The following is a 55,090-nucleotide window of genomic DNA, read 5'->3' as shown; positions in this document are numbered from 1 at the left end:
CATTCTTCGTTGGGTTCAGTCGATTTCCGAAAATTCCGATAATCGGAATCGGAACCGAAATCGGAAATCGGGCGCACCCTCGAATAGTCGTTCTTCGCTGCGAGCGAACGGGGGCTTTATTCCCCCGCGGATTGCGTGTTTGCATGCTTCCGTACCGGAGATACGGAAGCCAGGCGGGCCGGTGCCCCAAACACCGGGTCCGCGTTCTCGCATGGACCCGACCGGGACAGCGGCGGGTCCGTCTGGCTTCCGTTGATGCCATCCAAGAACGGACCGTACTTAATTCTAACCCACTAATCCGTGTTCTTTCAAACACCAATCGTTATTTTACTGAGCAGGTTTCGGCATCTGTTAAATGACTCAATTCGATGTGCGGGTATGCGCCCGCGGGTTGACTGGATGAATCAAACCGACGATCGGATTCTCGAACTGCTTGAAGAGTCTGATTTGATTCTCTCGCCCGCGGTAGCAGCGATCAATCTAGACTACTCCCGGAACTGGGTTTCTCGGCGAATGAGCAAACTCGAGGATGCAGATTTCATCGAAAAAGTCGACGGGAGTTACTACCAGATCACTGATCGCGGCCGTGCGTATCTCCACGGTGAACTCTCTGCCGAAGACTTAGAAGACGACGACTAACATCGCTTACCGTACCGTTCCGAGGTTTCGCGACGCCTCGGCAGAAATCACGATGTCCCGATCGCCGAGCCGAACGGGCGCGTCCGCAACCGATTCGATCAGGTCCGTCAACTCCTCGAGGTAGCTACGGTTTCGGTCCTCGCGGATCGTCAATGTCGCTTTGCCGTCCCGCTCGACCGCACGATTTTCCAGATACGAGTAGACGAACGTCTCTCGAGTGTCAGCCGGCGCGTTCTCGAGGTACGTCGGTAACTCGAGACGTTGATCGACTTTCGGACCGACCGGCGCGCCGAGAACGGCCAACACCCGGCCCAACACCGAGCCGTCCGTGGTTGGCCGTACCTCGTCGCCCCGGCCGTCACGCTCGTCGACGATCTCGTAGTCGACTCCGGCCACCTCGAGCGCGTCGATCACGTGGGACTCCTCCCCCAGATGGTTCAGCGCGAACGCTGGCTGGTAGTGTTGATCGGCGATCGAGCCACCGGAAAAGACGTTCGCGACGAGCGTGTTCAGTCCAGTGAATTCCGACTCGTCGTAGGTGACCTCGAGCCAGCCGTACTCGCGAGCGGTCTCGAGGCCACGGACGACGTCCGGCGAACCACCGTCGTCGATCCAGGTTCGGAGCCGACCACGCGGGAGGTCCAGCGCCGATGCGGTCGCGCCTGATTTCACGTCGTTACGGAAGGCGTAGGAGGTCGCGCGACGGTACTGTTTGACCGCTTCGTAGGCGTCGGAATAGGCCCCGCCGTCGTAGGTCGCTGCGAAGTCCTGTTCGGTGACGAGCGGTTCGCCGTCGGTCATTGGGGTGGTTTCAGAACGCGAGGATCATGTAGGTGCCGGAGTAGTTACCACGCGCAAAAATCGACAGACAGCGTGGCTTCAAGCCGGTGCTGTAACGGTTCTATCCTTGTCTAATTCTCAGATATGAAACCGTTGGAGAGGGTCGTTTTCATCGATGAGATATACTATGGGGCAAATATATGTACCCGTAGTCAACTGGTTGTTACCAGCACCAAATCGCACGGCAGGAAGGGTATGGCGGGGCGGTCGTGCCTGGACCCCCAATCCCCGCGCAGGTCCGTGATACCATACGCGGGGGCATAGACCTTCCGGCCCGGCTGAAAGTGGTGCTGTGAGAAACAATGTTCGACGGAAAGAAAATTAGAGATAAATTAGTTGGATCGGAGGAAGAACGTGCGGTATCTCCCGTTATCGGGGTTATCCTGATGGTGGCCATAACTGTGATTCTGGCTGCCGTGATCGCTGCATTCGTGCTCGACCTGGGAGATAGCGTCGGGGACACCGCACCACAGGCGAATATTGAGTTTGATCAAGAAGGTGATGGGTCCTCTGCTACTGTGACGATCGAGCATACTGGTGGGGAGGAACTAGAGCAAGACGAGATTCTCGTTGACAATGGAGACGACGATGCCACGGCTTCAAGCCTAGGATGGGGATCCAGCGATGGTATCTCTGCTAGTGATTCCGTTGAGGTTGGAGACGGTAGTGGGAACAGTCTCTCCGGCGACATCAGCGGGAACACGGTTCGAGTAATCTGGGAAGCTGACAGTGGCGACTCACAGATCCTGGCTGAATACGAGGTTAACTAATAATGGATCTTAAAAAAGTACGTTCAAAGTTAGTCGGAGATGAGGATGAGCGGGCTGTAAGCCCGGTTATCGGGGTTATACTCATGGTAGCCATAACTGTAATTTTGGCTGCCGTAATTGCTGCGTTCGTGCTTGACCTAGGCGATAGTGTCGGTAATACAGCTCCGACAGCGAACTTCGAATGGGATCAAGATAATACACAGACTGACTCCGACCTCAACGTCACTGCAACCATTACAGGCGGTGAATCTCTCGACGGCGGTGATCTAGTCATTAAGACTGACAGCGGTGTGTCGGCAACAGAATGGGATCTTGAGTCGAGTGACTGGGGTGATGATCTCTCAGCCGGAGACTCATTCAAAATCGGCGTTGTAGACGACCATGGCAGTACCAGTAGTAGTGCCGGTGACGACTACGATACATCGGGCGGCGACACTGAAGCCATGGTGATCGCATTCAACGGCGACGAAATTGACGAAAGTGACGATGCATACATCGTTGGTGTGATCGACGATAGTGCCGCATACGACGAGTTCGACAAGGTCCAGATTGTCTGGGAAGCAGACAATGGCGATTCCCAGATTTTAGACGAGTACGAAGTCAACTAACTTTCCCTCTTCTGATTTATTTTAGCAATAATCCTTAGAAGTTCCAACTACATTCAATAATTCGCATTTTCGAGGATTTCAGAATAGTATTTGGTATTATTGGAGACAGGATTACCGGATTTCCTGAGCTCCTGGTGATATCTATTCAGTTTGGGGAGTCGAATCAGCGTTACCATCGATATCGAGGAGTTTCAACCGCCACTCACCTCCTCCTTCATATTTGATATGAGCATGATACTCGCCATTCAGTTCTCCCGAAGCGTTAAGAAGATCTTCGAGAATGAGATCGTCCTTTGGAATTGTCACGCCAGTTGACCCGCCGACTTCCTGCAGTTTTCGAATCGCCATATGCCGGGCGGCAACCCGTTACCTATTATAGCTAATGACTACCCAAATAGCTGAGATATTAGGCGGATCGGGTTCGACCGCTCGGCGTTGCATATGGCAACTGCAAACCCGTTCAGCGGTATGAAAAATCACGAGGGCGTCGACCTGATCGACGCCGTGCTCGCGCCCCTGTTCGTCGCGGCGACGCTGTCGATGTCGGGGCTGGGCACGATCGGTATCGACAACCCGATTTCGTTCTACCTGTCGGACGTCCTGTACGCGGCCGCAGGCACCGAAATCACGTGGGGATTCATCTTCACGATCATCATCGTCGGGATCGCCTGGTTCTCTAACGAGAGCCGCGATTTCAACGACTTCTCCCAGGAACAAGCGGCCGTCGTCGGCGGGATGGTCCTAATGAACCTCGCGGTGGCGCTCGTCCCGGCCGTCGCAGCTGCGATGGCCGCGTACTGGTACGCCGGCGTCCTGCTGATCACGATCAACGGCGCGGGCTACTACCTGATCGCGTACTACTGAGGTGGTCACAATGAGGAATTCTTTCACGACGCTACTCCGGCCAGAGACGGCCTACACGGTCCTAATCGCATGGGTTACGATCACCCTCTGTCTTGGCTTCGGGATCGCCGGGATCGCGAGCGCCCAGGACAGCGGCCTCGAGGAGATCGAGAACACAACGATCGAGACGACGTCGAACACGTCCTACGTCGAGTTGGACATCGAGTTCGCCGAAACGATGGAGAACACCTCGGAGGAGACCGTCGAGTTCACGACGTACACCGAGGCGGCCTACCAGGACGACGGCACGGAGCTATCCGACTACGACGAGACCCTGAGCGGGACGACCCTCACCGTCAACGAGGACGTCCACGATCACGCGACCTACGACGTCGAACTGGACCAAAGCGCGACGACCGTCACCGTCGACGGGACCGCGTTCGCCGACGACGGGACGGTTGACCTGTCGGGGGAAACCAGCGACTCGCTCACCTCCGACGACACCGTGCTCTCGATCTCGGTCACCGCGGACACGATCGTCACCGACACCGTGACCGGGACGCCGAACGACACGGTGACGAACGAGTACCAACTGAGCGACACCGGGTTTGAATCCGGTGTCGAGTACCGCGCGCTCGTCGAGGTCGGGAACGCGAACAACATCGCGAGCGGGTACGTCGCGCCCGACGACGCCACGATCGGCGGTGGCTTCTTCGACGGCGCGGACGGCTCGCCTGGCTTCGGCGTCGGCGTGGCGATCGCGGCGCTGGCAACCGCCGGGGTGCTCGCACGGAGGCGATCGTAATGTCGGCCGGATCGGACGGCTCCAGCCCACAGCCCACGCTCGAGGGGGGTAACTTAGATTTCTCGAGGCGTGAGGCGCTGCGGCTAGCTCTGCTGACCGGCGCGGCGGCGATCGGCGGCACGGTCTCCTCGAGCGGCACCGTCGCGGCAGTGCCTACCTGTACGTCGAACGTCGGCGTCTGCGGCGAAGCCTACGACGGCACGAACCCCGACACGACGTCGTCGACGTTCTTCGGTGGTGACGTCCTGTTCAGTGACGTCAACAACGATCCGTCTGCCGACGAGGTTGCCCTGCACGGGCAGGCGACGACGGCAATGGCGTGGTGGGACGACGTCGCGAGTATCCTGCTCGACAACCGGCTCGAGGACATGAGCATGGTCGCCAATATCGCGGGTCGTGCTGCGATTGCCGATTCGTATGAGGACGGCGACGGCTCGAACGCGGCCTATGATGCTGTCCTTGCGGCGATCGACGACCAGCATTCGATCCTCTACCGGAACGCGGCCGCGACCAAGATCGCTAACCTCTCGCAACTCTCGGCGATCTCGGACGTCTGCCGATCGACCGACGGCCTGAACGATCGGTTCGTTTCCTGGGCACCGTCGAACGACAATTACAGCGGCTCCGGCTCGATCGTCGCGAGCGGCACGTACATCGCACCGGACCTCACGGCTTCGACCATCACGCTGCCGAACGGCGACTCCTACGACGTTGACGTGCCTGAGTTCCATGCTGAATGGGATAACGGCGACTCCCTGACGGTCAAGCTGGACGACGACCTGCTCGGTCACTACGATGCCGATGCCGAGGAATTCGTTGACGTCCCGACTGACAACGGCGAGACGGTCACGTTCCGCGCTGCGTGTGTCGTCAACAGCGTTTCCGATGCCGACCTCGAGAGCAAAACAGTCGGCGTGCTCGCGGACGCTGCTGGCGTTCTCAACGATATTGAGACCAATGCGGCCGCCGTGAAAGGGAACTACGATCAACAACTGGTAGACGACCTCTACCAGGCGATGGACGACGGTACTATCTCGCCATCGGATATTCGCGGTGTTGAGGGCATGGCTGCCCACCTGAGCGGGTCGACCGACGCGACGGACAGCCGGTTTCAAATGGCCTTGCTCTCGCAACTCGGCCTCGATCGCTCCGACCTCTCGAGCGTTGCGTCGATGACGCTTGAGTACACGGGCGTCACCGACCGCACGCTCGAACGCGATTCGGCTGGTAGGGTTTCGAATCTCGACTACGCGACTCTCCACGAGGCCGAGCCGATCGAGGGCCAGTTGTTCGCTGATCTCCGAGAAAACACTACGCTATCCGCCGGAGAGACGTACCAGTCTGGTACGAACGTGTACCTCAACGGATCCGCCTACGACCCGGTCGGCGGCGAACGCTTGACGAACTCTGACGGCGGGACTGGATATGCGCTTCACCGGCCGTCGAATACTGCGTGGACCTGTAGCGGCACTTCGCTCTACAAGTTCGACGTCATTGATGGCACCAGTGAACACCTGTGGGAGGAAAGCAGCGACACTGGCGATATGAGCCATGCTGCCATCGGCTCTGCTCGGGACGTACTCGTTGCTGCGTCCGGCTACGACAGTGTTGGTGTGTTCGGTATCGACCCGGAAACTGGCGATGAGCTTTGGAACTTCAACCCGGAGAGCAACACCAAAACCCTCGCTTTGGACGCTGAGGGTACAGTCTTGGCGCATGGAGACTCCCTCGGCAATGTCGCGTGTTATGACGTCGACTCTGAGGACTACTCAAAACGCTGGAGTAATGGCCCGTTCGACGTGACTAACGGCGTCGACGTCGTTGACGGTGTCGTCTACGCCGTCGGTAAGAACGGTGACGTCAAAGCCTACGACCTTGCGGACGGCACCGAACTCTGGAGCAGCAGCTACTCCAGCGACGGCTATTCGGCTCTTGCTGCCGACTACGCCGGTAATGAGGTTTACGCTGGCTATTCTTCCGGTGACGTGGTCGCGCTCGAGGCCGGGTCCGGTAGTGAGAACTGGAGTGTGTCGACGAACGCCAGTGATGCCGGGTCGATGATCCTCGATGCCCGAGGGCATCTGTGGTTCAACGACCGGAATGGTCTCCTCGTGCAGATCGACACTGCTGATGGGACTATCGTCCGCGAGCACGACGTCGGTGATTGGGCGAAGGACATGGCAACGACCGACCCGCGTGCTGTCAATGGCATGGTCTTCAACGCGATCGCCTACGACGGTCCCTCCGGCGAGTCGATCTCGCTCAACTACGGCTCTGTCACGGTTCAGTCGTTGACCGATCAGGACGGCAACGAACTCGAGGACGACTACGAGGCTGACTGGGACCGTCCCGAGCACGACACGGTCGAGATCGAGGAATATCAGCAGGAACTCGAGAAGTGGTCCACCGAGTACGAACAGGCGCTCGAGGACGAGGACGACGACAGTACCGACGACGGCGACGACGACTGGCTGGGACTCCCGTCGTTCGGATCGTTCGAGTCGGGCGACCTCGCGGGCCTCGCAATTATCGGCGGGATATTGATGGTCATTATCGGCATTGCGACGGACTACATCCCGTTCGTCGGAGGTAGACGATGAGCCGGAAAGTCGTCCTCCTGGCGGTCGTCGCGGCTGTTCTCGCGATGGGCATGGGCGCGGCGGCGGGCCCGGTCGCGGCGCAGGAGAACGCGACCGACCAGGAGGCCAGCGACGAGCTCAACGAAACGGTCGCCGAGACCCAGGGCGACTACTTGCAGGAGATCGATTCGGAGACCCGGATCACCAACTGGGAGTACCGGCCAGGGATGTTCACGATCACGCTCGAGGCCGACGCCGAGACGAAAGTCAGCATGACCGAGGCGGGCGACTTCGAGCAGGGCACGGGGTCGTTCAACTACGACGAGGTAGAGTTAGACGAGGGCACCAACACGATCACGTTCGCGGTCACCGATCGGGAAGGCGCGGGCGTCGCGATCGCGACGCGGCGGTCACTTCAGCAAGGGACTGGCGCGTTCGTCTCGGTCGGGCAGGTCGAACGGAACCCGTTCCGTCACTTCGGCGGTGAGTCGGGGCTGTTCTCCGGCGTGCTCCTGACGACGGCGCTGGCGGGGCTCTCGGCCGCCTACGTCGTTCGCAGCGAAGACAGCGGGGTGATCGAAGCATGAGCGAGACGAGCGGCACGTTCGGCGGCTGGAGCGACCGGCTCACCTACGTCGTCGCCGAAGCCCAGCTACTCGTCGCGGGCGTGCTCATGTCGATCGCCGTCGCGTTGATCTGGTTCCGCCCGGAACTGCCGGGCATCCCGCCTATCGTACACGGGTGGATCGCGGCGATCTTCCTGCTCGGCCCACCGTTGACGGGACTGTTCATTACCGGCGCGCGGAAGCTCCGCAACCGGAACATGGTGACCGTTCATCACATCAACGGCGTCGAAGACGTCCGCGAGAAATACTACGTCGAGCCCGGCGTCTGGGACAACAAGGAGATCGTCGGCCCGTCGCCGTACACGGTCAACGACGGCGACGCCTTCGAGGTTCGAGAGTTCGACTGGCACCCCGATCAGGGCGAGGAGGGCACCCTGATCGTCACCGGCTGCTACATGAGCGAGATGGCCGACTCGAAACTCGTCACCACCAAGGCCATGCTCGAGGACGTCCACGGCGACCTGATCGACGTCTATCTCGCGTACAACCGCTTGCGCGGGCGGATCTCCAAGATGGGGCTCGAGATACAGCGCGACGTCGTCAATCAGGAGGCCGAGGCCGACGAGCGCGGGCTGATGAACCCGAAGACGACCGTCAAGGATCGGTTCGAAAGTGCCGAGAAGGACGCCGAGGAGAAGGCGACGGAGGACATTCAGGACGTCGACGGCTACGAGGGCGAGTACATCGGCGAACACGGCGAGCACGCGCCTCGAGCGCGACCGCGCCCGGACCGGCTATACGACACCGTCGACGGCGTCGATCCGAAAGAGATGGCGAAGACCGACGGGGGGCAGAACGATGGATAGGCGGACCGAGTACCGGAAGAACGGCAAACGGTTGATGACCGACGGCGGCCGCGAGCAGGACAACTACACCGTCGGCGGCTTTCGCGAGTGGCAGGACGGCAACCTCGAGCGGGACCCAGACGAGGCACTCCGGCACACGGGGTTCGTCCGCGACGAGCAGGTCGATCGCCAGCTTGCGATGCGTGCGGTCCACCACGATCCCGACCGCTGGCAGGGCAAGGCGGCGAAGGACTACATGGCCGTCGGGAAGAACCGGGACATCCTCCAAGTTGAGGGCGGCGAAACCGCCCGCAACGCCCTCGAGAACGGGGACACGGTCACGCTGAAACACTACATCGGCGACCCGTCCCAGGAGGCCGACCTCGCGGGGATCAAGGCGGTCACCCGCTTGCAGGAGATCGTCGCCGGGCCCGCGCCGGTGATCGTCGTCTTGGGCGAGATGGGCGCGGGGAAGACCGATTTCGCTGGGCTGTGTGGGCAACTCCGCGAGCGGTGGGTCGACGGCGATCTCCTCGTCGGCAGTAACATCCGTACGCTGGAGCGGATCGATCGCTGGGTTCGCGACGATGGCAGTGTCGAGGACGGCTGGATTCCCCACTACCCGCTCCTCGAGGAGTGGGTCCAGCAAGACGGAGATCCCGTCGACAACCCCCAGCAGCCGAAACTGTTCATCGGCGACGAGTTCTCGAGTAACGCCAGCGGGACGGGAGCGGACGGCCACAAGGTCCGCCAGAAGATGGGGCCGCTCGTCTACAAGATCCGCAAGTACGGCGGTGCACTCATCTACATCGCACACGGTGAATCGTCGATCCACCCGATGCTCTGGCGCGTCGGCACGATCATCAAGAAGAAGTCCAAGAAACGTGCGATCGTTGCAGACCGCGTTTCCGGTGGGAAACTCCAGGACGTTGACCCCCGACCGCTCGAGGGGATTCCGCCGACGGACTGGAACTTCAATACGAAAGACGAGGCCGACTGGAGCTGGGAAGCCCCGAGCAGCGACGACAAGAACGACGATCCGATCGCCGAGGAGGACGTCAAACGGGTGGCCGCCTGGACGATGGAGGAGTGTCGACGCCAGGGCATGTCGGCCCGCGAAACCGCCGAGTTCGTTCCCTACAGCCACGCTACCGTCTCGAACTGGTGGAAAGAGATCGACGAGGGCGGCGAAAAGGCAGACTGGGTTAACACGGTCGAGCAGGTGATTGCATGACGGCGTCGGGGTGTCAACCTGTAAAGCGGAAGCGACCCCCGTTTACGTATGGGCGGCGCGGCCCGCCAGGGCCGCGACGCCTCGGCCCACCGCCACGCTCGAGCGAAGGTCGGCGGAGGAGTATATATAGCGGCGCGCGACGCGCGTGGCATGTCGATCTCCCGCCAGCCGTTCGCTGGTTGACTCGTCCTCGCGAGCGGCGATTCGTGTGGTGGGAAGAAATGTCGTTTCTAACAGCACAGAATTAGAGATGAATCGATCAAAACGCGCGAACCACTTCGGGACGATCTGCGAAAAGCGGATGGCCCGGAAGCGTCGGTTCGACCTCGAGCGAGCCAGCTGGCACGACGCCCGATTCGGGAACGGAACTCCCGTCGAAATCAAGAGCACCATGCTCGAGCACGCGGACGGCCAGCCGGGGAATTTCAAGGTCTACCGGGAGTATCACGAGAAACTCCGGCGGCACGACGGTTGGTATTGTTTCGTCGTCTACCGACCGCACGGCCGATCGGGACTGACGGTCGTTCAGGACAAGATGGTTCGGGCGTGCGATCTTCCCCTACTCCGGTGGCATGGGGGCGGCGATCACCGCGGAACCCAGCAGGCGAAGATCTCGATCGAGGACGTGTTCTGAGGTCCCTACCCATTAGTCGCTGACTTCTGCGCCGGTTCGGAAACTCGTGAGGTCGTCGATACGCGCTTCCAGGTCTTCGATCTCTTCACGTAGCTCTTCAGCTCCTTCCTCTTCTGACGCTGCAAGTTGATCTTTGAGTCCCTGGAGCCGCGTCTCCTTGCGTTCTTCATCCACCTCGGCTTTCCGGACGTATTCGGAGGTCTCGATTTCGTACACATCGCTTTCGGCAACTTCCGTGACCTCGAGTGCCTCATCGACCTTAGACCGGTCTACGCCCAGTATCCGCTCACGATCGATTCCGGCGTCCTCGAGCGTTTCCACAACTACCTCTTCGTCTTTGAGGGTGCGGTTCTGACGGCTCGTCCGCTGGACCGACCCGAACGGACCGCTTACAGGTCGATCGTGATGAAGTCGGTTGAGGAGAACGTCGGCGACATCCTGTCGGAGATCGTTCGCGTTACGCTGAACGTCCGAAAGGAGGGTATAGATGTTCACCAGCGCGTCGGTGTCCACCTCCTCGAGGGTGGTCACATCGTGTCGCTCGAGGGCGTCAACGAGAAGAAGTGCATCCGCATATACGTCTAAGTCCGGCTCGGTTCGTTCTTGATCGTCGCTCTCGGGTTCGGTTTCTGCATCGAGTAGCTGGCTGGTGGTCGGCCCCTCTTTCTCGACGATTACGCCTCGGTCCGCGTCGATCTCGAATCGCGGGTGAAGACTGAGGACGGCAGGATACGGGTCGGCGTCGGCCGGGAGTCTGTCGAGTTCGAATCCGCCCGGCTCCTCAGTGATCCGTCGGAACAGGGTTTCGAACTGCTCGCGCTGGAGCGGCTGCGTTTCATCGATGTCGCGGTCGAGAAATTCGATGACGACTCGTTGCTCCTGAACGTCAGTCACCTGAAAGCGGTTGTGCGACAGCGGCGTGATCAGGGTGGCCCCTCCTGGTAGGTCGTCGAGTTCGTCGAGAAGCGTATGCCAGGAGACACTGAATGGCATGTCAGAGGTATAGTCAGCATCCGTCAAAGACCTGCGGGTCACGCTTCGATCTACTGGCCCATCCATCCGGGAGGCGTACTACGAACTCGAGCGTCCAGGACGGGAGCGCGATCGTCCCGGTGACGGAACGATTCTGGCGGACATCGTTTCTGGGATTCCGGTGACTACTCCCGCTCGACGGTTACGTTCTTCTCCACTTCGAAGCTTGTCACTCTCGTCGAGAGCGTCTCGGCGATCTCCTGGCGCTGTTCGTGCGTGAGGTCGTCGCGCTCGAGGACCTGGCGGGCAGCTGCAACCAGGCGGGGCACATCCTCGCAGGCACTCACCACGGCTTTCGTCTTGTTGCAGTCGTAGAAGTCCGCTGCTCGCTCGATCGCGTCCTCCCGGTAAGCATAGTCGCCGTCGGTTCGGATTCGCATACTCGTACACACGACCCCCGAAATCCTAGTTTTTTCGACTCACTGGACCGGCCCATTCAGCCCGAAACGGGGGTGATTCTATCACTCTGTCAGAGAAGTCGGTGGGTTCGTCGCGCCGATCGGCGAGCAATATGCACACGGCGTTGCTCGACTCGTGTGCATATTCGGGAAACGGATTTCGTCGACGTGCAACCCCAGGCGGTGGCGGAGAATAGAGGCTACGCGCTCCGTCGAGCCGACTCCCACATGAAATAGAGAATAACCATACCAATGAGAACAACAATCGCACCCAGAATACTCAGGAACTGTCCAAGGGTGATAGCTACAATCATGTTCATAATGTCATGAACGAATCAATCCGATAAAAAATGCACCGCTAACTCCGAGATTGTCTAACCCCCGTTTCGTGTGCTTCGACTGGAGATTTGCGAAGGCGGGGGTGGGGCACTGTAATTTTTTGGCGCTGTCGCCTTGGCGACACCCGGCAAGGGGTGTTTCGCGCGAAGCGCGAAACCGACCCGCAGCCGTCGCGGCGCGATCGCGCCGCCGACCCCGCCCTCGAGGGCGCGACTATAACCAGAGTTGGACAATCACCGCTCTATTACAATCTGAATTGTCGAAAAGAAGTCAGCGAAGAGTGTTGCCACTACCGAGATCGGTTCAGCGGTCGGCGACCGCGCCGACGAACCCGACCTCGGTACCGCCTTCTGGCGTCTTCCAGGACATCTCGGTGCGCCGAAGGATCGCCGGATCATTGCCGGACTTCCGCCACTTGTCGATCGCCTCGGCGGCGATCGCCTGGACGTTCTCGAAACTGGTCGACTTCAGTTCGGAGAGGATCGCGTCGATTCGCATTCGCCGGGGCTCGCCCTCCTGGTCGTATTCGATCTCAGCGCCGTTCTCGGCGAGCCACTGCTGGAACGGTGACGACTCGGCGATGTGGTCCGCTAACCCCATCACGTGCTGGATGCGATCGGCAAAACTCTCGATCGCGTACTCCGCCGACTCGACGAGCGCGCGCAGTTCCTCCTGGTACTTTCGGGCGCGGAACGAGATCTCGCCCTGGTCCAGCTCGAGAATCTCGCCGAGGTCCTCGATCGCGCGGTAGATCGTCGTGGGGTGCTTCCCCAGCTGGTCGGCGAGATCGTCGACCTCGCCTCTCCCGTCAGTCGCGACCGTCTCCGTCACTTCCCGCGCGGTCTCGCCCATGTCCCGCAGCGTCGTCATCAACAGGTGATCCGTCTTCGCCTCGAGGCGGGGCGTCGGATCGTCGTAGAGTTCGACTGGCTCATCGCGAGCGGCCGCATCGAAGTGATCGTCCGGAACGTAGACGTTGTTTCCGTCCGGACCGAGCGGAATGTCTTCCCAGTGGAGCGCGTTCAGTAGCGTCTCTTCGATCTGCTCAGTCACTTCGTGACGGTCGGCCCACGCCCATGCCTCGCCGTCGTTCATCTTCTTGTTCACCAAGACTTCGACCTTCGGATGGTACGACGGGTGGTCCTTCGAGACCGCATCCGGATCGGCCAGCTGGTAGATCTCGAGCTTCCGTCCGTAGGTGTGTCCAGGAAGAAGTTCCTCCGCTGACTGCGGATTGAGAAACAGCCGGTTCTGGTGGTTCACGACCTCCCGATTATCGAGGTGAAGTTCCGCCTTCACTCCCTCGAGGTCGGAGAGATAGTGAACGACTTTCTGCAGAACCCCCGCGGACGCGAGCTTCTCTGCCCATTCTCGGCGAATGCGGACGTACCGCTCGTACGCCCACATTCGACTCGCCGAGTGCGGTTCCGTCCGGAAGTACTCCGAATGGATTCGCTCGCCTGCGTGCTCGAAGATCGCCGCGAAAAACTCCGGCAGCAACTCGAGGCCACGGTCGGCTTCGATGTTACTGGTGTGGAATTCGACGTCCACTCCGTCGACCTCACCGACCTGATTCTCCCAGGGGAGATCCAGGGGCTCGCCGGTCTCCCAGTGGCGCATATTCGGAAACCGTGGGGAGATGTTGTAGGACGCCTTCCGCTCACCGCGCCCACGGCCGCGAATGTCCCACTCGTAGAGCCGTTCGGCGTTGATTCCATCCGAGAGCCGCGGTGCGAACCCGGATTTGCTGTAGCTCACCTCGAGGTGCCAGGGCTCGCCGTCGACGTCGACGTCCAACTCCAGGTAGCCCTCGAACGGTGGACCGAGCATCACCGACGAAAGCGCATCGTACGGGCCGCGTCCCCAGTCGGGCCACTTCCAGCGGCCCTCAATCTCGTGGGGCGTCGTCTCGACCTGGGGCACCGCTACTCACCTCCCTCCTGCTCGCGCTCGAGGAGGCCGGTGAGGATCGCGACCGGATTCCACCACGTCGCGGACCCGCAGCGGTGGCAAACGTGCTTGAACGACGTACAGTCGGCCGCCTCGAGGTCGGTGGGATCGACGTCACTCGCCTGCCCGATCTCGTTCGGATCGGCACGCTTGACGCGAATCCGCCCACAGCCCACGCAAATCGCGTCGACCGGCACCCCGAACTGACCCGCTTCCGCGCTCTCGAGTTCAGCTGCGCGATCGCGACCATCGTCGACGTCGGTACTCATCGCGCATCACCGACTCGCGTCGCTGGATCGACACCCTCGGGCTCGATCACGTTCGACCACGACAGCTTCGCGACCTCGTTTTCCGACCGCGACCCGCCGACGTTGTACCATCGACCTGCGAGCAGTTCGTCGACGATCGTCGCCGGAACGACCGCGCGGGCCAGCTGGGGCAACTCCGGCCGCGGGACGTACACCACGAACAGGTACATCCCGCCCGCCTCGAGGAGTCGGTCGTGCGCCCGGCGTTTGACGTAATACCGGCCGTGCGTGGGATACTCGCCGTTGCTCGTCTGGTACTGACAGCCCTTGATCTCGACCGGAATCTCTGGCTCCAGGAGGACGACGCCGTAGAACGGCAGCGTCCGATCCGGCTCGAGGACGGCCGTCGTTTTCGCGTCGTGCCAGTCGGCGGTCCGATCGTCGACGTACTCCAGGGCGTCGATCCGCTGGACGATCTCGCCCTCGAGGAAGTCCCCACTCGCCTTCGGACTCTCGAGTTCCGACGTCCGGCTCACAGCGGACCACCTCGCGCTTTCCGCACCTCTCGAGCGCAGTCGGGACAGAGTCGCCGTGTCGCTGGAATCGACTCTTCACACCGCTCGCACTCGTCGGAGTCGACGACCCGGCTCATCGGTCGATCCCTCCGTTGATCCGATCACGAAGCGACCGGAGCTTTCCACGAAGTCGATGGCGGCGCGTTACCCGCCAGGAGTGATCGAACTCGACGTCGTCGTAGCGCAACGGAAGCCGCGGGCGACGGTGCCCCTCAGAACACACGTCGTGCTTCCAGCCGACCCAGATCTCGCACTCCGGACAGTACCACGGCGATTCCGTCCGGGGCCGCTCGTCACGGCTCATCGCGAATCACCGGCAGTGCCGAACGGTTCGCAATCGGTCAGCCCGATCGCCGCGATACCGTGTTCGATGTTACAACCGGTGATCGTCGCAGCGAACTCCCGCCCGGAGATCGACACCGTCACTCGTTTGCACTGCCAGATATCGGTGAATTCGAACCCTTCATCGACCGCGGTCGCTACGTCGACGGAGACGACCACGTCCCCGTCGATGCGGTCGATCTGGACAACCGGGACTAGCGTTCCTTCAATCGTAGCTGAACTAACCTCCTCGCTCCAGGACAGACCGCCGTCGGCCCGAACCTCGCTGCCCTCGAGCGCTTCCCGAACGTCCTCGTCGCTCGCCTGATGGGCCGGATGGGCTATGGGCGTCCGGCTTTCGACGTGATAGAGCCGACTCGCGGGGACGAACTCCTCACACATCGGCCTCACCTCCGTGACGGCCAGGCGAGCACTCCGGATCGGGAACGGCGACGTCTTTCCCAGCTGCGGACCCGCGAGTCAACCGTCGGTAGCTATCGCACTCGGGACAGCGGTGGGCGCGGTCGTGATCGTCGCCGAAGACACGTCCGAACCGATCGGTGACGTAAGCACCACAGTGAAGACAGGTCGAATCGGAGACCTGTCCTCGAAGCGAGGAACTCACGCCGACCACCCCCGATTTCCTTCGCTAAAATCGCCAGCAAGCGGACACCCTGATTCGGATGTCTTCGTCCTTCGATCTCTCGAGAGGGTTCCTACGGCACGGGATCGACTGAATAATTCCGAGCCAGTCGCTACAGCGGCGACTAACCGGATACTTCGCGACGAATCAACAGAGAAGTGGACTCGCCGGGATTTGAACCCGGGGCCTCTTCCTTGCGAAGGAAGCGATCTGCCACTGATCTACGAGCCCGCACCCGTTTCTAACCCGGGTTTCTATTTGTACCTTGTGTTTCGTCGGAAGATCGTGATTCGTACGCACGCACTGGCATGGGCGCCGCCGTCGTGTCCCTCGGGACCACACTCGAGGTTACGACCGTTCGTCCTCGTCCTCGTCCTCCAGGCCTCGCAAGCGCCGAATCCGAGCCTCAGTCGGAGGATGGGTCTGGAACGGTCCCGACGTCCGGTCCTCGAGCGCGGGTGGCAACACGTCCAGGGCGACGATCGATCGTTCCCACTCCCGGAGATCCGTCTCCGGCTTGTATCTGGCGTCGGCAAGCGTCTCGAGGGCGCCCGCCAGCGGAGCCGGTGAGCCGACCAGCGCGGCCGCACCGGCGTCGGCGTGCCACTCCCGGCCGCGGGAGAGGACGGCGACGCCGAACTGGCCGTACAGCCGTAACGCGCCGAAGACGGCGTTCCACAGTAGATCCCTGATGTCCGGCGATTCGCGCTCGATCCAGTCGTCGGCGATCACCACCGGGACGATGGCGGCGGCCATGAGCCGACTGTCCCAGTTCGCCAAGTGACTGACCTCGTGGGCCAGCACGGCCTCGAGTTCCGCGTCGGAGAGCCGTTCGCATAGCCCCGTCGACACCACGATCACGGCCGAGTCGCCGCTTCCGACCGTGAACGACTCGGGTCGATCGGTCTCGGTGACGTACACGTCGGGCACGGGGACGCTCGCGAGCGTGGCGAGTCGTCGGACGGTTGCTTCGAGCACCGGATCGATCGCCGTAACGGGCTCGCTGTCGGCGATCAGTCGATCCTGGAGCCGGCGGATCTCACGGCGGGATTCTGCAACCAGCAGGACCACGACGAGGAAACCGCTCAGCCCGAACCCAACCAGCAGGCCCTCGGTCGTCGACCGCACCGCCTCGAGCGCCCCTGCGAGGGCGGCGCTCCCGTCGACGATCGCGAGGTACAGACAGCCGAGCAGGCCGCCCGTGACGAACAGCGAAGACGGGGTCGGCCGGAACAGGTACTCGACGGGCGTGTAGTCGGTTATCGGCTGCCACCAGTTAATGACGACCAGCGGCCCGAGGGCGGCGAGAATCGCGGCGGCCGCGGGCGAAAGAGCCGTCAGGTCGCTGAGTCCGGGAAACGAGCCAACGAGTTCGAACCCGGATTCGATCCACTCCCAGGCGACGAGTCCCAGCACCCCTCCAATCAGGCCGACGACGACCGCGACTGCGATCGACAGCGTCACGAGGACGCCGACGGCGACGGCCATGCGAACCAGCAGTGACAGCCGAAGTCGGTACTCGTTCATCGCGTATGACCTGTTGGCTACGAATCAGAACAGCTGCACAAAAACGTTCCGGACACGTCGATAGCACGGTGGATACTCCGGAAACCGCCGGGAACCACTATCCCCGGCACCTCACGACGCTTCTCGTCGACTCGAGGTGCGTCCGATCCGTCTTCGTCGCTCGAGGGCTGGCGTCAGTATCTGGGTTGTCGGCCGACGTGTAACACCCGTGCTCGGCCGGCGAACAGCCCCAGCAGGAACCCAGCGAAGTGTGCGACCAGCGCGACTCCCGGCGACGCCGTCGCCAGGGTCACGGCCGCCGCCAGGACGACGAACACCGTGATCGCCACCCACCGTGGAACGTCGACGAACGACGCCAGGCCCGCCGACAGTCGGTTCGAAGCGATCAGATAGCCCATCAGCGCGAAGACGGCCCCGCTCGCGCCGAGTACGCCGGGTCGGCCCGTCGCGGCGACGAGCGGACTGGCCAGGACCGCGTCCGTCAGGAGAATCTGCGAGATACCGGCCAGCGCACCCGTGATCGCGAAAAACAGGTGAAACCGGAGCCGACTCGTCGCGCGGGCGATCGGCCAGCCGAACAGGAGCAACGCGACGCTGTTCGAGAGGAGATGGCCCATTCCGCCGTGAGCGTAGACACTGGTCACGATCGTCCAGGGGTTGTCCGTCAGCGGCGGCGCGAGCACGAACAGGCCGCCCATCGCCCCCGCGAACGCCGCCACCCCCTGCAGGAGGTAGACGGCCAGGAAGACGACGAGAATCTCGAGCACGGGACTGCCCGAGCCCCCGTTCGGGTTCGGATCCCGACCCCGGCCGTCCTCCGGGCTCGAGTTGGGGGTCGCGTCGGAGGGCGACCGTGCCGGCCGTCGGTTTCGCGTTCCCTTCCTGTTCCCGCTTGGCATAGGTTCATTCGGGGATCGAGACCCAAAAGTCTGCACGCCTTACGCGGGTCGACGACGGCGAATGTGTGCGTTTCTTCCGTAGGCTCGAGTTACGCCTCGGACGAAACGGCATCAGTGGGGCTGTAGCGGCGTTCATCGGCGATTACGGAGGGTTCGAGAGCGGTCGAACGGATCATCGGTGCCATCGGTGTCCTTGGAGCCATCGGTGTTCGCGTACCGGGATCGTGGACTGCGCCAGTAATCGCTCGGTACACCGAGTGACCGTCGTCCAACGCCTAACCGTCGCGTCGCTGGCTACGGGCACGAATACACCGGCGGCTCCTGTCGCAGTAAAAACGGAAAATCGGAACGGTTGCGTCCGGGATCCGTCACCCGGCGCCGATCGGATCAGTCCTCGAGGACGATCTCGATCGAGACGTCGTTTGGCACCTGGATGCGCATGAGCTGTCGGAGTGCGCGTTCGTCGGCGTCCAGGTCGATGAGGCGCTTGTGGACGCGCATCTCCCAGTGCTCCCACGTCGCGGTGCCCTCGCCGTCAGGCGATTTCCGGGTCGGCACCTCGAGGGTCTTGGTCGGCAGCGGGATCGGACCGCTGAGGTTGACGCCGGTGTTGTTCGCGATCTCGCGGACGTCGTCACAGATGTCGTCCAGGTCGTCGGGACTCGTGCCCGCGAGTCGAACGCGTGCCTGCTGCATTTATTTCTCGTTGACCTCGAGGACCTTGCCGGCCGCGATGGTCTGACCCATGTCGCGGATGGCGAAGGAACCGAGTTCGGGGATCTCGCTGGACGGCTCGATGCTGAGGGGCTTCTGCGGTCGGATGGTGACCACAGCAGCGTCGCCCGACTGGATGAAGTCGGGGTTTTCCTCGGCGACCTCGCCGCTCGAGGGGTCCATCTTCTTGTCGATGGATTCGATGGTACAGGCGACCTGTGCCGTGTGGGCGTGGAAGACCGGCGTGTACCCGGCCGTGATGACCGAGGGGTGCTGCATGACGACGATCTGGGCCTGGAAGGTCTCGGCGACCTTCGGCGGGTCGTCGGCGGGGCCACAGACGTCACCGCGGCGGATGTCGTCCTTGCCGATGCCACGGACGTTGAACCCGACGTTGTCACCGGGCTCGGCCTTGGGCACCTCTTCGTGGTGCATCTCGATGGTCTTGACCTCGCCACCGACGTCCGAGGGCTGGAAGACGACGTCGTCGCCCGTGTTCATGACACCGGTCTCGATACGTCCGACGGGAACGGTACCGATACCGGAGATCGTGTAGACGTCCTGGATCGGAAGTCGGAGCGACGCGTCCGTCGGCGGCTCCGGCTCCGGCAGGTCGTTCAGGGCCTCGAGCAGGGTTTCGCCGTCGTACCAGTCCGTGTTGTCGGAGGGTTCGGCGATGTTGTCGCCTTCGAACGCCGAGATCGGGATGAAGGAGGCGTCGTCCGTGTTGAACTGGACCTGCTGGAGCAACTGGTTGACTTCGTCGACGACTTCGTCGAAGGTGGACTCCTTGTAGTCGACGATGTCCATCTTGTTGACGCCGATGATGAGTTCGTCGATACCCAGGGTACGGGCCAGGAAGACGTGCTCCTGGGTCTGGGGTGCGACGCCGTCGTCAGCGGCGACGACGAGGACGGCGTTGTCGGCCTGGCTCGCGCCAGTGATCATGTTCTTGACGAAGTCGCGGTGGCCAGGACAGTCGACGATGGTGAAGTCGTACTCGTCGGTGGAGAACTCCTGGTGGGCGATGTCGATGGTGACACCACGCTCTCGCTCCTCGGCGAGGTTGTCCATCACGTAGGCGAATTCGAAGCCGCCCTTACCCTTCTCTTCGGCTTCTTCGCGGTGCTGTTCGATGACGTGCTCGGGTACGCTCCCCGTCTCGTAGAGGAGTCGTCCCACGAGCGTACTTTTCCCGTGGTCAACGTGACCGATAATGGCCAGGTTCTGGTGTTGTTCGCTCATTGTTGTAGCTCACGCGCAGAGGCGCTTATATCGGTCTCTTTCGCTCGTTGCGGTTAAAACCATTTCGAAAGCGTATTCAGGTGATCCCGACGCCCTCCGGCGGTTTGTGTACTGTCCACACGGTTTCGAGACTTCGAGTCCCGAGGGATCGACCGTCGGATATGCTCGCGAGCCGACGATCCGGTCAGTCGTCGCGTTCGATATCGGGAAGCCGCCCGACGTCCGACAGCACCGCCGTCGCCGTCTCGGGACCGCCGGCGCCGCGCCCGCTCGAGTGTAGCGAGCCCGCGTGGCGGGTCTCGATCTGGACGATGTTTCGGGTGCCCGTGACCGCGAGCGCACCGTTTTCGGGCACCAGTCGCGGGCCAACGCGGACGCCGTCGCGGGTCGCCTCGCCGATCAGGCGGATCGTCCGGCCGTCCTCGGCCGCCAACTCGAGCGCGCTGCCGGGAACGTCCTCGATCCCTTCGACGGTCGCGTCCTCGAGGGAGAACCCGCCGTCGGCGAGCACGTTCGCGAGGATGACGAACTTCAGTGCGGCGTCGGTACCGTCGACGTCGAAGGTCGGATCGGCCTCCGCAACGCCCAGGTCCTGGGCCTCGGCGAGGACGTGCTCGTAGTCGAGTCCCTCGGCGGCCATCCGCGTCAGAATGAAGTTCGCAGTGCCGTTGAGGACGCCACGGACGGCGGTGACGGCCTGTGGGGTGCAGTCCTCGATCGTCGACAGCACCGGGATGGCTCCGCCGACCGTCGCCTCGAAGCGCACCGAGCCCGCGCTCTCGGCCTCGAGCGCGCGCAACTCGTCGTAGCGTTCGGCGACCGGCCCCTTGTTCGCCAGCACGACGTGGCGGTCGGCCTCGAGCGCGCGCGTAACGTGACTGAATCCGGGTTCGGCGTCGCCGAGGGTCGTCGGCGTCGCCTCGACGAGGACGTCGTACTCGGTCTCGAAGACGTCCTCTGGGTCCGCGGTTCCGACACCGTTGCCCCCTTCCTTGCGAGACACGGCGTCGTCGACGGCGATCCCGTCGGGGTCGATGTCCGCGCTCGAGGAGTCGGCCAGCGCGACGACCTCGTGGCCGTAGTCGCCTGCGAGCGTCGCGACGGAGCGGCCGACGTCGCCGGCACCCAGGACGGCGAGTCTCATGCGCTCTCACCTCCAAGCAGCGGTTCGACGACGGTGAGGTCTTTCTCCGACCCCAGCGACCGGATCGCCTCGAGCGCCTCGCTCGACCGGCCCGAGTCGATCGCGAGGCGAACGCGTGCGCTCGAGACGGACTCGGTTCCTTCGGGTGCCGTCAGGGAGAGGTCAAGCACGGCGGCGTTTGCCCCAGACTCGATCCGCGAGAGTGTATCGGAGAGGTCGTTCTCGACGAGGTCGCCCACGAGGACGACGCTGATCTCCTCGCCGTAGTGCTCCTCGCCGGCCTGGATGACGTTGACGCCCGCCTCGCGCAGTCCCTCCACGATGTCGTCGAACCGATCCGGAGGCGACTCGAGGTCGACCTCGACCGGGATGTGACCGCGCGGCGTGATGTTGCCCCGCTCGTGGTGGATGCTCAGCAGGTTCCCCCCGTTGTCGGCGATCGGGGCGAGTGCACGGAGCAACTCCCCGGGCTCGTCGACGAGCTCGAGCCGGACGGTGTAGGCGCGAACGCCGCCGTCGGTTTCGGTTTCGGTCTCGGTTTCGGTTTCGGTCTCCGGCTCCGATTCGCTACCGCCGTCGATGTCCGTCTCGGGGTCGCGCTCTCGGTCGACGGGCTCGTTACCCATCGGCGTCACCTCCCGGTCGCAGGCGTCCACACGTCGTCATGGTGTATGACTCCGTAACTGAGTCGTAAAAACGTATAGGCGTTCCCAAAACTGACCGCCCCTGTCAACGGTGTGCATACGGCGATTCCGACGCGACCTGGTGTGACCGGCTCGATGGACGCGTTAGAGGTGGTCCTTGCCCGGGTTCGACGACCCCCAGTCGCCGCGGCCGCCCTCGGTCCGGTCGACACCCATGATCGATTCCGGCTGGTCGGGGCCGCCGAGGGTGTCGCGGGCGTCCGGGACGCGAACCGTGACTTCCTCGACTTCGGGCCACTTGATGAGTTCAGCCTCGATGTTACCCGTGGTGACGTCGCTGACCGAACATCCCTTGCAGCCGCCGCCGAGTTCGACGACGACTTCGCCGGAGTCGGGGTCGGCCTTCCTGACGGCACTCGTCCCCCCGTGCATCTGGATGATCGGCATCTCGCGGCTGAGCCACTGCTCGACGCGTTCGCGGAGCGACTCCTCGTCGTCGGCGTCCGCGTCGGTACCGGTCCCGGTATCGGCGTCGGATCTGGTCATCGTCCGTACTAGACGCTCGAGGGGTGAATAGGTTTGGTTCGGGAAAACGATAGTGGTTAATAATCCACGTTCGGCGGGCGAGGCGGGCGGTTCGACCCGATCCGTCACGTCGCGGCGAAAGGATCGCGGACGAACGCCGTCAGCGGGCCGACCGTCCTCGGACGGTGGGGCGGTGACGGCGGCGTTCGATGGTCACGGCCGGTCTCCGAGAACGGCCCCGACGACGCCGCCGGTCCCGGCGAACACCGCGGGGTAGATCACGCCCGCGAAGACGATCGCCGGGAGCGTGTCGGGTGCGCCGCTCGCGCCGCCGACGGTCACCTCGAAGATGAAGACGCCGGCGATCATGAGGACGAGATAGCCAGGTATTGTCGCCAGGCCGACGACCAGGCCCTCCGTCGCCTCCGACGCGCCGCGGTAGGTGGCGAGGGCGATACCGGACGCGAACAGCAGCCCGATCGGGACCGCAAACAGGACGAGGGAGAACCCTTCCTCGCCGCCGATGTACGACGCGGCCTGGGTCCCCAGGATCGGGACGTCACGGAACACCGTCTCGACCAGATGGGCGTTGTAGAACACCCAGCCGACCATCTCGTAGGTCGCCGGTTCGCCGCTGAAGGCTTCGATCACTCGGTTGAGCGGGGATTCACGGACCTCTCCGGAGACGACCAGATACGTGAGGACGTAGCCGACGACCCACGCGGCGACGCCGGCGATCGCGCCCTCGAGGACGGGAACGGGGAATCGATCGTCGTTCGCGTTAGCGGACATGATTACTCACTTCCCGTATGGGTCGTTTCGTCGTCGGCATCGGTTTTTCGACTCGGCTCTCCCGCGGCGCGTCCGGTCTCGGTGTCGCTCGCGTCAGCGTCAGCGACGATCCGATCGGCGAGCAGGTCCGCGATCGGATCCAGCGAGACGTAGATCCGCGCCGCGAGGATCGCGAGCGGGCCCAGCGCCAGTACCAGGAACAGCACGTCGAACGTCCACGAAAGCCCCCCGAGCAACGGGGCGATAGCGGGCTCGAGACCGCGATGGGCGACGAGGACGGCCACGAGGACGACGAACAACTGGACGATCGAGGCGACGTCGTCGACGACAGACGTCGGCCCGTCGACCGTCGAACGCACGACCGACGCGAGCGCGGGCGCTAACCACAGGAGCAAGCCGACGATCGCAACCGTCACGACCGCGCCGACGACCGCGACGAACGTGACCGGCGTCCCCGGGATCACGCGCCCGACGCCGGGGAGCACGGAGAGCAGCGAGAGCAGTAATATCGCCGAGAGGGTTGCAAGCAGGAGCTTTCCGACCGACTGGACCGTCTCGCGGTCCATCGTTGCGGGGTACGAGCGGTCGTAGGTCATGATGCGCTCGGAGCTGGGAACCGGCCGGTCTAATAAAGGGACGGTCATCAACGCTGATTTCTCGAGGTTGCCGACGTTTTCGAACGTTTTACGCGGCCGGTCTGACGGGCGAGCGTGGCTCCCTCGGGCGAGATTCTCGAGCCGTCAGCGGCGATCGATTCCCGGTCGATTCCCGGTCAGTCGCGGGCGGTCGCCTCGCTCGCCGCCCCCTCAAGTTCCGCCTGAAAGTCGACCGCGAGGGCGTCGTCCCCGGTGACGACGAGCGGGTTGACCTCGAGTTCGCGGATCGCGGGCTGTTCGACGGCCAGCCACGAGAGACGGACCAGCGCGTCCCCGAGGGCGTCGACGTCGGCCGGCGGTCGACCGCGGGCACCCTCGAGCACGCCGTCGGCCTCGATGGATCGGATCAATTCCTCCGCGTCGAACCGCGAGAGGGGTGCCAGCGCGTGGGCGACGTCCTCGAGGTGTTCGACGAACACGCCGCCGAGTCCGAACGTGACCAGCGGACCGAACCGCGGGTGGCGAGTGACGCCGACCAGACACTCGACGCCGTCGGGTGCCATCTCCTGGACGAGGACGCCCCGGACGGTCGCCCCGGGCGCGTTCGACGCCACGCGCTCGCGCAGGCGGTCGTAGGTCTCGCCGGCTTCGTCGGGCGGAACGTCGACGGCGACGCCGCCGACGTCCGTCTTGTGCGACAGCGCGGGCGTCACCGCCTTCATCGCGACCGGCCCGCCGATCTCCCGGGCGGCATCGACCGCTTCCGCCCGGGTCGTCGCGAGCGTCGCGGCCGGGGTCGAAACGCCATAGGCCTCGAGCGCGTCGAGTGACTCGACCCCGAGGGTAGTCTCGCCAGCGCGGAGTCGCTCCCGAACGGCCGACTCGACGCGTTCGTGGTCCGCATCGACGGGGTCGGCCGGGGTCCGGGGTTCGCGACGGTCCGCCGCGTACGAGGCGGCCGCCCCGAGCGCCGTCGCCGCCCGCTCCGCGTCGGGGTAGTTCGGCACGCCGGCCGCCGAGAGGGCGTCCTGGACGGGACCCTCGAGCGGCCCGCCGGAGAAACAGGTGACGACGGGCACTCCGTACCGCCGGCCGGCGTCGCCGACGGCCCGCGCGAGGTCCGCCCGGGAGACCAGCGGGTGTGGGGTCGTGACGACGATCGCGGCGTCGACCGAGGGCGCGGCGAGAACCGTCTCGAGGGCGTCGACGAACCGATCGACGTCGGCGTCCCCGAGCACGTCGACGGGGTTCGCGGCGCTCGCGGCGTCGGGGAGCGCCCGTTCCAGTTCCCGCTCGGTTTCCGCGCCGAACTCCGCGAGGGAGAGGTCCGACGCCGCGACGGCGTCGGTCGCGAGGACGCCGGGCCCGCCCGCGTTCGTCACGACGGCGACGCGGTCGCCCGCGGGCAGGGGCTGGCTCTCGAGCAGGGCGACGAGGTCGTACAGCGAGCGCTGGGAGTCGACGCGGATCACGCCTGCCTCGTCGAACGCGGCGTCGAACCCCGCGTCGTCGCCGAGCAACGCGCCCGTGTGTGAGGCCGCGGCTTCCCGGCCGGCCTCGCTTCGCCCCGATTTCAGCGCCACGACCGGCGTCGACGCGGTCACCTCGCGGGCCGCCTCGACGAACGCCCGACCGTCCGAGACGTCCTCGAGGTAGGCGAGTACGACCGACGTCTCCGGGTCCCGGCCCCAGTGGCGCAACAGCGTCGCCTCGTCGAGTCCGGCGGCGTTGCCCAGCGAGACGACGTCCCTGACGCCGACCCCCTCCGCGTCGGCCCAGTCGAGGATCGCGGTGATCATCGCGCCCGAGTGGCTCAGCACCGAGACGCCGCCGGCCGACGGGATCTCGGGGGCGAAACTCGCGTTCATGTCGCCGCGCGTGCTGGCGACCCCGAGCGCGTTCGGCCCGATCAGTGCGAGGTCGTGTTCGGCGGCGAGTTCCCGGAGTTCCGCTTCGCGGCTCGCACCCTCGTCGTCGCTCTCGCCGAAGCCCGCCGAGAGGACGGCCACCGCGTCGACCCCCGTCTCGCCGGCCTCGCGGACGGCCTCGAGCGCTGCGTCGCGGGGGAGGACGACGACCGCGAGGTCGACGTCGCCTCGAAGCGCCGACAGCGACGGGGCGGTCTCGAGCCCCAGCACCGACTCGTGTCGGTCGGTGACGGGGACGACCTCGCCCTCGAACCCGTCGCGGAGGTTCTCTACGACCAGACGGCCGATCGATCCCTCGCGGTCGGTCGCCCCGACGACGGCGACGGTCTCGGGATCGACGAGCGCCCCGACGTCCCGCGGCGCGGCGACGTCCGCCCTGCGGGCCGGCGAGTGTCCGGTCCGGGCCGCCCCGGGGGACTCGAGGTCGACCTCGAGGACGCCCTCCTCGTCCCGGGAGTCGGTTTCGTCGGCCGCCCCGGAGGACTCGAGGTCGACGAACGTCCCACCGTCCCCGAGTTCTGCCGCGAGTCGCGAGAGCGACGCCCGGGGCCCGCGGATCGACAGGGTGCCCGGGGACCCGTCGTCGGCCCGGCGGCGAGCCACGAGTTGCCTGGCGAGTTCCGTTCCGACCTCCGGGTCGGCCCCGGCCTCGAGCGTGACGGAGGCGGCCCCGTCGTCGGCGACGGCGAACCCGAAGGCGAGCGGCCGGTCACCGTCGTCGACCGCGACCAGCGCCGGGTCACCGTCACGATATCCGTCGGGCGGGATGTCCGGTTCCGACTCCAGTCCCGAACGGTCGATCCGGTCCGACCGCTCCTCGAGCGGGTACACCGTACAACTCGTTCCGTCGTCGGTCACGTACCGCGGACACCGCGGCGGACAGGACCTCGTACCGTCGCAGTCGTCCGGTCGCCAGACCGGGCAGGCGTTCTCGGGTGGCATGCGTAGGATCGATGCCGATCGCTCGGCGGATTCCTTTCAGTGAGACGACGCCTCGTCCCATCAACGTTCCCCCGAACGCGGCGGTTCGCGACCGAGAGGCCATTTCACGTTCTTCGGGCTAAACCCGTGACGGGCCCGAAACCGGTCACGACGACCCCGTCAACCGATCGATCACCGGCGTCGCCGTCACCCCGTGGACGACGATCGAGATCACGATCACCGCGCCGACCACCGCCCACACGAGGTCGGCGTCCGCGAACGCCCCCTCGTTCAGTCCGTGCGCGAGGTAGTAGAACGAGCCGATCCCCCGAATGCCGAAGAAGGCGATCGTCGCCCGTTCCGCCCACGCGCGCTCGAACCCGAGCATGCCGACGACCCCGGCGAACGGTCGCACCAGGAACACGATCGCCACCGCGGCGATCGCCCCCTCGACCGTCAGCGCCTCGAGCAACCCGCCGGCGATCGCCCCGCCGAACAAGAGCATGATGATCGCCATCACCGTCTGTTCCGCAAGTTCGCTGATCTCGTGGAGGGCCTCGTTGTAGTCGTGGGAGCGCTCGTAGTCCCGGATCGCCACCGCAGCGACGAAGACGGCGATGAAGCCGTAGCCGCCGGCCAGTTCCGTGATCCCGTAGACGAACAGCGTCCCGGCGATCGCCTCGAGCCCCTGAACCGAGCGGGCGATCTGCGTGTCGGGGTTCGTCAGGAAGACCGCCCACGCCGTTATCCGGCCGAGGACGACGCCCAGGAGCGCGCCGGCCGCGATCTTGTACGCGACGTCGATCAGCAGCCACTCGCCGATCCAGTTGCCGGGCGCGAGGCCGACGAGCGCGATCGCGAGCGCCAGGTTCGTGAACGGGAACGCGAACCCGTCGTTGAGCCCAGCCTCGGACGAGAGCGCGAACCTGACTTCGTCCTCTTTCCCCTCTACGTCGGCCCGGCGTTCTGACTCGTTTCCCTCACCGGGGTCCGCGACCTGCACTTCGGACGCCAGGACCGGGTCCGTCGGCGCGATGCAGGCCCCGAGCAGGATCGCCGTCGGCAGAAACAGTCCGACGTACCACCAACCCAGCAGCGCCGCGCCGGCGATCGAGAGCGGCATCGTGATGGCGAGCAGTCGCCACGTCGACGCCCAGGCGCGCAGCCCCGGGACGCGGTCGATCTTCAACCCGACCGCCATCAGCGCGACGATGACGCCGAACTCCGCGAGGCGCTCGGTCGCGTGCCCCTGCTCGAGCGGGTCCGGCGGCGGAACACCGATCGGGAGGCTGAACGCGACGATCCCGAACCCGACGAAGAACATGGGCATCGAGATGGCCCGATCGGAGACGAGTCGCGGCAACACGGCCACGCCGAACAGGACGATACCCAACAGTACCAACAATATCTCGTACAACTCGAACGCCATCGATGTCTCCCAACACACGGTAACGGCGTCCTTGAGTGCGGTGCAGGCGCTTGCAGAACCAATCCCTTTGCCCGGCGGTGGCCGAAGACGTTCCATGTACTCGAACTCGGAGTCGGAGTCGGACTCCGGATCGTTCGCACGCGGCGGGACGAGAACGACATCGACACGACGGCAATTGCTCCGCTGGGGCAGCGTTGGGGGGCTCTGGCTACTCGCCGGCTGCACGGAAGACGTCGGCGAAGAGTTCCCGTCCAACCGCAAATGGCCCGTGTCAGAACTCACGCCCTCGCTTCCCGTGCGGGAACGGACCGAAGTCCTCGAGGAACGCATCGAAGCCGTCGCCGACGAGACGATCACCGACGAGGAGGAGTTCGCGGACGCGTTCGACGACTACGCACTCGAGATCGAGTCCGTCGACCGCTCGCAGGACGTCCTCGAGGTCGAGTACGTCAACACGCGACTGTACGCGGAAGGGAACCTCCACGACATCGGGCCGATCGCGGGTGCGTTCGCTGCACTGGTCGACTCCGGGTACGACGCAGTCACGCTCGGGATAACGATCTTGGACGGCGCGCCAGCCTCGTACGGATCGGCGGAGGTCCACGCCGACTGGGCCCACCGGTACAACGACGGGGACCTCTCCGCCGCGGAGTACGGCGAACTGGTGACGACGACGCTCGAGTCGAAGCGCGATTCGCCGTCGGTCGAGGTGTCCCCCGACGAGTGAGGTCCGGGAACACTCCCTGTTTCCCGATCGGAGGAAAAGGGTCGTTCTCAATTGGGTCTCAGGCGAATTCGAACCGGGAAGGTTCGAATCCCCTCGTCTTCCGGACCCGAATCCACGAAAATATTTGCCGCTCGCGGAATTGCTCGCAGCAGAAGTAGTCCCGGGCGGATTCGAACCGCGAGGACTCGAATCCGCTCGTCCTCTGGGTTCGAACCGCCGAGGATATTTGCGCCTCACGAGGTTGTTCGGCGCAAAAGTAGTCCCGGGCGGATTCGAACCGCCGTCATGGGCTGTCTTCCGTGACGGCCGAAACCGAACACGTCCAAAGGCCCATATGATTGGCCACTACACCACGGGACTTCACTGCTCGAGTAGAGGACCGCGGCACAATAGTGTTACTTTTCGTCGTGAGGTGTAACCGTTATCGCCCCGGCTTCGGCGCGCCGATGACACCGTCGACAGAGCGCCACCACGTTTGAAAGCGTATGCGCTTCCTCGGGTCGATCGAACGATCGAACCGGCTCGAGGTGGTGAACGTCCGGATTCCGACCGATCTCCTCCCTCGTCGCGCCGCAATGCTGACACTCATGGTCGTCGCGTTCGAGGGCCCGTCGGCGCACGCGCCACCACTGCCGGCCGTACTCGATCGGACCGCCCTCCCACTGGTGATGGGCAGGACCGACGACGTGCTCCGAGAGCCACTCCCCGTAACACTCGAGCGTACAGAAGACGCCTCGCTCCCGCTTCTCGACTCGCTTCGGTCGGACCTCGAGGTCGGTCCCGCAGGCACGACACGGCTCCGTTACTCGCTCACCTTTTTCGGGGTATTTCTCCGGGAGTAGCCCGTCGGCTGCGTCGACACAGGACGGGCAGTAGACCCCATCCTTCGACGACGGGTAGTACGAAAACTCCGCCCCGCAGATCGTACAGGACGCCGTCTCCTTCGCGTCCTTCCAGTTCCCGTTGTGTTCGCCCGCGTTCGGGTCGCAGTCGTCGCAGTACGAGCGGCGGGATTTCGGGTCGTAGAACGCCGCCCCACAGCCCTTGCAGGTTCGGTTCGGGAGCGGTTCGCCGTGGACTTTGGTGTGGTGCTGGCGAACGCCCCGTTGGGTCTCGAGTTCGCGGCCGCAGGTCGGACACGTCGTTCCGACGTCGGGGTTCGTCTCCGTTCCCATCGGGGACTCGGAGCGACTGGCCTCGGGACGGTATATAAACGTCAGGACAAGGGGCCGGTTCGCAGTGGCCGATACTGGACGGCCGGTGGTCGGTTACAGGTAGCCTTCGTCGGCCAGTCGCTCGATCCCTTCCTCGAGTCGCTCCTCGCTCGCGGCATAGGAGATCCGCGCGTAGCCGGGCGTCCCGAAGGCGCTGCCGGGGACGGTGGCGACGTGGGCGTCCTCGAGTGCGCCCTCGCACCAGGCCTGATCGTCGGCTCGCGGCTGGTCGCCGCTCGCATCTTCCGCGGCGCGTAGCGCCTCGCTGTCGTCTACGGGCAGCATCATGTAGAACGCACCGTCGGGCACCGCGACGTCGACGCCGTGGTCGTCGAGCAGGTCGACGACCAGATCGCGACGCTCCTCGAAGGCTGCGACCATCTCCTCGACGGCCTCGTCGGTGTTCTCGAGGGCTTCGACGCCGGCGTGCTGGACGAAGTTCGCGGCCGACGAGACGGAGTGGCTGTGGAGTTTGCCGGCCTGGTCGATCAGGTCCTCGGGGCCGGCGAAGTAGCCCAGCCGCCAGCCGGTCATCGAGTAGGCCTTCGAGAAGCCGTTGACCGTCACGGTGCGGTCTGCCATCCCCTCGAGCGTGCCGAGGCTCGTCTGTTCGACGCCGTAGGTGATCTCCTTGTAGATCTCGTCGGAGATCACCGTCACGTCGTGTTCGACCGCCAGGTCGCGGACGCCCTCGAGCGCGGCGTCGGAGTAGACTGCGCCCGTGGGGTTCGACGGCGAGTTGACGACGAGCAGTTCGGTCTCGTCCGACACTGCGTCGGCGAGGTCATCGAGCGCGGGCTCGAGCTGGAAGTCGTGCTCCGAGAGGTCGACGCGGGAGAGCGAGCCGCCGGCCATCTTGACCATCGCCTCGTAGGAGACCCAGGCGGGGTCGAGCAGGACGACCTCGTCGCCGTCCTCGACCAGCGCCTGAACGATCTCGTACAGCGCCTGCTTCGCGCCGGGGGTGACGATGATCTCCTCGGGGCCGTGGTCGAGGCCGTCGTCGGCGAGTTTCTCGGCGATAGCCTCGCGCAGTTCGATGATGCCGGCGGAGGTGGTGTAGCCGGTGTGGCCGGCGTCGATCGCTGCTTTTCCGGCCTCGACGATGTTTTCGGGCGTCGGGAAGTCGGGTTCGCCGACGGAGAGGTCGACGACGTCGGCTCCCTCGTTTTCCAGTTCGGTCGCGAGCGCGGAGATGGCGAGCGTCGCGGACGGTTCGACTCGAGTCAAGCGGTCGGTGAAGTCCATGGTCATGGGGTAGTGTGGTGGGTCGGTAGCGGCTAGTGAGGTATTGGCAGCGGCCCTAGTCTTCGTTTTCGGCTTCGGGAAGTTCTGCGGCGAGATCGAGCGCGCCGTCGACGGCCTTCGCAGCGTTCTCGACGCGCTCGCGGGCCTCGGCGGCGGACATTCCGGGTCCGGTCACGCCGAGGGTCACGGGCGTGTCACGCTCGAGACTGACGTCGGAGAGTCGCTGTGCCGTCGCGTCGGAGATCACCTGATCGTGGTCGGTGTCGCCGGTGATCACGGTCCCGATCACGGCGACGGCATCCACCACATCGCGGCGGGCCAGCCTGTCGGCCGCGAGCGGGGCGTCGTACACGCCCGGCACGTGAACGGTGTCGTACACTTCGGCCCCTGCCTCGCTGGCGGCCTCGAGGGCGACGTCTTCCATCTGCTCGGTGATCGATCGGTTGAACTCGGCGACCACCAGTCCGAGCGTGGTCATAGGCGTGCGGTGGCAGTGACGGGTAAAAGAGATACCGTTTCGCGCGCCACGCCGCCGCGCGCCCAGGCGTCCGGGGCGTCGCTCGACGCAGCCATGGTACCGTGTCCGACCGGGAGAGCGAGGAACGATCTATTCTCGATCGTGAGTATATCGTGGGTCGTTCGAGGACGTAGTAACCACGATTGTGCTCTAAATTGAGAACCCTTAAGCGGCGGCACGGACAACTGCCGCGCGATGACAACGCTACGGACGCCGGGACCGACGATCGGGGTCGTCGGTGGCGGACAGCTCGGTCGAATGCTCGCCGAGGCGGCGGCGCCGCTGGGCGTCGAGGTGATCGTTCTCGACCCGACGCCGGACTGCCCGGCCGCGCTCGTCGCGCGCGACCAGATCGTCGCCGACTTCGACGACGAGGCCGGCATCCGGGAACTGGCCGCCCGATCGGACGTCCTCACCTTCGAGATCGAACTCGCCGACCAGAGCGTCCTCGAGCGGGTCAGCGAGAAGACCGGGACGCCGGTCCACCCGAAGCCGTCGACGCTCGAGACGATCCACGACAAACTCGTCCAGAAACGGGAACTCGAGGCGGCGGGGGTCCCGGTGCCGCCGTTCCGCGCGGTCGAGGACGCCGACGACGTCCGCGATGCGATCGACGACTACGGCGCGCCGGTCATGCTGAAGGCCCGCACCGGCGGCTACGACGGTCGCGGGAACGTGCCCGTCGAGTCCAAAGCGGAGGCCGAGGAGGCCCTCGAGTCGGTCGCCGGCCCCGCGATGGTCGAGTCGTTCGTCGACTTCGAGCGTGAGGTGTCGGTCATCGCCGTCAAGGGCGAGAACGAGACCGCCGCCTTCCCCATCGGGGAGAACGTCCACGAAGACGAGATCCTGCGGGAGACGATCGTTCCCGCGCGCTCGAGCGAGGCCGTCGAGGAGCGCGCCCGCGAGGTCGCCGAGGACGTGCTCGAGGTGATGGACGGCCGGGGAGTCTACGGCATCGAGTTGTTTGAAACCACTGACGGGAAGGTTCTCCTCAACGAGATCGCACCCCGGCCCCACAACTCCGGTCACTGGACGATCGAGGGCGCACAGAGTTCGCAGTTCGAACAGCACGTTCGTGCCGTGCTCGGGTGGCCGCTCGCGGCCACCGACCTCCGTTCGCCGACCGTCATGACGAACCTGCTTGCCGACGTCGACGAGGAGCAGGAGGCGAGACTGGGCGATATCGACCGGATCCTCGAGACGCCCGGCGCGAACCTCCACTGGTACGGCAAGCGAGAGGCTCGACCCCTGCGCAAGATGGGCCACGTGACGGTGACCGCGCGGGACGACGAGGGCGTCGCGGCGCTTCGCGACCGAGCGGTCTCGATTCGGGAGTCCGTCACGTTCGAGTGACGACTGGTCGGCTACCCGACGCGAACGTGTTCGCCCAAAACGGCCGTCTCGAGGCTCGTAGCGTGGAAAACGTTTTATGCAATATCGGGTAATGTATGGGGACATGCTCGATACGGACCACCTCCTCGAACGGCTCGCGAAGGGCCGCGGATCGGAGATCGACCTCGACCCACAGCCGACGGAAGCCGAGATTCGCGAGGTCGTACGGCGACTCAAAGCCGAGGGGCTGTGCGGCCGCCGGGTCGCCGAACACCGGCTCGTCCCGTACTTCATCTCGAACGAGGGCTACGGCCAGCGCGAACTGGAACTCCTGGAGGAGATACTCGAGGCGGAGTACGAGGGAACCGATCTCTGTCTGAAGACCCGCCGCTCCGGGTGCAGTCGCCTGCGCGGCGGCTGTCAGGGGTCGCGCTGAGCGCCGATGGCGGTCCGAGCCTGAACTGCGGGGTCGAATCACCAGCTTTCATTGCCCCCGGAGCGGAAGCCGCGCGTATGACCGCACCGGCAGTCGACGACCTGATCGACCGACTCCACGAGGAGGCGACGGCGGATCGACCGGACGAGGAGACCCCGGACGTCGGGATCGTGATGGGCAGCGACTCGGACCTCGAGACGATGATGACCGGCGGTCGCCGTCGGGGGGCCTACGACGCGTTCGTCGACGAACTCGGCTTCGCCGAACAGACCGACTACGAGAATCCGCCCGCGGAACGCTTCACGTTCGAAACCTACGTTACCTCCGCTCATCGCACGCCCGACCTGATGACGGCCTACGCCGAGACCGCCGAGGACCGCGGCCTCGAGATAATCATCGCGGGCGCAGGCGGGAAGTCCGCGGACCTGCCGAACATGACCGCGTCGATCGCGTACCCGTTGCCGGTGATCGGCGTGCCGGTCCAGGAGAAGTCCGTCGATAGCGTCATCGGGATGCCGACGGGCGCACCGCTGGTCGCCGTCGACGCGGGCAAGTCGTTCAATGCGGCGCTGTCGGCTGCCCAGATTCTCGCGCGGCGACACGACGAGGTACGAGAGCGACTGGTCGACTACCACGAGGGACTTCGGGAGAGCGTCGGTTCCGTTTCCCGGGAACTCCACGACGAGGGAACGCCGGCGTTCCGCGACCGTCGCGGTGACCAGTGATCGCCGCCCGGCGTTGGGGCGGCGTTTCGGAATCGATAATCGGTGATCGCCGCCCGGCGTTTGCCTCCAGTCGATGACGTCCCGGTGGGCGAACTCGCGGCCCCCGGGAAATCGGAAGCAGGAGTACGGACGGTGCTCGGCCCCACTCGGATTTTATTCAGTATTTCAGCTTCGATACATAGTATGATGTGATTGTTCAGGCGAGGACACCCCGCGAACCCGTCGCTTGGCACGTCACGGGCCGGAAAACGAACAATGAACCCTTATATGCGTGCGGTCTGAACCTCCGAACGTTACGGAGATGAACGACTGGATAGCGATCGGGGCGCTCGCGCTCGTGGGACTGTTGATACCGCTGGGGATGATGTCGGTATCGGCCCTCCTACGGCCGAGTGTACCCGAAACGAACAAACGTGCCACCTACGAGAGTGGCGAGGTTCCGACCGGCGGAACGCGCGTCCGCTTTAACATCCAGTACTACATGGTTGCGCTTCTGTTCCTCGTCTTCGATATCGAGACCGTCCTGCTGTTCCCGTGGGCGGTGGTGTACCTGGATGCGGTCGAGTCGGATGCCGTTTCGCTGACCGAGATCCTCGGACCGATGGTCGCGTTCGTTGCCATCCTGCTCGTCGGACTCGCGTGGGCCTGGCGCAACGGCGCAGTACAGTGGGCACAGACACCTCGTCAGGTGGAGAGCGACCGGTGATAGATCATGAGTAGCGACGAACCAGAAACACAACCACGGCAAACGATACACGACAGCACAGCGCCGTCGACGGACACCCGCGATTCCCGGATCGGTGAGGGCGTCGACGACCGCTTCAATTCGAAGCTCCGTGAGGCCTTCGGCGCATCGCCGTTCATCCTCACGAAGTTCGACGAATTCATGAACTGGGTGCGGGGGAACTCGATGTTCATGCTGCAGTTCGGGATCGCCTGCTGCAGCATCGAGATGATCCACACCTACGCGATCAAACACGACGTCGACCGCTACGGGGCGGGGGTCCCGCGTGCCTCCCCGCGGCAGGCAGACGTCATGATCGTTCCCGGCACGATCGTCTCGAAGTTCGGGCCCCGCATGAAGCGGGTGTACGACCAGATGCCCGAACCCAAGTTCGTCGTCGGGATGGGGTCGTGTACGATCTCCGGCGGCCCCTTCCAGGAAGGGTACAACGTCGTCAAAGGCGCCGAGGAGATCATCCCGATCGACATCCACGTTCCGGGCTGTCCCCCGCGACCGGAGGCGCTCATCTACGGGATCCTCAAACTGCAAGAGCGGATCCAGAACGGCGAGTCCTCGCCGGTCGTCGTCAAACCCTACGAACTCGAGCAGTTCGGGGACCTCCCGGAGGACGAACTGGTCCAGAAACTGGCCAGCGAGATCGACGAAGACGACCTCGTCATGCGGTACAACTGGGCTGATTCGCCATGAGCACGGGAATAGAGCAGACGCCGGCAGACGGAGAGACGCTCACCGAGGACGAACTCGAGGCGCTGATCGGTGATCGCGCGATCGCGCGCGACGATCACATGAACGCGCCGGGGTTCGTCGTCAACCCGGACGAGGTCCAGAGCGTCCTCTCGGATCTCAAGGAACGCGCCGGCTACGACCACCTCTCGTGTGTCACCGCACAGGAGTACGAGGACCGGTACGAGTCGATCTACCACCTCAAGAAGTACGCCGACGCGAGCGACGAGGTCAGCGTCGTCGTGCCGACGGCCAGCCACGACCCGGTCAGCGAGAGCGCCGAGCAAGTGTTCCGGACGGCTGACTGGCACGAACGCGAGGCCTACGACCTCGTCGGCATCGAGTACGCCGACCACCCGGACCTGCGGCGCATCCTGCTGCCGGAGACCTGGCAGGGCCATCCGCTTTCGAAGGGCTACGACCAGGAGAAGCCCCAGGTCGTGACCCTCTCCGAGCACGCGAACCCGCTCGAGGGCGACCACCGGGAGTCGGGCGGGGAGTCGGACACGATGTTCCTCAACATCGGTCCTCACCACCCCGCGACCCACGGCGTGCTCCACGTCGAGACGGTGCTGGACGGCGAGACGGTCGTCGACGTGGAACCCGATATCGGGTACCTCCACCGCTGCGAGGAGCAGATGTGCCAGCAGGGGACCTACCGCCACCAGATCATGCCCTACCCCGACCGCTGGGACTACGTCTCCTCGGGGCTGTTAAACGAGTGGGCCTACGCGCGGGCGATCGAGGACCTCGCGGACATCGAGGTCCCCGAGTACGCCCAGGTGATCCGGACGATGGGCGCGGAACTCTGTCGGATCGCCTCGCACATGCTCGCGCTGGGGACCTTCGCGCTGGACGTCTACGGCGAGTTCACCGCCATCTTCCAGTACACGTTCCGCGACCGCGAGGTCGTCCAGGACATCCTCGAGGACCTGACGGGCCAGCGGATGATGTTCAACTACTTCCGCGTCGGCGGGGTCGCCTGGGACCTGCCGGAACCCCGCGAGGAGTTCTTCGAGAAGACCCGGGACTTCCTCGACGAACTCCCGGCGAAGGTCGCCGAATACAACGACATGGTCACGTCGAACGAGATCTTCCAGACCCGGTGTATCGACACCGGCGTCTTAGAACCCGAGGTGGCCAAGGACTACGGCTGTACGGGCCCCGTCGCCCGCGGCTCCGGCGTCGACTACGACCTCCGTCGGGACGATCCCTACGGCTACTACGAGAACCTCGACTGGGACGTCGTCACCCGGGACGGCTGTGACAACTACGCGCGCGTCCTCACCCGCATGGAGGAGGTCGAGGAGTCGGCCAAGATCATCCAGCAGTGTCTCGACCTGCTCGAGGACTGGCCCGAGGACGACCGCGAGGTGCAGGCCAACGTGCCCCGCACCCTGAAGCCGGACGCCGACGCCGAGACCTACCGCGCAGTCGAGGCGGCCAAGGGTGAACTCGGGATCTACATCCGGTCGGACGGCACCGACAAGCCAGGCAGGTTCAAGATCCGCAGTCCGTGTTTCTCGAACCTGCAGGCGCTCGGCGAGATGGCCGAGGGCGAGTACATTCCGGACCTGGTCGCGTCGCTGGGTAGCTTAGACATCGTGCTCGGGGAGGTGGATCGATGAACGCGGCGACACCGCTCCAGAGCGATACCGTCCTGCTCCCCGAGCGAATCGGCGACCTGACCGGCCTGGCGGAGTTCGGGCTTGCGGGCGAACTGCTCGCGACGTTTATCGCCGCGTTCATCGTCGGTAACCTGATGCTCGCGATGACCGGCGTCGCAGGCCCCTGGGCGAAGCGAAAGATCACGGCCGCGTTCACGGACCGGATCGCGGTCAACCACCTCGGTCCCGGCGGCATCCTCATTATCGTCGCCGACTCGGTCCGCCTGCTGTCGAAGGAGAACATCATCCCCGAGAACGCCGACCGACCGGCCTACGACCTCGCGCCGATCGTCATCGCCGGCTCGGCGCTCCTGGGGTTTGCCGTGATCCCGATGGGCAACGGCGTTCACCTCGCCGACCCCGAGGTCGGTCTGGTCTACGTCTTCGCCGTCGCGGGAATCGCGTCGATCGGCCTGGTGATGGCCGGCTACGCGTCGGGGAACAAGTACTCGATGCTGGGCGGGTTGCGCGCGGTCGCACAGAATATCGCCTACGAGATCCCGCTCGTCGTGACCGGGATGTCGGTCGTGCTCTTTGCGGGTTCGCTGCGGATGAGCGAGATCGTCACGGCCCAGGAAGCGATACTCGTCGATCTCGGGATCGTCGCGATCCCACAGTGGTACGCGCTCGTCAACCCGTTCGCCTTCGTGTTGTTCCTGATCGCGAATTTCGCCGAGGTCGGCCGGAACCCCTTCGACATGCCGGAGGCACCGGCGGAACTGGTCGCGGGCTACCAGACCGAGTACTCCTCGGTCTACTTCGTGCTGGTCTACCTCGGGGAGTTCCTCCACATCTTCCTCGGAGGTGCGATCATCACGACGATCTTCCTCGGCGGTCCCGCCGGACCCGTACTGCCGGAGATCGTCTGGTTCATCATCAAGATCTGGGCAGTGTTCCTGCTGACCCAGTGGCTCCGCTCGGCGATCCCCCGGGTTCGAATCGACCAACTCATCGAAATCGGATGGAAGGGCCTACTGGTCCTTTCGTTCGCTAATCTCTTCCTGACCGCAGCAATCGTCGGGGTGATTCAATGATCGGACTACTCAAATCGATGGCAACGACGATGAAACACGCGCTGGACGGCTCCACCTTCACGGTGGAGTATCCGAAAACCGCTCCCGACGTCTCGCCGCGGTTCCGTGGCGTCCACAAGTGGAGTCAGGAGCGGTGCATCTGGTGTCGACAGTGCGAGAACGTCTGTCCGAACGACACCATCCAGATCGTGATGGACGACCAGCGCAACGGGGAACAGTACAACCTCCACATCGGCCAGTGTGTCTACTGCCGACTCTGCGAGGAGGTGTGCCCGACCGACGCGATCCTGCTCACCCAGAACTTCGAGTTCACCGCCGACACGAAACACGATTTCGTCTACAACAAAGAGCAGCTGAAGTCGGTCCCGTGGTACAAGGACATCGACCCGCTCGAGTCACGCGAACCCGACAGGGGCGCGTGGATCGGCGAGGGTGAAGGGGAGGTCGACTACCAGTAACAATGATGGAAACAATCGCGTTCGCGCTGTTCGCGTTCGTGACCCTCGCCAGTGCCGCCGGGGTCGTCCTGCTGAAAGACCCCTGGCACTCGGCGCTCATGCTGGGTGTGGCACTGATCTCGGTCGCGATCCACTACGTCATGCTGGCCGCGGAGTTCGTCGCCATGATGCAGGTGCTCGTCTACGTTGGCGGCGTGCTCATCCTCGTCACCTTCGCGGTGATGCTCACCCAGCGTGAGCAGGACGAGGATCTGCACGCGACCGACACGAGTTCCGACGAGGTGATGGGACCATGACGACCGGACCGGAGATCCGAACGGGGAAAACGCTCGTTCCGGGACTGCTCGCCGTCGCCCTCTTCGGACTGATGGGACTGATCGTCCTGAACACGCCGTTCGGGGCGGGCGACGGCGCGGTCGGCTTCCCGGAGGGAATCTCGATCACCTCCGAGATCGGCTACGCGCTGTTCGATCTCGAGGCGCTCCAGTCCGGAGCGATGGCGATTCCCGAGACCGAGACGTTCCTCGCGGCGTTCCTGCTGATCGCGCTGACGCTCGACGCCGCGCTCGACGCCTCGATCGTGCTCGCAAAGCGCGAGGAGGAGGGCGAACCGGTCGCGGCGCTCTCGAGTCAGGATACGGGTGCCGGTGCTGGCGCCGCTACGACGGCCGAGACCGGAACCGCCGGCAGTGCCGGCGGAACCGGTGACCGGACGGCGGTTACCGACGGCGGCGACGAGGCCGCCGAGTCCGGAGGTGAGACGCGATGAGCGTCGCCGCCGGGGTCGAGTACTACGTCCTCCTGTCGATGGGGCTGTTCTGTATCGGTCTCTTCGGCATCCTGACGCGTCGTAACGCACTGATGTTCCTGATGTCCGTCGAACTCATGCTGAACGCGGCGAACATCAACCTGATCGCGTTCGCGTTCTATCACGGGAACCTCACTGGTCAGGTGTTCGCCCTGTTCACCATGGCGCTGGCCGCCGCCGAGGTCGCCGTCGGGCTCGGGATCATCCTGGTGCTGTACCGCAACTTCCGTGACGTCGACGTCACGGTACCGACGACGATGAGGTGGTAAGATGGAAGGTGCATTCAGTTACGCTCCAGCGATCGCGGCGTTCCCGCTCGTGGCCTTCGTGGTCGCCCTCGCGTTCGGCAAGTACATGCCGAAGAAGGGGGCGCTGGCGGGCATCCTCGCGACGGCAGGCTCGTTACTGCTGTCCGTGGTGATGCTCGTGGCCGTCGCGAGCGGCGAAGTGTATCACGGGACGATCTACGAGTGGGCGGTCGGCGACGCGCTGACCGAGGTCGGCGCCGACGGGATCGAGTTCACCTTCGGCATGCTGATCGATCCGCTGTCGGCGCTGATGCTCGTGATCGTCTCGCTCGTCGCGTTCCTCGTCCACGTCTTCAGCCTCGGATACATGAACGCCGAGGGCGAGACCGGGCTCCCGCGGTACTACGCCGGGCTCGGCCTCTTTACCTTCAGCATGCTCTCGTTCGTGCTCGCGGACAATCTGCTGATGGCGTTCATGTTCTTCGAGCTCGTGGGCCTGTGTTCGTTCCTGCTGATCGGGTTCTGGTTCCGCACCCGCAGCGCCCCGTCGGCGGCGAAGAAGGCGTTTCTGGTCACCCGATTCGGTGACTACTTCTTCCTGATCGGGGTCGTCGCGATCGCGTCCACGTTCGGCACGCTGCAGTTCGCCGGCGAGGAGTCGTTCGTCGCGGCCGCCGAAACGGCCATCGCCGACGGAACGACGCTGTTCGGGTTCGGACCCGAGACCTGGGTAACGATTACCGGTCTCCTCGTGCTCGGCGGGGTCATCGGCAAGTCCGCGCAGTTCCCGCTGCACACCTGGCTGCCGGACGCGATGGAGGGCCCGACGACCGTCTCCGCGCTCATCCACGCGGCGACGATGGTCGCGGCCGGCGTCTACCTCGTCGCCCGGATGTTCGGCTACTACGCCCAGTCCCCGACCGCGCTGTCGATCATCGCGTTCGTCGGCGGCTTCACCGCGCTGTTCGCGGCGACGATGGGCGTCGTCAAGGACGACATCAAGCAGGTGCTGGCGTACTCGACGATCAGCCAGTACGGCTACATGATGCTCGGCATGGGCGTCGGCGGCTACGTCGCCGGGGTCTTCCACCTGATGAACCACGCCTTCTTCAAGGCGCTGCTGTTCCTGGGGGCCGGTTCCGTCATCGTCCTCATGCACCACGAACAGGACATGTGGAAGATGGGCGGCCTGAAGGACAAGGCACCCGTCACCTACTGGACGTTCCTCGCGGGCGCGCTCGCGCTGGCGGGCATCGTCCCGTTCTCCGGCTTCTGGTCGAAAGACGAGGTGCTGTACGACGCCCTGATCGTCGGCCTCGAGCAGCCCGTGATCCTCGCGGCCTACGCGATGGGCCTGCTCGCCGTGTTCTTCACCGGCTTCTACACGTTCCGGATGGTCTTCCTGACCTTCCACGGCGAGCCCCGGACCGACACCGCCGAGAACCCACACTCGGTCGGCTGGTCGATCAAGTTCCCGCTGGTCGTGCTCGGCGCGCTGGCGCTCGTCGCCGGCGTCGCGAACCTCGCGCCCGTCGCGAAACTGACCGGCGCGGACATCACCTACCTCGAGTTCTGGCTCGACGGCGAGTACGGCTACGTGGAGGGGCTGACCTACCACGACTACCACGACCTGGTGGCCTTCGAGGAGGGCTACATTAGCTCCGAGACGGTCACCATGCTGCTCGGTGCTGGTCTGTCGCTGGGACTGGCGGTGGCCGGCGCGGTCACCGCACACGTGCTGTACAACGTGCCGGAACCGACCCGGCACACGGCGAAACTCGGCGGCGCGTACGACGTCCTGCGGAGCAACTACTATCAGGACGAGTACCAGGTCTGGCTCGCCGAGGGACTGACGCTGCCCGTCGCGCGGGCGGCCGACCGGTTCGACCAGACGGTGATCGACGGCGTCGTCAACGGCGTCTCGACTGCCAGTCTGTTCGGCGGCGACCGGGTCAAGCGGATCCAGACCGGTATCGTGACGAACTACGCGGCCCTGCTCGTGGCCGGGTTCATCGCATTGCTTCTCGTCCTCGGATTCCTCGGGGGGTGGTTCCTATGATGATCGAAGCGCTCATCGCGGTCGCACTGGTCGGCGCACTGGTCACCTTCGTCGCGCCGAATCGCGTCGCAGGGAAACTGGCCTTCGCGATCAGCCTGGTGCCCGCCGCGCTGAGCCTGTGGATGTTCTCGGCGTTCGACGGCGTCGGGAACGCCCTGCTCGAGGGCGACCTCGCCTACGAGTCCCAGTACGAGTGGCTCGAGCTGAGCGAGTACACGATCTCGTGGTTCGTCGGACTCGACGGCATCAGCATGCCGCTGGTCGTCCTGACGACCGTCCTCTGTACGCTCGCGATCGTGAGTTCGTGGACGCCGATCGACGAGCGCGAGTCCCAGTTCTACGGGCTCGTCCTCTTTATCGAGGCGAACCTGATCGGCGTCTTCGCCGCGCTTGACTTCTTCGTCTGGTTCATCTTCTGGGAGGCGGTCCTGATCCCGATGTACCTGCTGATCGGCGTCTGGGGCGGCCCGCGCCGGAAGTACGCGGCGATCAAGTTCTTCGTCTACACGAACGTGGCCTCGCTGCTGATGTTCGGTGCGTTCATCGCGCTGGTGTTCGCCCTGCCAGAGGTCACGACCTTCGCCCTGCCCGAGATCGCGGCGGCGATGCTCGCGGGCGGTCCGGAAGCGCTGTTCGGCGTCGCCGGCTCGACCCTGGCGTCGATCGTCTTCGTCGCGATGTTCCTCGGGTTCGCGGTGAAGGTGCCCGTCGTCCCGTTCCACACGTGGCTGCCGGACGCCCACGTCGAAGCGCCGACGCCCGCGTCGGTGCTTTTGGCCGGCGTCCTGCTGAAGATGGGTACCTACGCCCTGCTCCGGTTCAACTTCACCATGTTCCCGGATCAGGTCGCCGCGTACTCGGTACCGATCGCGGCCATCGCGGTCATCAGCGTCATCTACGGCGCGATGCTCGCGCTCGCGCAAACGGACCTCAAGCGGATCGTCGCCTACTCCTCGGTGTCGTCGATGGGCTACGTCATCCTCGGCCTGATCGCCTACACCCAGTTCGGGGTCGGCGGCGCGACCTTCCAGATGGTGTCTCACGGCCTGATCTCCGGGCTGATGTTCATGGCGGTCGGCGTCATCTACAACGCGACCCACACCCGGATGGTCACCGACATGTCCGGGCTGGCCGATCGGATGCCCGTCGCGGTCGGCATCCTCGTGGCCGGCGCGTTCGGCTACATGGGGCTGCCGCTGATGAGCGGCTTCTACGGCGAGTTTACCATCTTCTTCGGCGCGTTCCAGTCCGAACTGCTCGAGTACGCGCCGCTGTTTACCGCGGCGGCGATGTTCGGCATCGTCATCGTCGCGGGCTACCTGCTGTTCGCACTCCAGCGGACCGTCTTCGGACCGTACCGGCTCGAAACCGACTACGAGGTCGGCCGCGCCCCGCTGCACGACGTCGCCCCGATGTTCGTGCTGCTGGGACTGATCATCCTGCTGGGCGTGGCTCCCGAACTGATATTCGAGATGATAACCGACGCAGTCGATCCGATCATCGGAGGTGAGGTGTAATGGCGGTGTTCGATCTCCCCGGCTGGACGGGACTCGCACCCGCGCTGATCCTGGCGGCGACGGCGCTCGCGCTGTTCGTCGTCGACAGCATCTCGCCGCGGTCTTCCAACCGCGCGCTGCTGGCCGGCGTCTCGGCGACCGGAGCGCTGGCCTCGCTGGCCGTCGCGGTCTGGTTCATCGCCGCCGGCGTCGGGCAGGGCGGTATCGACGGACTCGGCGTCATCGACCTGTTCGACGGCCAGTTCGTCGTCGACGCGATGGCGCTGTACTTCATGATCGTCGTCGCGGTCGTCACCGCCCTGGTGTCGGTCGCCAGCTACGATTACATGGCGGGCCACACCTACCAGGCCGAGTACTACTCGCTGCTGATCCTGGCCGCCACCGGGATGTCCACGATGGCCGCCGCCAACAGCCTCGTGACGATCTTCATCGCGCTCGAGTTGACGAGCCTGCCGTCCTACGCGCTGGTGGCGATCCTGAAGGACAACCGCGGCAGCGTCGAGGCCGGGCTGAAGTACTTCCTGATCGGCGCGCTGTCGTCGGCGATCTTCGTCTACGGTATCTCGCTGGTCTACGGCGCGACCGGCCACCTGCAACTGGACGCCATCGCGACGGCCCTCGAGGGTGACGTCGCGGACGGTTTCGGCGGCCTGCTGGGGCTGGGCATCCTGATGCTAATCGGCGGGTTCGCGTTCAAGACCGCCAGCGTCCCGTTCCACTTCTGGGCGCCCGAGGCCTACGAGGGCGCGCCGGCTCCGATCAGCGCCTTCCTCTCCTCGGCGTCGAAGGCCGCCGGCTTCGTGATCGCGTTCCGCGTGTTCACGACGGCGTTCCCGCTCGAGCCGACCGCCGCGCTGATCGGCCTCGACTGGACGCTCGCGTTCGTCATCCTCGCGATCGTCACGATGACGGTCGGGAACTTCGCCGCGGCCACTCAGGACAAGGTCAAGCGGATGCTCGCCTACTCGTCGATCGGCCACGCCGGCTATGCCCTGATCGGCCTCGCCGGCCTCACCGTCGACGGCGGCGAACTCGTGATGGGTGCAGCGATGATGCACCTGCTGGTCTACGGCTTCATGAACACGGGTGCGTTCCTGTTCGTCGCCCTGGCCGAGTACTGGGGCGTCGGTCGCACCTTCGAGGATTACAACGGGCTCGCGAACCAGGCACCGGTCGCCTGTTTCGCGCTCGGGATCTTCCTGTTCAGCCTGGCCGGCATCCCGCCGCTGGGCGGCTTCTGGAGCAAGTACTTCCTGTTCACCGGTGCGATCAGCGTCGGCACCACGTCCATGCTGCTGGTCGCGGCCGCGCTCGTGGTAAACAGCGCACTGTCGCTGTACTACTACTCGCGGCTGGTCAAGGCGGTCTGGATCGAGGAGTCGGTCGTCGATCGTGACACGCTGGCACAGCCGACCGGCCTCTATGCGGCGATCGTTTTCGCCGCCGTGATGACGGTCGTCCTGCTGCCCGCGTTCGGACCGGTCTCCGAGACGGCGATCGACGCCGCGGCCGCCGTGATCTGATCGGCACGTCCGCTCGATCCAAGTAGCCGTTTTTTCCGCTCGTCTGTTCTCGGTTCGTCCGCTCGTCCGCTCGTCCGCTCGTCCACTCCACACACCCTCGTTCGTCGTCGACCGACTGCCCCTCGAGAGCCCGTCGTGGCCGATCGACCGGTAACTTTTCCCCGCCGGACTGACAACCCGGGATAAATGGTTTTCCGGCTCGTGCTCGGGTGCGGGACCGTCGGTCGCCAGGTCGTCGAACGCCTGGCCGAACGCGGCGACGGCGACGACCGACTGCTCGTCATTACCGACGACGAGGCGCTCGTCGAGACCCTCCGCGACGAGAGCATTCCAGCACGACACGCCGATCCGACGGCCCCGGACACCATCGCCAACGTCGACGCGCCGGACCTGCTTTTCGTCGGCAGCGATCGGACGGACGTCAACCGCGAGGCCCTCGAAACCGCCCGCGACCGGTTCCCGGGGGTCGAAATCGTCGCCTACCTCGGCGGGAACGCCACAGTGACCGACCGGACGACCTTCGGCGGCCACGCGGACCGGATCGTCGACGCCGACTCGCCGATCGTCGAGGCGGTACTCGAGTCGACGGCGACGACGGCCGCGGAGGCAGCGATCGAACTCCGGCGACTGCTCGACTCCCTAGACGGTCGCCTCGCCGTCTTCACCCACGACAACCCGGATCCGGACGCCATCGCGAGTGCGACCGCGCTCGTCGACATCGCCGAGTCGGTCGGCGTCGAGGCCGACGCCTGCTACTTCGGCAATATTTCCCACCAGGAGAACCGGGCGATGGTCAACCTGCTCGATCTCGACCTCCGGAACCTCGCGCCCGATGCCTCGCTCGAGGAATACGCGGCGTTCGCGCTGGTCGATCACTCCCGGCCGGGCGTCAACGACGGCCTGCCGGAGGAACTCGACGTCGACATCGTCATCGACCATCATCCGCCGCGCGGGCCGGTACCCGGCCGGTTCGTCGACCTTCGGGAGGGGGTCGGCGCGACCAGTACCGTCCTGACCGAGTACGTCGATCGGTTCGGCCTGCCGTTCGACACGCGGACGGCGACGGCGCTTTTGTACGGCATTCGCGTCGACACCAACGACTTCTCGCGGGAGGTCGCCCCGGCGGACTTCCGTGCGGCCTCGACGCTTCAGCCCCACGCGGACACGTCCGTCCTGCGCCAGATCGAGCAGCCGACGGTCGAGGGCGACACTCTCGAGACGATCGCTCGCGCGATCAAGAACCGCGAACAGCGGGATTCGGTGGCGGTTGCAAGCGTCGGCCGCCTCTCCGATCGGGATGCGCTCCCCCAGGCGGCAGACCAGTTGCTCGCGATGGAGGGGATCGAGACGACGCTCGTCTTCGGCTTTCGCGACGAGATGGCGTTTCTCTCCGCGCGTTCCCGGGCGAACGACGTCGACCTGGGCGAGACGCTCCGGGATGCGTTCGATCGGATCGGAAGCGCGGGCGGCCACGCCGACATGGCCGGCGCACAACTCGAGGTGGGGGTCCTGGGACAGGTCGACGACGAGGACGAGGCGGAGTCGATCGTCAGCGTCGCCGAGGAAGTGATCACCAACCGATTTTTCGAGGCGATCCGGACCAGGCCGGGCGTCCCCGCGGGGGCCTACGATCGAACCAGCGAGTGGCTGTTTACAGTCCCGGGGGGCAGCGACGTGGGCGAGACCGGGGGCGACGCGTCGGCCGCGTCGGAACGGACGGACTCGAGTCCGGCCCCGGCCCCGGGTTCGGGACGGTACGAGGACGAGACGACGGACTCTGACGGGGAGTGACGGACGGAAAAGGGTCGATTCGGTACGTGAGGAACGATTCAGTACGCAGTATTTTTGCGCACGGACCGGTTATCGTCGGCTATGGAGGTTGCGTCGGACCGGCGGAAACCCCAGGTCGAGGAGTACATGACGCGGGACGTAGCGACGGTGTCGCCAGATGCGACCGTCGGGGCCGTCGCGACGCGGATCGCAGAAAGCAACGAACACAACGGGTTCCCCGTCTGCGAGCGCCGCCGCGTCGAGGGATTCGTCAGCGCCCGCGACCTGCTGCTGGCCGACGACGACGAGCCGATCTTCAAAGTGATGACGACGGACCTGCTTGTCGCCCACCCCGAGATGAAGGTGACCGACGCCGCCCGGGTCATCCTCCGGTCCGGCATCCAGAAACTGCCCGTCGTCGACGACGCCGGCAACCTCGTGGGCATCATCTCGAACGCCGACGTCATCCGCAGCCAGATCGAGCGAGCCACGCCCGAGAAGGTCGGGAAACTGCTGCGTACCCTGGAGCAGATCCACGACATCGACCTCGCACAGGAGCGCCGAACCGTGCCGCTGGCAGAGCTCACGCCGACCCAGGGGAAGGTGTACGCGGACGAACTCGAGGGGCGACGCTACGAACTCGAGCGAGGGCTGGCCGAACCGCTGGTAGTCATCGACAACGGAGGGACGCTGTTGCTCGCGGACGGCCACCACCGGGTGCTGGCGGCCGACCGGATCGGTATCGACGAGATGGACGCCTACGTCATCGTCATCGATCACGAGATCGACCTGGGGATGGCGCGTACGGCCGAGAAGGAGAACCTGGAGCGGATAGACGACATCGAGGTCGTCGACTACGCGCGCCACCCGCTGGTCCAGACGACGAAGCGGCTACAGTCGGACGAGTAGGCGGGATCTCGGGACCTGTCGGAAGTGCTGACTACACAGTTATCCGTTCGCGTATAGTACGCCGTTCGATGACAGGATCCGCGACCGTGACCGAGTCCGACTCCCCCGACAACCCGGACGACGTCGACCGCGTACTCATCGCTGGCGCGAGCGGGGGAACCGGGACCGAACTGCTGTCGGTCCTGCGTCCCACCGAGCCGATCGTCCGCGGGACGACCCGCTCGCACGCGAACGTCGAGACGCTCGAGCGTCACGGGGCCGACGAGGTGGTCGTCGCCGATTTCTTCGAACCACGAGACGTCGTCGAAGCCGTTCGTGACTGTGACGTCGTCTACTGTGCGCTTGGCACGCCGCCGAGCTACCGCCACACCGTCGGCGGCCGGCTGGTCGACCGAACTGGCGTCAGCAACCTCGTGACGGCCGCCCTGAGCGAAGAGGTGTCGCACGTCGTCTACGAGAGCGCGATCGGCGTCGGCCGATCGAAGGCCGGGCTGTCCCTGCCCGCGCGGTTGCTCATCCGCGGTTCGCTCCGCGCGAAAGGGGATGCCGAGGCCGTCCTCCGGCGGTCGGGCCTCGAGTACACGATCGTCCGTCCGGGTCGACTCACGAACGCGCCGCCGCGTGGCGACGTCCTCGTCGGTGAGGGCGGCGACTCCGTGTCGGGCTCGATCCCGCGGGCCGACGTTGCGCGGATCATGGCCGCCGCGCCGTTCACCCCCGACGCCCGAAACCGGACGTTCGAGGTGGTCAGCCGCGACGGCCTCTCCGGGACGCCGACGAACCTCGTCCACCCCGACTGGGCGTTCGACGAACTCGATATCACCGAGGAGCAACTTCGTCCGTAGTGACCTGGGTTGAGCCCGGAAGGGGACGGGAGGGGCGGAGAGGGCGGAACCCGAGTCAGACGTCCCGCTCGATCACGAACTCCGTAAACTCCCGGAGTTTGCGGTCCGTCTCGTCGTCGAACTCGACCGTCTCGAGTTCATCGCGGGCCCGGGCGGCGAGTTCGAGCGCCCGGTTGCGGGCGTACTCGATGCTCCCGGCCTCCTCGAGGAGCGACAACGCCTCGAGCACTTCCTCGTCGGTGTTTTCGTCGGCTCCGAGGATCTCGGAGAGCCGGGCGGCTGCTTCCGGAGCACTCTCCTCTAGGGCGTGGATCACGAGCAGGGTCTTTTTGCCCTCGCGGACGTCGTTCCCGAACTCCTTGCCGAAGTCGCCCGCACGACCCAGGGAGTTCTCGACGTCCAGAATGTCGTCGCCGATCTGGAAGGCGACCGCCGTCAGTTCGGCGTACCTGGCGACGGCCTCCTCGACTTCGGATGGCTGGTCCGTGATGATCGCGGCCAGTCGGGCGACGATCCGCCCGAGACAGCCCGTCTTGCACGCACACATCTCGAGGTACTGGTCGGGCGTCACGCGAACCTCACCCTGGTTGTGCCACCGGATGTCCATTCCCTGCCCGAGATGGGTCCGGTTGAGTTCGTCCATCAGCATCTCGTAGGCGGCCAGGCGCTGTTCGGCCGACACGCCGGCCGGGTTCTCGGTGACGATCTTCAACGGCAAGAAGTACATCGCGTTGCCGGCGTTCAGCGCGATGTCCCGGCCGTAGAGGTGGTGTAACGCGGGCTCGCCGCGCCGTATCGACGCCTCGTCCTCGACGTCGTCGACGATGATCGTGCCGTTGTGAAGGATCTCCGGAATACAGGCGTAGGGCAGGTACTCCGCCGGGTCCTCCCCGAACCCCTCGACGAAGACGAGAAAGAGTACGGCTCGCCACCGTTTGCCGCCCCGATCGAGCAGTTCCCAGAGCGGATCGGCAAGCGCACGCTGGATCCCCTCCGGGTCGTATTCGTAGGTCGGCTCGCCGAAGAACGACTCGAGGTACTCGGCGTCGATCTCCCGCGGGACGATGTCCGCGATGGCTTCGTCGATCGCCGGCCGCCACTCGGCAAGCGTCTCCCGCATACTCCCCTCGAGAGCGACCGGGGTAAAAAAGATTCTCAGTTTGGTGTGACTGTCGCCGTCGTCGTCACCGTCGAGTGGGACGAGTGGAACGAGTGGAACGAGGAGGGGGAAAGCGAGAGCGAGCATCGTTGCCCCGTTCGGCGGTCACAAACTATTTCCTCCAGTCGTTCGAAGCGAATGTCAATCAATGCCACATATCAAGGGGATGGTCCACGGATTCGCGGCGATGGCGACGCTGATCGTGGGGTCGATACTCACCGATGTCGTCTCGGAACACGCGGCGGTATTCCGGGAGCTTTCGGCCCTGTCGATCGAACTGCTGACGGAAGTCGGTCGACTCCCGGTCGACGAGGAAGTCGCTGGAATCGTCGTTCCGGTGGGGATCCTGATGGGGATCTGGGTGTTCCTGTTCGAACTCAGGCAGGTGACCAAATGACCACCTCTCCGCCCTGAAGCGCGGGGCTTTCTCCTCACACTTCCGTAACGATCGTCGCCCGCGCGGACGACCTCGAGTGCGGGCCGTAACCGCATACTATTTCGAATCGAAAAAGCGGTACAGTTACCACACCCCAGTGCCACCCATCCCGCATGACCGACTGGATCGGCGACTGCTTCACCAGCGACGCCGGGTGGAACCACCTCGAGGAACTGGTCGACATCGGCAACCGGATGGCCGGAAGCGAGGGCGAACGCGAGGCCGCGGAACTGACTCGCGACGCGCTCGAGGCCGCCGGCGCACGGAACGCACGCCTCGAGACGTTCGACATCCAGGGCTGGACCCGGGGCGACAGCGCGGTCCGAGCGGGCGAGGCGGACCTCGACTGTATCGCTCTGCCCCGCAGTCCCGACGACGCGGCGACCGCGCCGCTCGTCGACCTCGGCTACGGCCTGCCCGAGGACTTCGAGGCGGCCGACCTCGAGGGGAAAGTCGCGATGGTTCGCAGCGACATCCCCGACTACTACGAGCGCTACATCCACCGCCGGGAGAAGTACTACCACGCCGTCGAGCACGGCGCGGCCGCGTTCGTCTACCGCAACCACGTCGAGGGCTGTCTCCCTCCGACCGGCAGCGTCGGGACGGAAGACGATCCGATCGGCGAGATTCCGGCCGTCGGCGTCTCGAGCGAGGTCGGCGCCAGACTGGCCCGCCGCTACGACGGCGAGGAGATCGAGGTTCGGGTCGACGCGGACCTCCACGAGGCGGAGAGCCAGAACGTTCACGCCGAACTCGGCCCCGACACGGACGAGTGCGTGCTCGTGACCAGCCACGTCGACGCCCACGACATCGCCGAGGGGGCGCTGGACAACGGCGCAGGGACGGCCATGGTCGTCGAACTCGCGAACGCCCTCGCGGGCCGGGAAGACGAACTCGAGACCCGCGTCGAGTTCGTCGCCTACGGCGCGGAGGAGGTCGGCCTGGTCGGGTCCGCGTACCACGCCGACGTCGCGGACCACGACGCGATCAAGGCGATCGTCAACAGCGACGGGGTCGTCGGCGACCGCACGCTGTCGCTGACCACCCACGGGTTCGACGGACTCGAGTCCGCCGTAGAGGCCGTCGCCGACCGGTTCGATCACCCGATCGAGACGGTCCCGAAACTCGGGCCCCACAGCGACCACTGGCCGTTCGTCCAGCACGGCGTTCCCGGCTACCACGTCAAGTCGACCTCAGACGAGGTCGGCCGCGGCTGGGGCCATACCTTCGCCGACACCCTCGAGAAACTCGAGAAGCGCAACCTTCGCGAGCAGGCAATCTTGCTGACCGAACTCGTCGTCGACCTCGCAAGCGACGAGCGGACGGTCGAACCCCGCGAGCCCGAGGCGATCGCCGCCGACCTCGAGGAGCAGGGGCTCGCGGAGGGAATGCGGATCACCGGCGACTGGCCGTACGACGAGTGAGGCTGCCACCCCGGGTGGTGGCGATCGAAACCGGCGGTTTCCGGAATCGACGCCGTGACGGAGGCGGACAACCGCACGCTTTTGATTGGGCCGTGTGAACTTGGGTACATGGATGCCGCCCAGTGGCTTGCCGACGACGAGCCGATCGTCGGCGTCGTCGATCCCGGGACGGACGCCGCGTCACCGTCCGGGACCGACATCGCGGCTACGATCGAGGCGACCGTACCCGATCTGGGGGGCTCGATCGCGGCGGAGAGCGTCGCGGAGATCCTGTCGGGGGATCCGTCGCTCTTCGTCGCGATCGGGGAGACCGGGCTGATCGCCGTCGCGCGGCGAGCGCCGGACGTGCCCGTACTCCCCGTGGGTTCCGTCCCGGGAATCGAGTCGGTGGCCGAGACGGACGTCGCGGACGCGTTCACGGCGCTGGCCGACGGCGACGCGATCGAGCGCAGGCGGCCGCTGCTCGGCGTCGCCGGCCCCGGGACGGACGACCGCAGGCGGGCGCTGTTCGACGTAACGCTCGTCACCAACGAACCGGCCCGTATCTCCGAGTACGCAGTCGAGAGTCGTGACGACGCCGTCGCCCAGTTTCGCGCCGATGGGGTCGTCGTCGCAACGCCCGCGGGGAGTCACGGCTACGCCAGTGCGGTAGACGCCCCGCGTCTCTCGCCGGCGATCGACGCCGTCGCCGTCGCGCCGATCGCCCCCTTCACGACCGCGACGCGCCGGTGGGTCCTCCCCCACTCGGACCTCGTACTCAGCGTCGAACGTGACGAGGGCGACGTCCGTCTGCTCGCCGACGGCGAGCCGATCGACACCGTGTTACCGGGCGAACGGGCCGTCGTCGACGCCGACGGGAGACTCACGACGATCGTCGTTCCCGGTATCTCGACTCGAGCGTGAGGTCCCTCACCACCGTCGTCAACGGTTTTCCGAGGTGGCCCGATCACTTCGCCGGCGAGCGGGGTACCGACCGGTCAGAAAGACGATCCCCGCGGTCACGGCCGTTCCCGTTCCGACCGCGACGACCGGGACCGACGCCGGCACAGCGGACGTTCGGCGACGACCACAGCGGGTCGCCGGTGGGAAACACCGCCCGAACCGACGACGGGTACGTGGCAGTGATCGGGACGATGAGCGCGAGGAGAAACAACGACCCGCTCTGCCAGGCGAGCTTTCGCGGAATCGGCGCCGAAAACAGTGTGTACCGTTCGACGCACAGCCGCTCGTACGGCGAGTCCTCGAGTAACGCGTCCGAGATCCGTCGCCGGACTGAAAGGAGGCATCTCGGTGTCGAGCGGGAGAACGGAGGGGCGTAATACCAGCTCCGATCGATCTCGAAAACGGATCAGATCGAGTGATTTACCGCTTGAGACGGCTTTGTTTCACTGTTAGGGTATCGAGCGATATCGGGACGATACCTATCGATAACTGCGATGGCAACTGTAGGTCCAGAGTCCCTGTGGCTGTGGGTCGGGACGATCGGGATGACCCTCGGAACGCTCTATTTCCTCGGTCGCGGACGCGGCGTCCGGGACCCGAAGATGCAGCAGTTCTACATCATCACGATCTTCGTGACGACCATCGCGGCGGCGATGTACTTCGCGATGGCGACGGGGTTTGGCGTCACCGAAGTGACGGTCGGCGACGATGCGCTTACGATCTACTGGGCGCGATACGCCGACTGGATCTTCACGACGCCGCTCCTGCTGCTCGACCTCGCACTGCTCGCCGGAGCGAACCGCAACACGATCGCGACGCTGCTCGGTCTCGACGTCTTCATGATCGGGACCGGCACGATCGCGGCGTTCGCGGCGACCCCTGGCACCCGCATCGCGTGGTGGGGCATCAGCACCGGCGCCCTGCTCGTGCTCCTGTACGTCCTCGTCGGGACGCTCTCCAAGAGTGCCCGAAACCAGTCCGCGGAGGTAGCCTCGCTGTTCAGCACGCTGCGAAACCTGCTCATCGTGCTGTGGCTGCTCTACCCCGTCGTCTGGATCCTCGGCACCGAAGGAACGTTCGGCATCCTCCCGCTGTACTGGGAGACGGCCGCGTTCATGATCCTCGACCTCTCGGCGAAGGTCGGCTTCGGTGTGCTCCTGCTCCGGAGCCACACGGTACTCGAACGAGCTATCACACCGACCCCGGCCGCAGCGTAAGGCCGCTCGTACCGCTTCCGATCACCGATTCGCGCGATCGCGGATCGACTTCCACTCCGATTTTCGTGGCTCGCTCGTCCGACCGTCTCAATGCGTCTAGCTGTTGTACGGCTCCTCGTCCCGGTGGTTGTCCGGGTTCACGTTCTCGAGGGCGTCGGCCTCCCGCTGGTCGGACTTGTGTTCGATGTCCTGACGCCGCTGCTCCTCGTCCTCGCGCTCCCGGGCCTCCATCTCCTCTTCGGTGAGTTGCTCTTCCTCGTTCTGTTCCTCGTCGGTCTTCTCTTTCTCGAGTTCGACGTCCCGTCCGTGCTCGTCCTTGCCAGTGTCGTCGGTCATAGTGATTCTGGACGGGGTTACCGGGAGTCGAAGAAAAGGCGTTAGGCTTGCGACGGACTGCCGTCCGTATTCGGCCAGTGTCCACCCGTCAGCGGCCGTTAGTGCCGTTCGACGCTTCTACCGTGGGTCTCTCGGCCCGGAGTCCGCCGACTTCCAGAACCCGCCGTTACCAGGGTTCGCCAGAAGCCAGATCGACGTCGCTGTCTCCCTTCTCCGAGGGACAGATATCGGCGAGAACGCAGCCGCTACAGTCCGGGTTCCGCGCCGTACAGATCGCGCGGCCGTGGTCGATACAGAGGTGGGTGAACTGCTGCCAGTAGCCCTCCGGAACGATCCCCATCAACTCCTGTTCGATCGCCTCGGGTCGCTTCTCCTCCGTGAGCCCGAGCCGACGCGAGAGCCGCTGGACGTGCGTGTCAACGACGATCCCCTCGACGACGTCGTGGCCGTGCTGGAGGACGACGTTGGCCGTCTTGCGACCGACGCCCGACAGCTCGGTCAACTCGTCCATCGTATCCGGGACCTCGCCGCCGTGATCCTCGAGGATCGCCTCGCAGGCGCTCTGGATGTAGCCCGCCTTGTTGTTGTAGTAGGTGATCGAGTCCAGGTCCGCCGCGAGTTCGTCCTGGGGAACCTCGACGTAGTCCGCCGGGCCGTCGTACTTCTCGAACAGGTGCTCGGTTTCCCGGTTTACGCGCTCGTCCGTACACTGGGCCGAGAGAATCACCGCGATCAGCAACTCGAGCCGGTTCGAGTACCGCAGCGAGATCGTCGAGTCGGGATACTCCGCCTCGAGTCGCTCGATGACTTCCTCGGCCTGCTCCGCGCGCGTCTCGCG

Annotated in this window: 59 protein-coding genes and 2 tRNA genes (1 of these 61 cut by a window edge); 32 read left to right on the top strand and 29 right to left on the bottom strand. The window is 64.9% G+C overall.

The annotated features are described in order from the left end of the window. The first annotated feature begins 378 nt into the window (after window positions 1-378). Complete coding sequence (locus CHINAEXTREME_RS20310; RefSeq protein ID WP_007140404.1) at window positions 379-639, top strand: helix-turn-helix domain-containing protein; 261 nt, start codon at window positions 379-381, stop codon at window positions 637-639. A 6-nt stretch (window positions 640-645) separates the two neighbouring features. On the opposite strand, the gene CHINAEXTREME_RS20305 is transcribed toward CHINAEXTREME_RS20310, so the two are convergent. Next, window positions 646-1,440 carry a hypothetical protein gene (locus CHINAEXTREME_RS20305; RefSeq protein WP_010546883.1) on the bottom strand — a complete coding sequence of 265 codons (795 nt, stop codon included), beginning with the start codon at window positions 1,438-1,440 and terminating at the stop codon, window positions 646-648. A 341-nt stretch (window positions 1,441-1,781) separates the two neighbouring features. Between CHINAEXTREME_RS20305 and CHINAEXTREME_RS20300 the strand changes: the two genes are divergently transcribed. Together CHINAEXTREME_RS20300 and CHINAEXTREME_RS20295 are read left to right on the top strand one after the other, a co-directional pair. Then, on the top strand, window positions 1,782-2,249 hold the full coding sequence (locus CHINAEXTREME_RS20300; protein WP_007140406.1) for a type IV pilin: 468 nt from the start codon (window positions 1,782-1,784) through the stop codon (window positions 2,247-2,249). Between the two features lie 2 nt (window positions 2,250-2,251). Further along, window positions 2,252-2,857 carry a type IV pilin gene (locus CHINAEXTREME_RS20295; RefSeq protein WP_007140407.1) on the top strand — a complete coding sequence of 202 codons (606 nt, stop codon included), beginning with the start codon at window positions 2,252-2,254 and terminating at the stop codon, window positions 2,855-2,857. Between the two features lie 141 nt (window positions 2,858-2,998). Here the strand turns inward: CHINAEXTREME_RS20295 and CHINAEXTREME_RS20290 are convergent, their stop codons facing one another. Next, entirely contained in the window at window positions 2,999-3,205 is a 207-nt protein-coding gene (locus tag CHINAEXTREME_RS20290; RefSeq protein WP_076738775.1) for a hypothetical protein, read from the bottom strand. A gap of 93 nt (window positions 3,206-3,298) precedes the next feature. Here CHINAEXTREME_RS20290 and CHINAEXTREME_RS20285 point away from each other — a divergent pair, with 93 nt between their 5' ends. The 7 genes from CHINAEXTREME_RS20285 (at window position 3,299) to CHINAEXTREME_RS20255 (ending at window position 10,363) form a co-directional block, all read left to right on the top strand. Next, window positions 3,299-3,721: a hypothetical protein gene (locus tag CHINAEXTREME_RS20285; RefSeq protein ID WP_029601797.1), complete on the top strand. Its 423-nt coding sequence runs from the start codon at window positions 3,299-3,301 to the stop codon at window positions 3,719-3,721. Between the two features lie 10 nt (window positions 3,722-3,731). Further along, a complete protein-coding gene (locus CHINAEXTREME_RS20280; protein WP_007140409.1) occupies window positions 3,732-4,505 on the top strand; it encodes a PGF-CTERM sorting domain-containing protein in 774 nt (257 codons plus the stop codon). Then, a complete protein-coding gene (locus CHINAEXTREME_RS20275) occupies window positions 4,505-7,105 on the top strand; it encodes an outer membrane protein assembly factor BamB family protein (protein WP_010546886.1) in 2,601 nt (866 codons plus the stop codon). Before CHINAEXTREME_RS20280 ends, CHINAEXTREME_RS20275 begins: the two co-directional genes overlap by 1 nt. Continuing rightward, on the top strand, window positions 7,102-7,671 hold the full coding sequence (locus CHINAEXTREME_RS20270; RefSeq protein WP_010546887.1) for a hypothetical protein: 570 nt from the start codon (window positions 7,102-7,104) through the stop codon (window positions 7,669-7,671). Before CHINAEXTREME_RS20275 ends, CHINAEXTREME_RS20270 begins: the two co-directional genes overlap by 4 nt. Next, entirely contained in the window at window positions 7,668-8,516 is an 849-nt protein-coding gene (locus tag CHINAEXTREME_RS20265; RefSeq protein ID WP_010546888.1) for a hypothetical protein, read from the top strand. The genes CHINAEXTREME_RS20270 and CHINAEXTREME_RS20265 overlap by 4 nt, the downstream gene beginning before the upstream one ends. After that, window positions 8,509-9,729, top strand: coding sequence for a P-loop NTPase family protein (locus tag CHINAEXTREME_RS20260; RefSeq protein ID WP_010546889.1), 1,221 nt, complete (start codon window positions 8,509-8,511; stop codon window positions 9,727-9,729). Before CHINAEXTREME_RS20265 ends, CHINAEXTREME_RS20260 begins: the two co-directional genes overlap by 8 nt. A gap of 250 nt (window positions 9,730-9,979) precedes the next feature. Further along, window positions 9,980-10,363, top strand: a complete 384-nt coding sequence (locus CHINAEXTREME_RS20255; RefSeq protein WP_007140415.1) for a hypothetical protein — start codon at window positions 9,980-9,982, stop codon at window positions 10,361-10,363. A 12-nt stretch (window positions 10,364-10,375) separates the two neighbouring features. On the opposite strand, the gene CHINAEXTREME_RS20250 is transcribed toward CHINAEXTREME_RS20255, so the two are convergent. From CHINAEXTREME_RS20250 to CHINAEXTREME_RS20155, 20 genes are all read right to left on the bottom strand, one after another. Beyond that, window positions 10,376-11,356 (bottom strand): PD-(D/E)XK nuclease family protein, encoded by a 981-nt coding sequence (locus CHINAEXTREME_RS20250; protein WP_010546896.1) that lies wholly within the window; start codon window positions 11,354-11,356, stop codon window positions 10,376-10,378. Window positions 11,357-11,520: 164 nt separating this feature from the next. Next, on the bottom strand, window positions 11,521-11,775 hold the full coding sequence (locus CHINAEXTREME_RS20245; RefSeq protein ID WP_010546895.1) for a DUF7692 domain-containing protein: 255 nt from the start codon (window positions 11,773-11,775) through the stop codon (window positions 11,521-11,523). Between the two features lie 660 nt (window positions 11,776-12,435). Beyond that, a complete protein-coding gene (locus CHINAEXTREME_RS20240) occupies window positions 12,436-14,055 on the bottom strand; it encodes a DUF7845 domain-containing protein (RefSeq protein WP_029601803.1) in 1,620 nt (539 codons plus the stop codon). 2 nt (window positions 14,056-14,057) lie between these two features. Beyond that, window positions 14,058-14,351, bottom strand: a complete 294-nt coding sequence (locus CHINAEXTREME_RS20235) for a hypothetical protein (protein ID WP_010546893.1) — start codon at window positions 14,349-14,351, stop codon at window positions 14,058-14,060. Further along, window positions 14,348-14,866, bottom strand: coding sequence for a hypothetical protein (locus CHINAEXTREME_RS20230; RefSeq protein ID WP_007140823.1), 519 nt, complete (start codon window positions 14,864-14,866; stop codon window positions 14,348-14,350). Before CHINAEXTREME_RS20230 ends, CHINAEXTREME_RS20235 begins: the two co-directional genes overlap by 4 nt. A gap of 112 nt (window positions 14,867-14,978) precedes the next feature. Beyond that, window positions 14,979-15,209 (bottom strand): hypothetical protein, encoded by a 231-nt coding sequence (locus CHINAEXTREME_RS20225; protein ID WP_010546892.1) that lies wholly within the window; start codon window positions 15,207-15,209, stop codon window positions 14,979-14,981. Then, window positions 15,206-15,628, bottom strand: a complete 423-nt coding sequence (locus tag CHINAEXTREME_RS20220) for a hypothetical protein (protein ID WP_010546891.1) — start codon at window positions 15,626-15,628, stop codon at window positions 15,206-15,208. Before CHINAEXTREME_RS20220 ends, CHINAEXTREME_RS20225 begins: the two co-directional genes overlap by 4 nt. Next, window positions 15,621-15,860, bottom strand: a complete 240-nt coding sequence (locus tag CHINAEXTREME_RS22335; protein WP_076738774.1) for a DUF7563 family protein — start codon at window positions 15,858-15,860, stop codon at window positions 15,621-15,623. Before CHINAEXTREME_RS22335 ends, CHINAEXTREME_RS20220 begins: the two co-directional genes overlap by 8 nt. A 168-nt stretch (window positions 15,861-16,028) precedes the next feature. Beyond that, window positions 16,029-16,100: transfer RNA gene (locus tag CHINAEXTREME_RS20210), tRNA-Ala, on the bottom strand. A 117-nt stretch (window positions 16,101-16,217) separates the two neighbouring features. Further along, window positions 16,218-17,396 carry a M48 family metallopeptidase gene (locus CHINAEXTREME_RS20205; protein WP_007140417.1) on the bottom strand — a complete coding sequence of 393 codons (1,179 nt, stop codon included), beginning with the start codon at window positions 17,394-17,396 and terminating at the stop codon, window positions 16,218-16,220. A gap of 173 nt (window positions 17,397-17,569) precedes the next feature. Then, window positions 17,570-18,295, bottom strand: coding sequence for a rhomboid family intramembrane serine protease (locus CHINAEXTREME_RS20200; RefSeq protein ID WP_007140418.1), 726 nt, complete (start codon window positions 18,293-18,295; stop codon window positions 17,570-17,572). Window positions 18,296-18,682: 387 nt separating this feature from the next. Then, the gene (gene rpsJ / locus CHINAEXTREME_RS20195) at window positions 18,683-18,991 is read right to left on the bottom strand and encodes a 30S ribosomal protein S10 (RefSeq protein WP_004215311.1); all 309 of its coding nucleotides are present in this window, start codon (window positions 18,989-18,991) and stop codon (window positions 18,683-18,685) included. Next, on the bottom strand, window positions 18,992-20,254 hold the full coding sequence (tuf, locus tag CHINAEXTREME_RS20190; protein WP_007140419.1) for a translation elongation factor EF-1 subunit alpha: 1,263 nt from the start codon (window positions 20,252-20,254) through the stop codon (window positions 18,992-18,994). Window positions 20,255-20,438: 184 nt separating this feature from the next. Then, entirely contained in the window at window positions 20,439-21,398 is a 960-nt protein-coding gene (locus CHINAEXTREME_RS20185; protein WP_007140420.1) for a homoserine dehydrogenase, read from the bottom strand. After that, window positions 21,395-22,024, bottom strand: a complete 630-nt coding sequence (locus tag CHINAEXTREME_RS20180; RefSeq protein ID WP_029601617.1) for an amino acid-binding protein — start codon at window positions 22,022-22,024, stop codon at window positions 21,395-21,397. Before CHINAEXTREME_RS20180 ends, CHINAEXTREME_RS20185 begins: the two co-directional genes overlap by 4 nt. Before the next feature lie 162 nt (window positions 22,025-22,186). Beyond that, a complete protein-coding gene (locus tag CHINAEXTREME_RS20175; protein WP_007140422.1) occupies window positions 22,187-22,588 on the bottom strand; it encodes a NifU family protein in 402 nt (133 codons plus the stop codon). A 192-nt stretch (window positions 22,589-22,780) separates the two neighbouring features. Then, window positions 22,781-23,359, bottom strand: coding sequence for a hypothetical protein (locus CHINAEXTREME_RS20170; protein WP_007140423.1), 579 nt, complete (start codon window positions 23,357-23,359; stop codon window positions 22,781-22,783). Between the two features lie 2 nt (window positions 23,360-23,361). Beyond that, window positions 23,362-23,955: a hypothetical protein gene (locus tag CHINAEXTREME_RS20165; RefSeq protein WP_007140424.1), complete on the bottom strand. Its 594-nt coding sequence runs from the start codon at window positions 23,953-23,955 to the stop codon at window positions 23,362-23,364. 176 nt (window positions 23,956-24,131) lie between these two features. Continuing rightward, window positions 24,132-26,825, bottom strand: a complete 2,694-nt coding sequence (locus tag CHINAEXTREME_RS20160; RefSeq protein ID WP_007140425.1) for an acetate--CoA ligase family protein — start codon at window positions 26,823-26,825, stop codon at window positions 24,132-24,134. A 145-nt stretch (window positions 26,826-26,970) separates the two neighbouring features. Then, a complete protein-coding gene (locus CHINAEXTREME_RS20155) occupies window positions 26,971-28,233 on the bottom strand; it encodes a cation:proton antiporter (protein WP_007140426.1) in 1,263 nt (420 codons plus the stop codon). A 94-nt stretch (window positions 28,234-28,327) separates the two neighbouring features. Here CHINAEXTREME_RS20155 and CHINAEXTREME_RS20150 point away from each other — a divergent pair, with 94 nt between their 5' ends. Further along, on the top strand, window positions 28,328-28,960 hold the full coding sequence (locus CHINAEXTREME_RS20150; RefSeq protein ID WP_007140427.1) for a hypothetical protein: 633 nt from the start codon (window positions 28,328-28,330) through the stop codon (window positions 28,958-28,960). Between the two features lie 257 nt (window positions 28,961-29,217). On the opposite strand, the gene CHINAEXTREME_RS20145 is transcribed toward CHINAEXTREME_RS20150, so the two are convergent. The 4 genes from CHINAEXTREME_RS20145 to ribH form a co-directional block, all read right to left on the bottom strand. Then, a tRNA-Gln gene (locus tag CHINAEXTREME_RS20145) sits at window positions 29,218-29,320 on the bottom strand. A 35-nt stretch (window positions 29,321-29,355) separates the two neighbouring features. Next, entirely contained in the window at window positions 29,356-30,135 is a 780-nt protein-coding gene (locus CHINAEXTREME_RS20140) for an HNH endonuclease (RefSeq protein WP_007140428.1), read from the bottom strand. A 93-nt stretch (window positions 30,136-30,228) separates the two neighbouring features. After that, window positions 30,229-31,428: a pyridoxal phosphate-dependent aminotransferase gene (locus CHINAEXTREME_RS20135; protein ID WP_007140429.1), complete on the bottom strand. Its 1,200-nt coding sequence runs from the start codon at window positions 31,426-31,428 to the stop codon at window positions 30,229-30,231. Between the two features lie 49 nt (window positions 31,429-31,477). Further along, the gene (gene ribH, locus CHINAEXTREME_RS20130; RefSeq protein ID WP_007140430.1) at window positions 31,478-31,900 is read right to left on the bottom strand and encodes a 6,7-dimethyl-8-ribityllumazine synthase; all 423 of its coding nucleotides are present in this window, start codon (window positions 31,898-31,900) and stop codon (window positions 31,478-31,480) included. A gap of 234 nt (window positions 31,901-32,134) precedes the next feature. On the opposite strand from ribH, the gene CHINAEXTREME_RS20125 reads away from it, so the two are divergent. The 17 genes from CHINAEXTREME_RS20125 to CHINAEXTREME_RS20045 all read left to right on the top strand — a co-directional run bounded on the left by CHINAEXTREME_RS20125 (window position 32,135) and on the right by CHINAEXTREME_RS20045 (window position 48,738). Continuing rightward, window positions 32,135-33,292, top strand: a complete 1,158-nt coding sequence (locus CHINAEXTREME_RS20125; protein ID WP_007140431.1) for a 5-(carboxyamino)imidazole ribonucleotide synthase — start codon at window positions 32,135-32,137, stop codon at window positions 33,290-33,292. A 103-nt stretch (window positions 33,293-33,395) separates the two neighbouring features. Continuing rightward, complete coding sequence (locus tag CHINAEXTREME_RS20120; protein WP_029601616.1) at window positions 33,396-33,707, top strand: hypothetical protein; 312 nt, start codon at window positions 33,396-33,398, stop codon at window positions 33,705-33,707. Window positions 33,708-33,784: 77 nt separating this feature from the next. Next, window positions 33,785-34,432, top strand: a complete 648-nt coding sequence (locus tag CHINAEXTREME_RS20115) for an AIR carboxylase family protein (RefSeq protein ID WP_007140433.1) — start codon at window positions 33,785-33,787, stop codon at window positions 34,430-34,432. 301 nt (window positions 34,433-34,733) lie between these two features. Further along, entirely contained in the window at window positions 34,734-35,138 is a 405-nt protein-coding gene (locus tag CHINAEXTREME_RS20110; protein ID WP_007140434.1) for an NADH-quinone oxidoreductase subunit A, read from the top strand. A gap of 6 nt (window positions 35,139-35,144) precedes the next feature. Then, a complete protein-coding gene (locus tag CHINAEXTREME_RS20105) occupies window positions 35,145-35,864 on the top strand; it encodes an NADH-quinone oxidoreductase subunit B (RefSeq protein ID WP_007140435.1) in 720 nt (239 codons plus the stop codon). Beyond that, the gene (locus tag CHINAEXTREME_RS20100; RefSeq protein WP_007140436.1) at window positions 35,861-37,528 is read left to right on the top strand and encodes an NADH-quinone oxidoreductase subunit D; all 1,668 of its coding nucleotides are present in this window, start codon (window positions 35,861-35,863) and stop codon (window positions 37,526-37,528) included. Before CHINAEXTREME_RS20105 ends, CHINAEXTREME_RS20100 begins: the two co-directional genes overlap by 4 nt. After that, the gene (locus CHINAEXTREME_RS20095) at window positions 37,525-38,601 is read left to right on the top strand and encodes a complex I subunit 1/NuoH family protein (protein ID WP_007140437.1); all 1,077 of its coding nucleotides are present in this window, start codon (window positions 37,525-37,527) and stop codon (window positions 38,599-38,601) included. Before CHINAEXTREME_RS20100 ends, CHINAEXTREME_RS20095 begins: the two co-directional genes overlap by 4 nt. Beyond that, window positions 38,598-39,059: a NuoI/complex I 23 kDa subunit family protein gene (locus tag CHINAEXTREME_RS20090; RefSeq protein WP_007140438.1), complete on the top strand. Its 462-nt coding sequence runs from the start codon at window positions 38,598-38,600 to the stop codon at window positions 39,057-39,059. Before CHINAEXTREME_RS20095 ends, CHINAEXTREME_RS20090 begins: the two co-directional genes overlap by 4 nt. Window positions 39,060-39,061: 2 nt before the next feature. Then, on the top strand, window positions 39,062-39,355 hold the full coding sequence (locus CHINAEXTREME_RS20085; RefSeq protein WP_007140439.1) for an NADH-quinone oxidoreductase subunit J: 294 nt from the start codon (window positions 39,062-39,064) through the stop codon (window positions 39,353-39,355). Next, window positions 39,352-39,828 (top strand): hypothetical protein, encoded by a 477-nt coding sequence (locus tag CHINAEXTREME_RS20080; protein WP_007140440.1) that lies wholly within the window; start codon window positions 39,352-39,354, stop codon window positions 39,826-39,828. Before CHINAEXTREME_RS20085 ends, CHINAEXTREME_RS20080 begins: the two co-directional genes overlap by 4 nt. After that, on the top strand, window positions 39,825-40,136 hold the full coding sequence (gene nuoK / locus CHINAEXTREME_RS20075; protein WP_007140441.1) for an NADH-quinone oxidoreductase subunit NuoK: 312 nt from the start codon (window positions 39,825-39,827) through the stop codon (window positions 40,134-40,136). Before CHINAEXTREME_RS20080 ends, nuoK begins: the two co-directional genes overlap by 4 nt. A 1-nt stretch (window position 40,137) precedes the next feature. Beyond that, a complete protein-coding gene (gene nuoL, locus CHINAEXTREME_RS20070) occupies window positions 40,138-42,174 on the top strand; it encodes an NADH-quinone oxidoreductase subunit L (protein ID WP_007140442.1) in 2,037 nt (678 codons plus the stop codon). Continuing rightward, complete coding sequence (locus CHINAEXTREME_RS20065; RefSeq protein ID WP_007140443.1) at window positions 42,171-43,691, top strand: complex I subunit 4 family protein; 1,521 nt, start codon at window positions 42,171-42,173, stop codon at window positions 43,689-43,691. Before nuoL ends, CHINAEXTREME_RS20065 begins: the two co-directional genes overlap by 4 nt. Continuing rightward, window positions 43,691-45,214, top strand: coding sequence for an NADH-quinone oxidoreductase subunit N (locus tag CHINAEXTREME_RS20060; RefSeq protein WP_007140444.1), 1,524 nt, complete (start codon window positions 43,691-43,693; stop codon window positions 45,212-45,214). Before CHINAEXTREME_RS20065 ends, CHINAEXTREME_RS20060 begins: the two co-directional genes overlap by 1 nt. Before the next feature lie 186 nt (window positions 45,215-45,400). Next, a complete protein-coding gene (locus tag CHINAEXTREME_RS20055; protein WP_007140445.1) occupies window positions 45,401-47,005 on the top strand; it encodes a DHH family phosphoesterase in 1,605 nt (534 codons plus the stop codon). An 81-nt stretch (window positions 47,006-47,086) separates the two neighbouring features. Then, window positions 47,087-47,893 (top strand): CBS domain-containing protein, encoded by an 807-nt coding sequence (locus CHINAEXTREME_RS20050; RefSeq protein ID WP_007140446.1) that lies wholly within the window; start codon window positions 47,087-47,089, stop codon window positions 47,891-47,893. 68 nt (window positions 47,894-47,961) lie between these two features. Then, window positions 47,962-48,738: an NAD(P)-binding oxidoreductase gene (locus tag CHINAEXTREME_RS20045; protein WP_010546722.1), complete on the top strand. Its 777-nt coding sequence runs from the start codon at window positions 47,962-47,964 to the stop codon at window positions 48,736-48,738. Window positions 48,739-48,793: 55 nt separating this feature from the next. Here CHINAEXTREME_RS20045 and CHINAEXTREME_RS20040 read toward each other — a convergent pair whose 3' ends face one another. After that, the gene (locus CHINAEXTREME_RS20040) at window positions 48,794-49,858 is read right to left on the bottom strand and encodes a polyprenyl synthetase family protein (RefSeq protein WP_029601614.1); all 1,065 of its coding nucleotides are present in this window, start codon (window positions 49,856-49,858) and stop codon (window positions 48,794-48,796) included. A 187-nt stretch (window positions 49,859-50,045) separates the two neighbouring features. Here CHINAEXTREME_RS20040 and CHINAEXTREME_RS20035 point away from each other — a divergent pair, with 187 nt between their 5' ends. The 4 genes from CHINAEXTREME_RS20035 (at window position 50,046) to CHINAEXTREME_RS20015 (ending at window position 53,916) form a co-directional block, all read left to right on the top strand. Continuing rightward, the gene (locus tag CHINAEXTREME_RS20035) at window positions 50,046-50,294 is read left to right on the top strand and encodes a hypothetical protein (RefSeq protein ID WP_010546721.1); all 249 of its coding nucleotides are present in this window, start codon (window positions 50,046-50,048) and stop codon (window positions 50,292-50,294) included. 152 nt (window positions 50,295-50,446) lie between these two features. Then, window positions 50,447-51,757: a M28 family peptidase gene (locus tag CHINAEXTREME_RS20030; protein ID WP_007140450.1), complete on the top strand. Its 1,311-nt coding sequence runs from the start codon at window positions 50,447-50,449 to the stop codon at window positions 51,755-51,757. 108 nt (window positions 51,758-51,865) lie between these two features. Continuing rightward, window positions 51,866-52,660, top strand: coding sequence for an NAD(+)/NADH kinase (locus CHINAEXTREME_RS20025; protein ID WP_007140451.1), 795 nt, complete (start codon window positions 51,866-51,868; stop codon window positions 52,658-52,660). A gap of 533 nt (window positions 52,661-53,193) precedes the next feature. After that, window positions 53,194-53,916, top strand: a complete 723-nt coding sequence (locus tag CHINAEXTREME_RS20015; RefSeq protein WP_076738773.1) for a bacteriorhodopsin — start codon at window positions 53,194-53,196, stop codon at window positions 53,914-53,916. Between the two features lie 96 nt (window positions 53,917-54,012). On the opposite strand, the gene CHINAEXTREME_RS20010 is transcribed toward CHINAEXTREME_RS20015, so the two are convergent. Both CHINAEXTREME_RS20010 and nth read right to left on the bottom strand, forming a co-directional pair. Then, window positions 54,013-54,252, bottom strand: a complete 240-nt coding sequence (locus tag CHINAEXTREME_RS20010) for a hypothetical protein (protein WP_007140454.1) — start codon at window positions 54,250-54,252, stop codon at window positions 54,013-54,015. Between the two features lie 166 nt (window positions 54,253-54,418). Beyond that, window positions 54,419-55,090 carry the 3' portion of an endonuclease III gene (gene nth / locus CHINAEXTREME_RS20005; RefSeq protein WP_007140455.1) on the bottom strand. Its footprint extends 12 nt past the window's final position, so the window shows 672 of its 684 coding nt (coding positions 13-684); its start codon lies off the right edge, out of view — the gene reads right to left on this strand; its stop codon occupies window positions 54,419-54,421.

The organism is Halobiforma lacisalsi AJ5, assembly GCF_000226975.2.
Classification (GTDB): Archaea; Halobacteriota; Halobacteria; order Halobacteriales; family Natrialbaceae; genus Natronobacterium; species Natronobacterium lacisalsi.
The sequence above is the reverse complement of the archived record's forward strand: the minus strand, read 5'-3'. Positions and strand labels throughout refer to the sequence as shown.

Coding starts and splice junctions, on each gene's coding strand:
- CHINAEXTREME_RS20310 (WP_007140404.1), top strand. CDS start 379: ATGCGCCCGCGGGTTGACTGGATGAATCAAACCGACGATCGGATTCTC.
- CHINAEXTREME_RS20305 (WP_010546883.1), bottom strand. CDS start 1,440: ATGACCGACGGCGAACCGCTCGTCACCGAACAGGACTTCGCAGCGACC.
- CHINAEXTREME_RS20300 (WP_007140406.1), top strand. CDS start 1,782: ATGTTCGACGGAAAGAAAATTAGAGATAAATTAGTTGGATCGGAGGAA.
- CHINAEXTREME_RS20295 (WP_007140407.1), top strand. CDS start 2,252: ATGGATCTTAAAAAAGTACGTTCAAAGTTAGTCGGAGATGAGGATGAG.
- CHINAEXTREME_RS20290 (WP_076738775.1), bottom strand. CDS start 3,205: ATGGCGATTCGAAAACTGCAGGAAGTCGGCGGGTCAACTGGCGTGACA.
- CHINAEXTREME_RS20285 (WP_029601797.1), top strand. CDS start 3,299: ATGGCAACTGCAAACCCGTTCAGCGGTATGAAAAATCACGAGGGCGTC.
- CHINAEXTREME_RS20280 (WP_007140409.1), top strand. CDS start 3,732: ATGAGGAATTCTTTCACGACGCTACTCCGGCCAGAGACGGCCTACACG.
- CHINAEXTREME_RS20275 (WP_010546886.1), top strand. CDS start 4,505: ATGTCGGCCGGATCGGACGGCTCCAGCCCACAGCCCACGCTCGAGGGG.
- CHINAEXTREME_RS20270 (WP_010546887.1), top strand. CDS start 7,102: ATGAGCCGGAAAGTCGTCCTCCTGGCGGTCGTCGCGGCTGTTCTCGCG.
- CHINAEXTREME_RS20265 (WP_010546888.1), top strand. CDS start 7,668: ATGAGCGAGACGAGCGGCACGTTCGGCGGCTGGAGCGACCGGCTCACC.
- CHINAEXTREME_RS20260 (WP_010546889.1), top strand. CDS start 8,509: ATGGATAGGCGGACCGAGTACCGGAAGAACGGCAAACGGTTGATGACC.
- CHINAEXTREME_RS20255 (WP_007140415.1), top strand. CDS start 9,980: ATGAATCGATCAAAACGCGCGAACCACTTCGGGACGATCTGCGAAAAG.
- CHINAEXTREME_RS20250 (WP_010546896.1), bottom strand. CDS start 11,356: ATGCCATTCAGTGTCTCCTGGCATACGCTTCTCGACGAACTCGACGAC.
- CHINAEXTREME_RS20245 (WP_010546895.1), bottom strand. CDS start 11,775: ATGCGAATCCGAACCGACGGCGACTATGCTTACCGGGAGGACGCGATC.
- CHINAEXTREME_RS20235 (WP_010546893.1), bottom strand. CDS start 14,351: ATGAGTACCGACGTCGACGATGGTCGCGATCGCGCAGCTGAACTCGAG.
- CHINAEXTREME_RS20225 (WP_010546892.1), bottom strand. CDS start 15,209: ATGAGCCGTGACGAGCGGCCCCGGACGGAATCGCCGTGGTACTGTCCG.
- CHINAEXTREME_RS20220 (WP_010546891.1), bottom strand. CDS start 15,628: ATGTGTGAGGAGTTCGTCCCCGCGAGTCGGCTCTATCACGTCGAAAGC.
- CHINAEXTREME_RS20205 (WP_007140417.1), bottom strand. CDS start 17,396: ATGAACGAGTACCGACTTCGGCTGTCACTGCTGGTTCGCATGGCCGTC.
- CHINAEXTREME_RS20200 (WP_007140418.1), bottom strand. CDS start 18,295: ATGCCAAGCGGGAACAGGAAGGGAACGCGAAACCGACGGCCGGCACGG.
- rpsJ (WP_004215311.1), bottom strand. CDS start 18,991: ATGCAGCAGGCACGCGTTCGACTCGCGGGCACGAGTCCCGACGACCTG.
- tuf (WP_007140419.1), bottom strand. CDS start 20,254: ATGAGCGAACAACACCAGAACCTGGCCATTATCGGTCACGTTGACCAC.
- CHINAEXTREME_RS20185 (WP_007140420.1), bottom strand. CDS start 21,398: ATGAGACTCGCCGTCCTGGGTGCCGGCGACGTCGGCCGCTCCGTCGCG.
- CHINAEXTREME_RS20180 (WP_029601617.1), bottom strand. CDS start 22,024: ATGGGTAACGAGCCCGTCGACCGAGAGCGCGACCCCGAGACGGACATC.
- CHINAEXTREME_RS20175 (WP_007140422.1), bottom strand. CDS start 22,588: ATGACCAGATCCGACGCCGATACCGGGACCGGTACCGACGCGGACGCC.
- CHINAEXTREME_RS20170 (WP_007140423.1), bottom strand. CDS start 23,359: ATGTCCGCTAACGCGAACGACGATCGATTCCCCGTTCCCGTCCTCGAG.
- CHINAEXTREME_RS20165 (WP_007140424.1), bottom strand. CDS start 23,955: ATGACCTACGACCGCTCGTACCCCGCAACGATGGACCGCGAGACGGTC.
- CHINAEXTREME_RS20160 (WP_007140425.1), bottom strand. CDS start 26,825: ATGCCACCCGAGAACGCCTGCCCGGTCTGGCGACCGGACGACTGCGAC.
- CHINAEXTREME_RS20155 (WP_007140426.1), bottom strand. CDS start 28,233: ATGGCGTTCGAGTTGTACGAGATATTGTTGGTACTGTTGGGTATCGTC.
- CHINAEXTREME_RS20150 (WP_007140427.1), top strand. CDS start 28,328: ATGTACTCGAACTCGGAGTCGGAGTCGGACTCCGGATCGTTCGCACGC.
- CHINAEXTREME_RS20140 (WP_007140428.1), bottom strand. CDS start 30,135: ATGGGAACGGAGACGAACCCCGACGTCGGAACGACGTGTCCGACCTGC.
- CHINAEXTREME_RS20135 (WP_007140429.1), bottom strand. CDS start 31,428: ATGACCATGGACTTCACCGACCGCTTGACTCGAGTCGAACCGTCCGCG.
- ribH (WP_007140430.1), bottom strand. CDS start 31,900: ATGACCACGCTCGGACTGGTGGTCGCCGAGTTCAACCGATCGATCACC.
- CHINAEXTREME_RS20125 (WP_007140431.1), top strand. CDS start 32,135: ATGACAACGCTACGGACGCCGGGACCGACGATCGGGGTCGTCGGTGGC.
- CHINAEXTREME_RS20120 (WP_029601616.1), top strand. CDS start 33,396: ATGCTCGATACGGACCACCTCCTCGAACGGCTCGCGAAGGGCCGCGGA.
- CHINAEXTREME_RS20115 (WP_007140433.1), top strand. CDS start 33,785: ATGACCGCACCGGCAGTCGACGACCTGATCGACCGACTCCACGAGGAG.
- CHINAEXTREME_RS20110 (WP_007140434.1), top strand. CDS start 34,734: ATGAACGACTGGATAGCGATCGGGGCGCTCGCGCTCGTGGGACTGTTG.
- CHINAEXTREME_RS20105 (WP_007140435.1), top strand. CDS start 35,145: ATGAGTAGCGACGAACCAGAAACACAACCACGGCAAACGATACACGAC.
- CHINAEXTREME_RS20100 (WP_007140436.1), top strand. CDS start 35,861: ATGAGCACGGGAATAGAGCAGACGCCGGCAGACGGAGAGACGCTCACC.
- CHINAEXTREME_RS20095 (WP_007140437.1), top strand. CDS start 37,525: ATGAACGCGGCGACACCGCTCCAGAGCGATACCGTCCTGCTCCCCGAG.
- CHINAEXTREME_RS20090 (WP_007140438.1), top strand. CDS start 38,598: ATGATCGGACTACTCAAATCGATGGCAACGACGATGAAACACGCGCTG.
- CHINAEXTREME_RS20085 (WP_007140439.1), top strand. CDS start 39,062: ATGATGGAAACAATCGCGTTCGCGCTGTTCGCGTTCGTGACCCTCGCC.
- CHINAEXTREME_RS20080 (WP_007140440.1), top strand. CDS start 39,352: ATGACGACCGGACCGGAGATCCGAACGGGGAAAACGCTCGTTCCGGGA.
- nuoK (WP_007140441.1), top strand. CDS start 39,825: ATGAGCGTCGCCGCCGGGGTCGAGTACTACGTCCTCCTGTCGATGGGG.
- nuoL (WP_007140442.1), top strand. CDS start 40,138: ATGGAAGGTGCATTCAGTTACGCTCCAGCGATCGCGGCGTTCCCGCTC.
- CHINAEXTREME_RS20065 (WP_007140443.1), top strand. CDS start 42,171: ATGATGATCGAAGCGCTCATCGCGGTCGCACTGGTCGGCGCACTGGTC.
- CHINAEXTREME_RS20060 (WP_007140444.1), top strand. CDS start 43,691: ATGGCGGTGTTCGATCTCCCCGGCTGGACGGGACTCGCACCCGCGCTG.
- CHINAEXTREME_RS20055 (WP_007140445.1), top strand. CDS start 45,401: ATGGTTTTCCGGCTCGTGCTCGGGTGCGGGACCGTCGGTCGCCAGGTC.
- CHINAEXTREME_RS20050 (WP_007140446.1), top strand. CDS start 47,087: ATGGAGGTTGCGTCGGACCGGCGGAAACCCCAGGTCGAGGAGTACATG.
- CHINAEXTREME_RS20045 (WP_010546722.1), top strand. CDS start 47,962: ATGACAGGATCCGCGACCGTGACCGAGTCCGACTCCCCCGACAACCCG.
- CHINAEXTREME_RS20040 (WP_029601614.1), bottom strand. CDS start 49,858: ATGCGGGAGACGCTTGCCGAGTGGCGGCCGGCGATCGACGAAGCCATC.
- CHINAEXTREME_RS20035 (WP_010546721.1), top strand. CDS start 50,046: ATGCCACATATCAAGGGGATGGTCCACGGATTCGCGGCGATGGCGACG.
- CHINAEXTREME_RS20030 (WP_007140450.1), top strand. CDS start 50,447: ATGACCGACTGGATCGGCGACTGCTTCACCAGCGACGCCGGGTGGAAC.
- CHINAEXTREME_RS20025 (WP_007140451.1), top strand. CDS start 51,866: ATGGATGCCGCCCAGTGGCTTGCCGACGACGAGCCGATCGTCGGCGTC.
- CHINAEXTREME_RS20015 (WP_076738773.1), top strand. CDS start 53,194: ATGGCAACTGTAGGTCCAGAGTCCCTGTGGCTGTGGGTCGGGACGATC.
- CHINAEXTREME_RS20010 (WP_007140454.1), bottom strand. CDS start 54,252: ATGACCGACGACACTGGCAAGGACGAGCACGGACGGGACGTCGAACTC.